Genomic DNA, 57,671 nt, shown 5'->3' with positions numbered 1-57,671 from the left:
TAGATGAAATAGATGAAAACACATCATTTGTTGATGATTTAAATGCTGATTCAATTGATATTGTTGAGTTAATCATGAGCATTGAGGATGAATTTGATATAGAAATTAATGATGAAGATTTAAAGGACTTAGAAACAATAGCTGATGTATTTAATTATTTGGAAGATTTGGAATAGGTGATCATTTGACCAGAAAAACAGATAGGCTTCTTGAAAAGATTAATTATAAGTTTAACAATCAAACCTTATTTGAAACAGCCCTTACTCACTCATCTTTTGTAAATGAGCAAGAATATGAATTGAGTAGTAACGAAAGACTTGAATTTTTGGGCGATGCTGTTTTAGGAATGATAATAGCTGAGTATTTTTTTCAAAAATATAAAAATCTGAGGGAAGGTTATCTATCAAAATATAGATCAAAAATTGTAAGCGAAAATAGCTTATTTTATATTGGAAAAGATTTGCAACTTGGAGAATATATAAGGCTTGGGCAGGGAGAAGAGAGAAGTGGTGGAAGAGAAAAGACATCAATCTTATCTGACTGCGTAGAAGCTTTGATTGGTGCTATATACCTTGATTCTAATTATGAAAATACTAGGTCTATAGTTTTAGAATTATTCTCTGCAATGCTTGATAAAGTTGAAAAAGAGGGAAATATTTCTAATTATAAATCTGCCCTTCAAGAATATTGCCAAAAGAGAAGAAGCTTTAATATAGATTATGTATTAACAGATCAAATAGGACCTGATAATGATAAGAGTTTTTTTATTGACTTGAGAGTTAATGGAAAAACTTTTAGTAAGGGAATTGGCAAAAGCAAAAAGAAAGCAGAACAAAATGCTGCTTATTTAGCACTTAAAAAGTTTGGTGAGATTGTTGAGTAAAATAAATATTATACCTATTTTTGTACCACACCTAGGTTGTCCAAATGACTGTGTTTTTTGCAATCAAAAGAAAATAGCCCAAGCTAGCACTGATGTGGATAAATCCTTTGTAAAAGATAGGATTGAAGAATACTTATCTTATTTTAAGGATAAGACAAATACTGAAATAGCTTTTTATGGTGGATCTTTTACAGCCATAGACCGCGATATTCAAAATTCTCTCTTGCAAGTAGCAAAAGAATATAAAGAAGCTGGTAAAGTAAAATCTATAAGATTATCGACTAGACCAGACTGCATAGATGAGAAGATTTTAGAAAACTTAAAAGACCATCTTGTAGATACTATAGAACTTGGAGTTCAAAGTTTAGACGAAAAGGTTTTGGAATTATCAAAAAGAGGGCACAATGCCTCCTGTGTTTACCAAGCTTCACAAATGATAAAAGATTTTGGATTTAACTTAGGACTACAACAAATGTTGGGGCTTCCAGGAGATAGCAAAGAGTCTTGCTATTATACAGCTTGTGAATTTAAAAAGATTGGTCCCAAATTTGTCAGAATATATCCAAGTTTAGTAATTAAACAAACTAGTATGGAAAAAGATTATAAGGCTGGTAAATATAAGCCGATAAGCTTTGATGAAACTATAGAAATATCAAAAGAATTAGTTAAATTTTATGAGCTTAATGGAATTGAAGTTATAAGGCTTGGTCTACAGCCAACAGAAAATATTCAGCTTGGAAAAGATGTTGTTGCTGGTCCTTTTCATCCATCTATAAGACAGTTCGTTGATGGCGAGATTTTTTATGATATAATTTATAATTTTTTAAAGGATAAAAATATTACTAAAGAAGAAGTTACTATATTTGCATCTAATAAAAATATATCGAATATATCAGGACAAAAGTCTGCCATTAAAAAAAGACTAATAAATAATTTAAAGTTAAAAAATCTTAGATTAACATATAAAGATTTGGACGAAAATCATTTAATTTTATCATATAAAGATAAGATAGAAGAGATAGATATAAGAAAATTGATAAAGACGGAGATAGTATGCGATTAAAAAGTTTATACATACAAGGATTTAAATCTTTTGCAAATAAAACTAAAATTGAATTTAACGATGAGATTACTTGTATTGTAGGCCCTAATGGCAGTGGCAAGAGTAATATCGCAGATGCCATAACTTGGGTTTTGGGAGAATCTTCTGCAAAAAATTTAAGAGGAGATAAGATGGAAGATGTTATATTTTCCGGATCTGCCAATAAAAAATCCCTATCTCTTGCTGAGGTAACCATTTTATTTGATAATTCAGATAGGACTTTAAACCTAGACTATGACGAGGTTTCTGTAACTAGGAGAATGTATAGGTCTAGCGAGACAGAGTTTCTTATAAACAATACAAAATGCAGACTAAAAGACATTAAAGAATTATTTATGGACACGGGAATTGGAAAAGATGGATATTCTTTAATAGGGCAAGGAAAAATTGGATCTATTTTAAACACAAAAGCCGAGCAAAGAAGGTTTGTATTTGATGAAGCTGCTGGGATTTCTAAATATAAGATGAAAAAACAGCAAAGTGAAAACAAATTAAAAAATACAGAAGATAATATTATAAGATTAAATGATATTATCAGCCAAATGAAAGACAGGGAAGAAGTTCTTAGAGTAGAAGCTGAAAAAGCAAAAGAATTTAAAACTTTGAGTCAGGAATTAAAACTATACGAATTGGCTGATAGTAAAAAGAAAGTATTGGCAAATAGACAAAAACTAAAGAAGCTTGAAGAAGAAAGTTCAAAGATAGAAGAAGAAATAAAAAAGATTGATGAATCTTTAAAAGTCCTTAGAGAAAATAAAATAAATCTAGAAAGCCAAGAAGAGAAAATAGAGAGCTTCATCGATGAAAAGCAAAATATATATTATAGATTAGATAATGAAATTGAAAAAAATAAAAATCAATTGGATTTCATTTCAAATAGGTCTAAAGATATTGAAGAAATAAATAGATCATCTAATTTAAGCGTAGAAAAGCTTGCTAATTCTAATCAAATCCTAGAAAAAGAAATCGAAGAACTAAAGTTTTCTGTAGCTGAAAAAAATCAAAGAAAAAATGATTTATTAAAAGAAGTAGAAGAAGTAAAAGACTTGCTAGATGAAAAACTTGAAGAAGAAAAAATTCAAGAAGAGTTAAGACAAAAAGAAAGTGAAAAAAGATTAGAAAACCACAGGCAAAAATCATTTTTTGAATCAAGACTTAGCTTATCGGAATCGCTTATTCAAGACAGAAAAGCAAGACTTGAAACAATTGATAAAAACTTAAATATTTTATTAAAAAACAATGATGAAATATTAGAGAGTAAGGATAATCAAGCTAGAAAAATAGAAGATTTAAATAAAGAAAAAATATCTATAGAAGAGAATATAAAAACAATAAATAAATCGCTTGAGGAAAATAAGACTTCTTTATCACAAGAAGTCAATAAATATGAAAGCATTAGAAATGAAATTTCTAATAAAGCCGCAAGACTAAATGCCCTAAAAAACATAAGTGAAAACTATGAAGGTTATAGCAAGAGTGTAAAATTATTTATGAATGCAACAAAAAACGAGGGACTTTTCAAAGGAAGTCTACTAGGACCAGTTGCTGATAATATAAAGCTTGAAAAAAAATATGAAAAGGCAATTTCAATAGCTCTTGGCTATGCTCAACAAAATATAATTATAAAAAATGAAAACGATGCGGCTCAGATGGTAAGCTACTTAAATAAAAAAAGATTTGGTAGGGTTACATTTTTGCCCATAGATTCGCTTAGATTTAGAAAATCAAATATCGATTTATCTACATATAACATTAAGGGACTACTTGGTTTTGCAAATCAATTTGTAAAATATGATAAGGAAATAGAAAGAGTAATTGATTTTTTATTAGCTAGGATTATAATCTGCCAAGATTTCAACTCAGCAAAAGCAATTTCTTCTGCTTTAAATAAGTCTTATAGAGTTGTTAGCTTGGATGGAGATAGCTTTAATATTGGTGGATCAATTACAGCGGGTGAAACATCAAGAAATAGCAATAACTTGCTATCGAGAAAAGTTGAAATTGATCAATTAAAATTAGATATAAAAGATCTAGATTTAAATCAAGGAAAAATTAAAAATAATATAAATTTATTAGAAAGTGAAAGTGAAAAATTAAAAACTTCACTAGATTCTGAGTATGAAAGTCAAAAAGATATCCTATCTAGGATTCAAAAAGCAGAGTCAATACTTATTAATTTAAAAGATACAAAAACTTCTAATGACAAATATATAGAAGACTATCAAGATCAAAAAGAAAGATTAGTTTTTGAAATAGAAAACAATAAAAAAGAAAATGAAGACTATAGGTTTAAACTAGAAGAAATTGATAAATTAATATCCGCTGATCAGGGTCAAACAAATCAAGACATGATGACAGAGCTAAAAAAAGATATAGAAGCTAAAAAAGATAAAAAAGTATCTTTAGATATGAAACTAGTTGAAATATCTTCAGAAGTTAAGTCTTTGGAAAGAGAGATATCAAACAAAGAAGACCTTATTAGAAATAATAAAAGTGATATCTTGGCTCAAGATGAAAAAATAAAAACTAATGAAATTGCTATAACAGAAAATCAAGCTAAGCTAGAAAATATCAAGGAAAGCATTCTTAAATTAGAGTCAGATATGAAACTTAGCGATAAAGAGTTAAAAGAGTCCAAGACAAAGCTTTCTGAGATCAAAGATAAATTAACAAAAGTTAGTCAAGAAATAGAAGATAAGAGAGATATCTTGATAAAATCTGAAAAAGATCTCATAAAAATACAGTCTAAATTTGATAAATTTGAAGAAAATATCAACTTAAATTTAGAATTCATAAAAAACAAATATGACATAAATCTAGATGATAATGATGTAGATATAGAATCCTTAAAAAATATAAGAGAAAATATTAATTCTTTAAATGAAAAAATTAAAGAGCTTGGCCAAGTAAACATTTTAGCAATAGACGAATATAGAGAATTAAAAGAAGAATATGATTTTAATTTAAAACAAAAAGATGACTTATTATTATCTAGAAAAGAAATAATAAATGTTATATTAGAACTAGAAGATGAAATGCAAAAGTCTTTTAAAGATACCTTTAATAAAGTAGCTAAATATTTTAATGAGATTTTTGTAGAATTATTTAATGGCGGCCAGGCAAAATTAAGCATTGTTGGTGATGATTTACTTGAAAGTGGTATAGAAATAAATGTTCAACCACCAGGGAAAAAACTCCAATCATTATCTCTTTTATCTGGGGGAGAAAGGTCGTTAACAGCAGTTGCACTTTTATTTGCTTTTTTAAAAGTAAGACCGGCACCTTTTTGCATACTAGATGAAATAGATGCTGCACTAGATGATAGCAATATTTTAAGATATGCAGATTATATAAAGAGCATAGAAGATATACAATTTATTATAATAACTCATAGAAAATTATCCATGGAAATAGCAAATGCTCTGTATGGCGTAACCATGGAAGAAAAGGGAGTTAGTAAACTTATATCTGTTAAATTAAAAAAATAGGAGAGAAGATATGTTTAAGTGGATTAAAAATGTATTTAAAAATGAAGATGAAGAAATTTTAGAAGAAAATAAGGAAAAAGACCAGGAAAAATTATCAGAGGCAGAGGACAAAGAAGAAAATTTAACCAAAGAAGATTTAGAAGTCTCTAAAGAAGAAATAGATACAAAAGAAAAGCAAGAAAAAATCGAAGAAGAAACTGATAAAGAAATCAATCAAACAGACCAAATAGAAGAAAAATCTGATGAAGCTAAAGATGAAGCTTTTCAAGAAATAAAGGCAGAAGATAAAGAAGAAGATTTATCAGAAGAAAGTGATAAGGAAACAGAAGAAGTAGAATCAGTAGAAAATATTGAAAAAATAGAAGAAAAACAAATCGAAGAAACAAAAGATGAAATTGAAATAAAAGAAGAAAAGATTGAGCAAGTAGAAGAAATAAAAGTAGACGAAGATAATCAAGAAGAAAAACCGGTTTCATTTTTTAAAAGATTAAAAAGTGGACTTACAAAGACTAGAAATGAAATGGGAGTAAAGATCAATACAATTCTTGGTCAATATGTAAAAATTGATGATGAATTATTAGAAGATCTTGAAGATACTTTGATTTCTGCTGATGTTGGAATGGATACAACAATGAAACTCATAGATAATCTAAGAGAAACTATAATTCAAAATAAAATCAACGATCCAAACCAAGTTTTACCACTTTTAAAAGAAGAAGTAAAAAAACTAATGGATCCAGATCTTGATACAAGTCTTTCACAAGAATCTCCTCTTATAATATTAGTAATCGGAGTTAATGGAGTTGGAAAAACAACAACAATTGGTAAACTTTCATCAAGATTAAAAGCAAATGGCAAAAAAGTCTTAATAGCTGCAGCAGATACATTTAGAGCAGCGGCAATAGACCAATTAAAAACTTGGGGCACAAGATCAGGAGTAGATGTAATAGCTCACTCTGAAGGAGCAGACCCTGCAGCAGTTATATTTGATGCAATAGCAGCAGCAAAATCTAGAAATACAGATGTTTTAATTTGCGATACAGCAGGTAGACTTCATAATAAGGCTAACCTTATGAAAGAACTTGAAAAAATAAATAAAGTAATTAGCAGAGAATATCCAGAAGCTGCAAGAGAAACAATATTAGTTCTAGATGCAACAACAGGACAAAATGCTATTAGCCAAGCTAAAACATTTAAAGAAACTTGTGATCCAACAGGAATTGCCCTAACAAAACTTGATGGAACTGCAAAAGGTGGAGTTGTAATAGCACTTCAAAGTGAACTTAAACTACCTATAAAACTAGTAGGAGTAGGGGAACAAATTGAAGACCTACAAGACTTCAACATGAATAATTTTATAAATGCGATTTTTGATTAGTGGGAGGAAATGTAAGTGATGCAAACAACAAGAGCTGCTTGGATAGAGGTAAATTTAGATAAACTTGTATCAAATATAAATAAAATTAAAGCTAACATCTCTGATAAATCTTTTATAATATCAGTAGTTAAATATAATGCATATTCTTTGGGAGCTAGTGAAGTTGTAAGAACTTTGCTTGACCAAGGAATAGACTTTTTTGCAGTAGCTACAATGACAGAAGCATTAGCTTTAAGAAAAGATTTTCCAAATATTAAAATATTAATTCTCGGTCATTGCGAACTTGAAAATTATAAAGAAGCAATCGAAAAAGGTATAAGACTCACTATATTTAATCTCGAAGAAGCTAGATATTTAAATAATCTTGCAAAGAGTTTAAAGAAAAAAGCAAATATTCATATAGCTCTTGATACTGGCATGGGTAGGATTGGATTTTTCTGCAATGAGGATTCTGTTTTAGAAATAGAAAAGATAAATAATTTAGAAAATGTGAATATTGAAGGAATTTTTTCTCACTTTGCAGTAGCCGATACAGATCCTGAATACACTAAAATGCAATTTAATAATTTTATGAAAGTTATTAAAGCCTTAGAAGAAAAAAATATCAATATTAAAATAAAACATATTAGTAATTCTCAGGCCATACTTCACTACAAAGAGTACAATTTAGATGCAGTAAGACCTGGAATAATCCAATATGGATCAGATGAAGGGTATCCAAGTGAATTTGAAGATTTTAAACTTGATTTTGTAGCGGAGCTAAAGGCTAAGATTTCACATATAAAAACAATAAATCCAGGTGATAAGATAAGTTATGGTCTTATATTTACAGCAAAAGAGAAAATGAAAATCGCCACACTTCCGATTGGGTATGCAGATGGAATTTTAAGACAACTAAGTGGTAAGCTAGATATTTTAGTAAATGGGAAAAGATGTAAACAAATTGGAAACATATGTATGGATCAAATGATGATAGATGTGACGGGTGTTGATTGTAAAATAGATGATGAAGTTGTAATCTTTGGTAAACAAGGTGAGGAATATATAGATATAGCAGAAATCGCAGAAATTGCAGATGAAATTGTTACATCCTATATATGTCATCTTTCTTACAGATTACCTAGAATTTATATTAAGAATAATAAAAAATACAAGATAATTGATCCAGTTTTAAACATAGAAAAAGAATTTTGATAAATGTAGCAATTTGCTACATTTATTTTTTTAAAATCATTGACAAGCTTAAATAATAAAGTTACAATATATAAGGTCAATGAAAAAGATTGACAGAAAGAGTCTTGGTGATATAGTGATTAGTGATGTTTTTGAAATAAATATGTTAATGGACTTTTATAAGAATTTATTGTCTGTGAAGCAGCAAAAAGTATTGAGTATGTACTATGATTATGATTATTCATTAACAGAAATTGCTGATCAATTAGATATAAGCAAGCAGGCTGTTTCAAATAACATAAAAAGAGCTGAATTAAGGCTTAGGTTTTTTGAGAAGAATTTAAAACTTGTAAAAAACTTTATGGAAAAAAAAGAAAAAGACGAAAAGTTAAAAAAACTTTTTACAGAATTAAGAAAAGAAGGAAATGACAAAAGCAAAGAAATTATAGATGAAATTTCTTCTATAATATTTGACGCTTAAGGAGGTGTAGTATGGTATTTGAATCCCTTTCAGACAAATTGCAAAATACTCTATCAAAATTAACAGGTAAAGGTAAATTATCTGAAAAAGATATTGATGCTGCAATGAGAGAGGTTAGACTTGCACTTCTAGAAGCCGATGTTAACTTTAAAGTTGTCAAAAACTTTGTAAAAAAAGTTAAAGAAAGATCGCTTGGTCAAGAAGTTATGGAGTCCTTAACTCCCGGACAACAAGTAATAAAGATTGTTAATGATGAACTTAAAAAATTAATGGGAGAAACTGAGGCTAAGATTGACTTTTCTAAGAAACCAACTGTTATTCTAATGAGTGGGTTGCAGGGTGCTGGTAAAACAACCACATCAGCAAAACTTGCAAATCTTATGAAAAAACAATCTAAAAGACCATTATTAGTAGCTTGTGACGTTTACAGACCTGCTGCAATAAAACAATTACAAGTTGTTGGAGAACAGGTTGGAGTGCCAGTTTTTTCTATGGGAGATAAGATAAGTCCTGTAGATATAGCAAAAGCAGCTGTGGAACATGCTAAAAAAAATGGCAATGATGTTGTAATACTAGATACAGCTGGTAGGCTTCATATAGATGAAGATCTAATGAATGAACTGCAAGAAATTGTAAATGAAACTGAACCAAGTGAAATACTATTAGTATTAGATGCTATGACAGGACAAGACGCAGTTAATGTCGCAGAAGCTTTTGATTCTAGATTAAAATTAACAGGTGTTATACTAACAAAACTTGATGGTGATGCAAGAGGTGGTGCTGCTTTATCAATTAGAGCAGTAACAGATGTTCCAATTAAGTTTATAGCTACTGGAGAAAAGCTAGATCAATTAGAAACTTTCCATCCGGATAGAATGTCTAATAGAATTTTAGGCATGGGCGATGTATTAAGTTTAATTGAAAAAGCTCAAGCAAATTTTGATGAGAAGAAAGCATCAGAATTAGAACAAAAACTTAGAACTCAATCATTTACATTTGATGACTTTTTAGATCAGATGGAACAAATGAAAAATATGGGTCCTTTAGAAGATATTCTTGCAATGATTCCTGGAATGAATAATAAAGCTTTAAAAAATGTAAAGATTGATGAAAAAGAATTCGTTAAAGTTGAAGCTATTATTAAATCCATGACAAAGGAAGAAAGAGTTAAGCCAGATATAATAGATGTATCTAGAAGAAAAAGGATAGCCGAGGGAAGTGGTTGCTCACCGGCAGATGTAAATAAATTGCTAAAACAGTTTAAAGATTTAAGAAAAATGATGAAGCAATTTGGTAAGATGGGAAATAAAATGAAGAGAGGCTCAAGATTTAAGATGCCTTTTCCCTTTTAATTAGTTAAAATTTATTTTATATAAATTTATTTTATATGTGGAGGTGAATTTAATTGGCAGTAAAAATTAGATTAAGAAGAATGGGAGCTAAAAAAAGCCCTTTTTATAGAATAGTTGTTGCTGATTCTCGTAGTCCAAGAAATGGTAGGTTTATTGAAGAAATAGGTTATTATGATCCATTAACTGAACCTAAAAAAGTTGTTGTTGATGCTGAAAAAGTAAATTCATGGATTAAGAATGGTGCAAAACCAACAGACACAGTTGATAGACTTTTCAAAGAAAATAGTGTCTATGAAGCTAAAGAAGAAGTTAAAGAAGAAAAAGAAGTTAACTGATTTCTATGGAGGATAATTATGGTTGAATTAGTTGAATATATAGCCAAAAATTTAGTTGATGAACCTCAAAAGGTAGAAATCACCTCTGTTAGAGAAGATAATTTTTTAAGGATAATTCTTAGAGTTGACCAAAATGATATGGGAAAGATCATAGGTAAGCAAGGCAGAATTGCTAAATCTATCAGGTCAATTTTAAAGGCAATTTCTTTAAAGGAAGATATAAAGGTAAATTTAGAAATTGAAGAAGCTTGATGAATTTACAATAATTGGCAAGATAATAAATACCAAGGGTATAAAAGGTGAATTAAAAATTTATCCTATTACAAAAAGCATAGATAGATTTTATGATCTAGAATATGTTTACCTTGGTGAATCTTTAGATAAGTTAAAGATAAAAAAAGTCCATGACTATAATGATTTAGTCTATATAACTTTTGAAGGATATGAGGACATAAATAAGGTTTTAAAATTTAAAGACCAACATATTTATGTAGATGATGAGGACAAGCTTGAATTAGAAGAGGGCGAGTACTTCGTTGATGATATTATCGGTTTAGAAGTTGTAGATTTAAGTGGCAAAAAGCTTGGAAAAATTATTGATGTTATTGAAAATCCTGCTAATGACTTGTATGTTTTAGAAGGTTTAAATAAAAATTTATCTTATATCCCTGCAGTTTCAGAATTTATAAAAGATATAGATTTTGAAAAGAAGATACTTACTATTGATCCTATAGAGGGACTGATAAATTGAAATTTAGTATACTCACAATTTTTCCAGAATTTTTTGATGGCTTGAAAGATTATAGCATTATAGCAAGAGCAATAAAGAATAATTTAATAGAAGTAGAAACAGTAAATATCAGAGATTTTTCTAATGACAAACATAAGAAAGTTGATGATTATCCTTACGGTGGTGGACCTGGCATGCTTATGCAGGTTGAACCTATTTATAGGAGTATTGAGTCTGTAAGAACTGATAAATCTAGAGTTATATATCTTTCTCCACATGGGAAAAGACTTAATCAAGCTAAATTAGTAGAACTATCTAAAGAAGATCATCTGGTCTTATTAAATGGTCACTATGAAGGAATAGATTATAGAATAGTTGAAAATTATGTAGATGAAGAAATTTCCATTGGAGATTTTGTTTTAACTGGAGCAGAGATTGCATCTATGTTGATAGTAGATGGAGTTTCTAGACTAATTCCTGGTGTTTTATCTAGTGAAGAGTCTTATATGGAGGAGTCTTTTTATAATGGATTTCTTGAATATCCACAATATACAAGACCTAGGACTTTTAATGATCTTAGCGTTCCTGATATATTACTTAGTGGCGACCATGAAAAAATTAGAGAATACAGAAAATTCATGTCTTTAAAATTAACTTATTTGAAAAGACCAGATTTAATAGACAGGGAAAAATTAAGTGACTATGAAAAAGAATTACTATCCAAAATAGAAGAGGGGAGGTAAAACGATGGACATAATAAGAGCAATAGAAGAAGAACAAATTAATAAAGATTTACCTGAAATTTCAGTGGGTGATACAGTACAAGTATATTATAGAATAATTGAAGGATCTAGAGAAAGAGTTCAATTATTTGAAGGAACTGTAATTAAAATTCAAGGAGAAAGCTCAAGAAAAACTTTCACAGTAAGAAGACTTTCTTACGGTGTTGGAGTTGAAAGAACATTCTTACTAAACTCTCCAAGAATAGCAGAATTAAAAGTTACAAGAAAAGGTAAAGTTAGAAGATCTAAACTTTATTATATTAGACAAAGACAAGGTAAATCAGCTAAGGTTAAAGAAAGAACTAATTATTAATTACTTTGCTTTTAAATGGTGTAGTTATGGCTATGCCATTTTTTTATTTGTTTTAATAGTTTTACTAATAAAGCTTTTCAATTTTGATATTTAATATTATAATGAGAGTATCATATTTTATAATATGGAGTTGATTATATGAAAAAAATATTTATCGGCTTACTAGTTGTACTTGTTTTTATAGGAGGATTTGGATTTTTCCTAATGAACAAAAGAGGATCTAGTAAGACTTCTGAAAAATATAATGATTTTTCTTTTATTTCAGAAGATAAAGATATAGACAAGGAAGATTTTACCAGAAATGATGGAATGTTTTATCTATCATTAGATTATATTAAAGAATACTTAGATGAAGATGCTCATTATGATAAAGCAGAAAAAACTATTGTATTAGTAAACGATAAAGGAACAAAAAGAATTCCTTTAGATTCTAAACAAATGGATTTGAATGGGCAAACTATTGAATTAAGACAAGTTGCTTATGAAAAAGGAGATAAGATATATCTACCAATAGAAGCTTTTATTTATGATTATCCTGTAGAATTAAGATACATAAAAGATAAAAATTTATTGGTTCTAGATAGAAAAGATTTTATATATTCGAAGGGCATTTCAACTGGTGATGGACTTAATATGAGAGAAAAAGCAAATACATCTTCACCACTGGTTGCTATATTAAATGACAAAGATGAAGTTTATGTTTATGGAGAAAAGGGAGACTTCTATAGGGTTCGTCAAATTGATGGATATATGGGATATATAAGAAAAGACCTTTTGGATGTAGACTATCCAGAAGATAAATTTAAGATTGAAAAAACTCAAGATGTTGACAAAAAAGAGGCTACTTCAAAGCCTCTTAATTTAACTTGGGACTATAAATATGCTAGACAAAGTGATGAATCTGTAGAACAAATTGTAAATGTTCCTGGTCTTGATGTAATATGTCCAACTTGGTTCTCAATAGGAAATGTAAATGCAGATGTAATCGATAGAGGAAATATGAATTATGTAAATAAATATAATGAGCTTGGAATTGATGTCTGGGCATATTTAGATAATTCATTTGATCCTGATATTACCCATGAAGTTTTAAAAAGTTCAGCTAAAAGAGAAAAAGTTATTAATTCATGCAGAGCTTTAATTAAACAATATGGTTTGAAAGGAATAAATATAGATTTTGAACATACAAAAATAGATGATAGGGACAATATAACCCAATTTGTTAGAGAAATAAATGGAGTTTTAAAACAAGACGGTATAGTAGTAAGTGTAGCAGTTACACCTCAAATATCTTCAAATGTAAAGAAAGAACCCTATGATAGATATGAACTTTCAAAAGTAGCAGATTATATTATGGTAATGGCATATGACCAACACTGGGCATCATCAGACAAAGCTGGATCTGTAGCAGAATATAGTTGGGTAGAGGGAAATATAAATAATTTATTTTCATCCATACCAAAAGAAAAGTTTATATTATGCATACCATTTTATTCTAGACTCTGGGCTGAATCATCAGGTGATTTAAAGTCCCAATCTTTGTCAATGGAACAAGTAAACAATTTAATAGCCAAATACTCGCTAAATCCAAAATGGGATGAAGAGATAAAGCAAAGTATTGCAGAATATTCTAATGATGGTAAAGACTATAAGTTATGGATTGAAAATTCAAAAAGTATAGAATACAAAACAAAACTTGTTAACAAATATAATCTAGCTGGAATTGCAAGCTGGAGAAAAGGATTTGAAACACCAGAAATTTGGACAAGTATAAATAATAATTTATATCAAAAATAAGATATATATTTGACAAAAAAATCTATATTTAATAAAATGTATTTATAAAGAAGGTGTTTAAAATACTAGCAGAAACACATAGAATAATAGCAGAAGAAACTTATAAACATATCTTAGAAGATTATAATATAGAATTGAATTTAGATAAGCTAAAATGGGGGAGTGTTGCACCAGATGTTCTTCCATACTATAGATTGAAAAGACACTACCTTGATGAAAGTGTTTCTTGGATATCTAAGGAAATTTCAAACCTGATTTATCTTAGTAGATATCATAAATTTGGTGAAGAAGTTGATTCCTTTTTCATGAAATTTTTTAGCAGACAATTAGGTGTAATTTTTCATTACCTTTCAGATTATAATTGCTATCCTCACGCAAACAGGATAACTTATACAAAATCTATGAGAGAACATATGAAATATGAATCTGAAATGAATATATATGCAAAAAAACATAAATTTGAGTTTAAGAAACTAGAATTAGCAAATATTGACTTGTATGGTTCAGATTTAACAAAACTTAATACAAAAATTGAAGAATACATTAAGGATTACGTTAAAGAATATCTATCAAGCGAAAATAGTTTCTCTAATGATATGGATTTTGCATTTAGCTTATGCCTAAACATATCAGCGTTTGTATTCGCTACAATTCTTAATTATAGTGAAGATATGGAATATCAATTTATTTAAGATTTTAATTTTAAAAGAGAAATCTATCATCATAATATAGATGATAGATTTTTTATTTATAGGAGGAATAATGAGAAACAATTCAGAAGTTAAATCTTTGGATTTGAAAGAAACACAAATAGCAATAAAATCTTTGAAAGACTATTTTCAAAGAGACTTAGCTAATACCTTAAACCTAGCTAGAATATCTGCTCCAATCATGGTAAGACCAGAAACAGGGCTAAATGATAACCTAAGCGGTGTTGAAAAGGCTGTTAATTTTGATATTAGAAATTATAAAATAAATGTTGAAATTGTTCAGTCATTAGCAAAATGGAAAAGAAATGCTTTACATGAATATAATTTTAAATGCTATGAAGGCCTATATGCTGATATGAACGCCTTAAGACCAGATGAAACACTAGATGCTACTCATTCGGTTTATGTAGACCAATGGGATTGGGAAAAAATCATATCAAAAGAGGATAGAAATATTGATTTTTTAAAAGTAATTGTAAGTGAAATTTATGAAGTTTTTAAAAGATCTGAAGAGTATATAAATCAAGTTTATCCATATGTATTAAGTAAAAAACTTCCTGACCAAATATATTTTATAACAGCAGAAGATCTTCTAAAACTATATCCTGATGCTAGCCCGAAGGAAAGAGAAAGACTAATAACAAGAGAAAAAAGAGCTGTATTCATAATAGGAATTGGTAGAGATTTATCAAATGGTGAGCCACACGATTTAAGATCTCCAGACTATGATGATTGGGATTTAAATGGAGATATTTTATTCTGGGATGATGTATTAGGAGATGCCTTAGAACTATCTAGTATGGGAATAAGGGTTGATTCAGATTCTCTAAAAGAGCAATTAAAACTTTCAGATAAAGAAGAAAGATTAGAAATGGATTATCATAAAAATATTGTTTCAAACAAGCTTCCATACACAATTGGAGGAGGAATAGGACAATCAAGACTATGTATGTTCTTCCTAGAAAAGAGCCATATAGGTGAGGTACAAGCTTCTGTGTGGGATGACTCAACAATTAAAAAAGCAAAGAAAGATAATATAACTTTATTGTAAAATAAATATTATAATTAGGTTACAAAAATTTTAATTCTTACACTTTTGGAAATATATATAGTATAATATATTTATTCTAATGGAGGATTTTATGGAAGCTATATCAAGAAATAATAAAGATAATAAGAATAGTGACAGATTTTCTTTTTCTGATATAAAAAAATTTTTGATAGAGAAATTCCTATATGATAATGATACAGAATCATTAAATATATTACTTAACATATATGAATTTGAAGGGAAAATAGATAATATCAATCCTGCCTATCTGTCTTTAAAACATTTGAAAAAAGACATTATTAAATTTTTAGAGAAAAAAGAAGGTAAAGAATTAATTTCTTATAATTTATCAAATTTAATATATCCAGATATTAATAGATTTGAATTATATCTTTATTTGGAAGGTTATAGGGCTGGTGCTAAATCAATAAAAGCAGCCAATATACTTGAGAAAGTTTCTTTTAAATACATAGGAATAGAAGAATTATACGTAAGACAAGAGCTTTTTAACTATGATATAAAAAATAATGAAGTATTAAAGTTAAAGCAAAATATTATTAATAATCTCAGAAGAGATAATAATGTAAGATCTTTTATATACGATTCAGTTTTTAAATTTAATATTAAATTTTTAAAAAGAAAAATATTTAAATTAAATGATTATCTTGATAAACAATTAATTTTAAATTTTGATATAAAAGATGAGAATAGTGATAAAAAGTTTATGGAAATGAACTCACATCTTTCTAGAAAAGATCTAGCAGGATTAAATAAAAAAATTGTAAAATTTCTTTATAGAGATGGGATGAGAGTTTTTGAAAATGCTTTTTGGAATGGCTTAAATGATAATGTAATGAAGAGGTATAAATAAAACTAAGATCTAGGTCTTAGTTTTTTATTATTATGATAATTTTAGGAATTGACCCAGGACTTGCAACAATTGGATACGGAGTAATTGAAGTAATAGGAAATAAGTTTAAGACCTTAGAATATGGAATTATTTCAACACCAGCTAAAATGGACTTTGCTAATCGACTTTTAAAGATTCATAGAGACTTAGATATGATTATTAGAAAATATAGACCAGATGATATTGCATTTGAAGAATTATTTTTTAATAAGAATGTAAAAACAGCTATTAATGTAGCTCACGCAAGAGGAGTTTTAATCTTAACATCTAAAATGTATAATGAAGAACTTTATGAATATACACCCTTGCAGATAAAACAAGCTGTTGTTGGATACGGAAGAGCTGATAAAAACCAGGTACAGCAGATGGTTAAATTTATTTTAAATTTAGAAAAAATACCAAAGCCAGACGATGCTGCTGATGCCTTGGCTGTTGCTTTAATTCACGCATTTTGTTTAAAGAATAAAGATTTGTATAGGATGAAATAATGATAGATTTTATTGAAGGCAGGCTTGCCTATAAAAGCAATAAGGACATTGTTTTGCTTTGTAATGGAATAGGATACAGTATAACAATGTCAGAATATGAAATTAGAAGTATTAGTTCAGATGAATATATGAAAATTTTTACAAGGCTTATTGTAAGAGAGGATTCACTGACTTTATATGGATTTTTAGATAGAGATTCTAGAATGCTTTTTGATCTTTTAACCACTGTTTCAACAATTGGACCAAAGGTTGCAATGGGCATATTATCGAATATGGAAATAGCAAATATAGTAAAATATATAAAAACATCTAATATTGAGCAGCTGACAAAAGCTCCTGGAATTGGCAAAAAAACTGCTCAAAGAATTATATTAGAATTAAAAGATAAATTAGATGGTTTTGATTTTCTACTTGCAAAAACTGAAGATGATTTTGAAGAATATGAGGAAGATCTAGACAAGGAGCCAGCTATTGAAGCACTTACTAATTTAGGGTACAATAAATATGAAGCTAGCAAGGCTCTAGAGAAAGTAGATATGAGTCTTGATATATCAGATATCATAAAACAGGCTTTAAAAAATTTAGGAAGGTAGATACTTTTGGATGAAAATAGAATAGTTGAGCCGAGTTTTACAGCGATGGATTCTGGTACAGAAAATAATCTAAGGCCTAGATGGCTAGAGCAATATATAGGGCAACATGGAGCTGTTGAAAAATTAAAGATATTTTTAGAGGCGGCAAAGAGAAGAAATGAACCTCTTGATCATGTTCTTTTGAGTGGACCTCCAGGACTTGGTAAGACTACTTTAAGTCATATAATAGCCAATGAGATGGGGGTAAATATAAAAGTAACTAGTGGTCCTGCAATAGAAAGAGCAGGAGATCTTGCTAGTATTTTATCCAATTTAAATGAAAACGATGTTTTATTTATAGATGAAATCCATAGGATTAATAAATCTATTGAAGAAATTCTTTACCCAGCAATGGAAGACTATGCACTCGATATAATTGTAGGTAAGGGGCCATCTGCAAGATCAATTAGATTGGATTTGCAAAAGTTTACTCTTATAGGAGCGACTACAAGGACAGGACAGTTAACATCTCCTTTAAGAGATAGATTTGGTGTTTTATTAAATCTTGAATTATACGATGTTGAATCCCTTAAGGAGATTATAAAAAGATCTTCTACAATTTTGGGAATTGAAATAGAAGAAGATGGTGCAGAAGAAATAGCAAAAAGATCTAGAGGAACCCCTAGAATAGCTAATAGAATTTTAAAAAGAGTAAGGGACTATGCTGAGGTTAAAGACCAAGGAGTAATCAATAAAGATGTTGCAACAAAAGGATTGAAATTGCTTGGCATAGATGATTATGGTCTTGATAATCTTGATAGAAAAATTATCTTAACCATGATTGAAAATTTTTCTGGAAGACCGGTTGGAGTGGATGCTATAGCAGCTTCAGTTGGAGAAGATAAGGTAACAATTGAAGATGTTTATGAGCCTTATCTAATGCAAATAGGCTTTATAAATCGAACACCTAGAGGCAGAGTTGCAAGCAAAAAAGCCTATGATCACTTTGGTATAGAATATAAAAATGAGGAGAATGCTTTATGAAAAAGACATTTCTTTTACTAGTTTTAAGTATTTTATTAATACCTAGTAAAATTTTTGCAAGTAGTGATGATTTTTTAAAAGTAAAAGTTGGAGCATCATTAAATGATGGACAAAAAATAAAAATAACATCAAAGTCCAATATTTCTGTTGTTGATAGAGGTTTTAATAAAATAATAGAGCTTGGAAGCAAGGAAGTTGAACTTCTATATAAGGATGGCAAAGCTTCACTTATAAATAAAGATAAGACATATTCATCCAATTTTTCAACTGATGGATATCTTATGTTAGCAAGTGATAATAATCTTAAATTAAAAAATGAATACAGAGGTTACATATGCTTTATTAAAAATGGAAAATCAATAAACGTAATAAACTATGTTAACATTGAAGACTACTTAAAAGGAGTAGTACCAAAAGAAATTTACTCAAGTGCAAAAACGGAGGCACTAAAAGCCCAAGCAATAGTTTCAAGATCTTTTGCTCTATCAAATATTAATAAAAACATAAAAAAGGGATACAATCTTGATGATACAACATCTTGCCAAGTTTATGGTGGAGTTACAGCTGAAAAACCATCTACTAATAAGGCTGTTGATGATACTAAAGGGCAAGTTATTACTTATAAAGGCAAAATAGCCAATACAATATTTGGAGCATCATCAGGTGGGGTAACAGCTGATGCTTCGGAAGTTTGGGGTGGAAACAAGTTAGAATATATGACTTCTTTTTCTGATCCATATTCAGACCATCCATGGACTTTAGAATTAAAAAAAGAAAATATTAATTCAATATTAAAAGCAAAAGGAATAAAAATTGGCGATTTTATTGGATTTAATATAAAGGAATATGATAGCTCTGGTAGGATTAAAAACCTTGAATTAATCGGGACAAATGGAAGCAAAGAAATAAGTGGAAATACGCTAAGATCTTATTTTGGAAATACAAAATGTAAATCAACTTTATTTACAATTAGTCAAGAAAATGACAAATTTGTACTTAAAGGAAATGGTTATGGACATGGGGTTGGAATGAGTCAATATGGAGCTATGAATATGGCCAAAGAAGGTAAAAGTTGCGAAGATATAATTACTTTTTACTTTCCTAACACTAAGCTAGAATCTAGATAATTAGAAGGGGTTTTATGAAGACAGAAGATTTTTATTACGATTTACCAGAAGAATTAATAGCACAACACCCATTAAAGAACAGGTCAGATTCTAGGCTGATGTTGTTAAATAAAGATAATGGAGAAATTGAGCATAAACATTTTTATGATATTATTAACTATTTAAATCCTGGCGATGTTTTAGTATTAAATAATACTAAAGTAATGCCAGCTCGTCTTTTTGGACATAGAGAAAATAAAGATGAGAAAATAGAAGTCTTATTGTTAAAACAAAAAGAAGATGATATTTGGGAATGTTTAACAAAACCTGGCAAAAAAACTAAAATAGGAAGTAAAATTATATTTTCTGATAAATTAAAAGCTGAAGTTGTAGATATAAGTGAGGATGGAAGCAGGTATATTAAATTTTTCTATAATGGAATATTTAATGAAATCTTAGATGAATTAGGAGAAATGCCACTTCCTCCATATATAAAAGAAAAACTAGAAGATAAAAGTAGATATCAAACTATTTATTCTAAAGTCGAAGGATCAGCAGCTGCACCAACTGCAGGGCTTCATTTTACTGAAAAACTTCTAGAAGAAATAAAGAATAAGGGAATAGATATAGTTTATTTAACTCTTCATATCGGGCTTGGAACATTTAGACCGGTTAAGGCTGATAGAATAGAAGACCATCAGATGCACTCTGAATACTATATTTTAAACGAGGATGCTGCAAAAAGAATTAATAAAGCGAGAGAAAATGGAAATAGGGTAATAGCTGTGGGAACAACTTCAGTCAGAACTTTAGAATCTATTGCAGCTGATGATGGAAGACTAAGTGAAAAATCAGGATGGACAGATATATTTATATATCCAGGTTATAAATTTAAAGCAGTAGATGCTTTGATTACAAATTTTCATTTACCTGAATCCACTCTTGTTATGTTAGTAAGTGCTTTTGCAAGCAAAGAAAAAATTTTAAATGCATATAATGAAGCTATAAAAGAAAAATATAGATTTTTTAGTTTCGGGGATGCAATGTTTATATATTAGGTGATTTATGTTTAAATACGAATTAATAAAAAAATCCAATGAATGTAATGCAAGACTTGGAAAAATTTATACAGACCATGGAGAAATTGAAACACCAATATTTATGCCAGTAGGTACAAGGGCCACTGTAAAAACTATGACACCAGATGAATTAAAAGATATAGGATCCCAAATTATCCTTGGAAATACTTATCATCTTTATTTAAGGCCTGGAATGGATATCATAAAAAAGGCAGGCGGTCTTCATAAGTTTATGAATTGGGACCTACCGATACTTACTGATAGTGGAGGATTTCAAGTTTTCAGTTTAGCCAATAATAGAAAAATATATGAAGATGGTGTAGAGTTTAGGTCTCATATAGATGGATCTAAACAATTTATATCGCCAGAAATATCAATTGATATACAAAACACTCTTGGCTCAGATATAATGATGAGCTTTGATGAGTGTGCACCTTATCCAGCTGATTATGATTATATTAAAAATTCCATGGAAAGAACTACAAGGTGGGCAAAAAGATGCAAAGACCACCATAAAAATACAGATAAACAAGCTTTATTTGGAATAGTCCAAGGTGGTATGTACAAAGATTTAAGAGAAAGATCTGCAAGAGATCTTGTTGATTTAGATTTCCCGGGTTATTCAATAGGTGGATTAAGTGTTGGAGAACCCTTGGAACTTATGAATGAAATGCTTGATCATACTATACAGTTTCTACCTGAAGATAAACCAAGATATAATATGGGAATTGGTTCACCTAATTATATTTTTGAATCTGTTGAAAGAGGAATAGATATGATGGACTGTGTTCTACCAACAAGAATAGCTAGAAATGGAACAGTATTTACATCAGATGGCAGACTTGTTATAAAAAATGCAAGATATAAAGAAGATTTTAGTCCATTAGATCATAATTGTGATTGTTACACTTGTAAAAATTACACAAGAGCCTACATCAGACACTTATTTAATGTAGATGAAATACTTGGACTTAGACTTGCAACAATTCATAATTTATACTTTTTGATAGAACTTATGGAAAAAATTAGAGAATCTATAAAAAATGATAATTTCAAGTCATTAAAAGATGACTTTTATAAAAAATATGGTTATAATTAATCTATAGATGGATAGATAGGAGGGATTTTTTGGATACTAACCAATTAATTGGAAGTATAGCACCTTTCATATTAATGATAGCAGCTTTCTATTTTCTATTTATTCGACCTCAAAAAAAGAGAGAAAATGAAATTAAGGATATGAGAAGTAACCTTAAAGTTGGTGATGAAATCATCACTATAGGTGGAATAAAAGGTAAAATAGTTTTAATAAAAGAAGACTATATAGCCATAGAAAGTTCTGGAAATAATACTAGAATCGAACTAATGAAGTGGGGAGTTAATGGTGTCATTAACGATAAAGAAGATCTAAAATAAAATTCTGGGGGTACATATGAAATTAATAAAAACACTAACAAGAAAAAATATTAAAGACACTTTTGCTAAAGGTGGATGTGGTGAATGCCAAACATCTTGCCAATCAGCTTGTAAAACTAGCTGTACAGTAGGAAATCAAAAGTGTGAAAATACTAATAAATAATTGGGTTGTATATACAACCCAATTATTTATTTTAGAAAGATGGGATTAAAATGGGTATTCATAAATTTTATTTAAATGATAAATATATTATTTTAGATATAGCAAGCGGATCTGTCCATGTGGTAGATAAGATAATTTATGATTTAGTGGATGATTTTGAAAATATGACAAAATCTGAAATAATTGAAAAATATAAAAAAGAATATGAAGAAGAATTAATAGCTGAAGCTTTGGATGAGATTAAAATATTAAAAGAGGAAGGTTTACTTTTTTCAGAAGATCAAACTTTTTTAAAAGAGCATTATAATGAAGCTAATATAATTAAAGCGGCCTGTCTACACGTTGCTCATGATTGTAATTTAAGCTGTAATTATTGTTTTGCTTCTCAAGGAAATTTCAAAGGACAAAGAGAACTTATGAATGAAGAAGTTGGCAAAAGAGCTTTAGATTTTCTAATAGAAAACTCAGGAAACAGAAGAAATATCGAACTTGATTTCTTTGGTGGAGAGCCTCTCATGAACTTTGATCTTGTTAAAAAGCTGGTTGCATATGGAAGAAAAATAGAAAAAGAACACAATAAACACTTTAGATTTACAATAACAACAAACGGAGTCTTATTAAGTGATGACAAGATAGATTTTATTAACGAAAACATGGATAATGTTGTTTTATCACTCGATGGAAGAAAAGATATAAATGATTGCATGAGACCAACAGTAAATGGCAAAGGTTCATATGATATCATCGTTCCAAAATTTAAAAAATTAGTAGAAAAAAGGGGCGATAAAGACTACTATATCAGAGGTACATTTACTAATAGTAATTTAGATTTTTCAGAAGATTTAAAAACTTTTTATGAAGAAGGTTTTGAAAAGACATCAATCGAACCAGTAGTTACAGATGAAAAAGAACCCTATGCAATAAGAGAAGAACACCTTGAAAAGATTTTACAAGAATATGAAAAATTAAGTAAAGATTATATGAAAATTAGAAAAGTAGATAAAGACTTTTTATTTTTCCATTTTATGATTGACTTAAATCAAGGTCCTTGTGCTGTTAAAAGAAGTGTTGGGTGTGGTGCAGGCTCAGAATATGTAGCTATAACTCCTGAAGGAGATGTTTATCCTTGTCACCAATTTGTTGGCGAAGAAGAATTTAAGCTAGGGGATATTTTCAACGGAATTAAAAATACAGAATTAAGAGATGAATTTAAATCCACAAATATATATACAAAAAAATCTTGTCCAACATGCTGGGCTAGATATTATTGTAGTGGGGGCTGCCATGCAAATGCATTTTATTCAAATGGAAATATAAAAGAACCATTTGAAATAGGTTGCAAAATGGAAAAGAAAAGAATTGAATGTGCTATTTCTATAGTAGCTAATGAGATGTAAGAGTGTCGATAAAATCGACGCTCTTCTTTTTTTGCAAGCATCTAGAAGTATTTATTAATAATATGATTTATGATATACTTTATTAATATAATAGGTGTGATATGCAGATGGAGAAATGGTTTTTAAAAGCAAATAATGATATTTATGTAGATCCGAAAAAATTAAATACAAGTGAAATAATTTTAAAAATATTATCAAATCGGAAAATTCAAATTGAAGAAGATGTTGTAAAATTTTTAGATCCAAAGCTAGAAAATTTACATAGTCCCTTATTACTTCCAAATCTTATAAAAGCATCAAATACTATAATTAATACAATAAAAAATAAGAAAAAAATTAGAATTATAGGAGATTATGATGTTGATGGTGTCATGAGTTCTTATATTCTAGTGGAAGGACTTTCTGAACTTGGAGCAAATGTTGATTATGATATACCTTCTAGACATAAAGATGGATATGGAATTAATAAGAGACTAATAGATAAGGCTTCTTTAGATGAAATTGATTTAATAATAACTTGCGATAATGGTATAGCTGCAAAAGAACAAATTGATTATGCAAATTCAAAGAAAATTGGAGTTATAGTAACAGACCATCACGAATCGCCTATATTGGATGGAAAAGAGATATTGCCTGATGCACTTGCAATTATTAATCCCAAAATAGCTTCTTCGAAATATCCTTTTAGAGATATATGTGGAGCTTTTGTTGCTTTTAAACTAATAGAATATCTTTTTAAAATCTCTGGCAAAGATGAGAATGAATTTTTTGATAAGTATCTACAATACGCTGCTATAGCTACTATTTGTGATATTATGCCACTTATAGATGAAAATAGAATACTTGTCTATTATGGATTAGAAAAGCTTAATCAGACCGCTAATTTGGGTTTAAGAGCCTTGATTGAACAGTCTAGCCTAAAGGATAAAAAAATTGATGTATATCATATTGGTTTTATAATTGGGCCGACGATAAATTCTAGTGGAAGAATTGAGGATGCAAAAATTGCATTGGAGTTATTGTTAGAAAAAGATTATTCAAAGGCCTTGGGGATAGCTTCCTACTTAAGAGATTTGAATCAAAAGAGACAAAAATATACAGATGATGGATTTAAATCAATTGATGCAATAATAGATAAATATAAAATAGATAAAAAATTCCCAGTTATTATAGTAAGAGATGAAAACTTAGATGAGTCTGTGGTCGGTATAATTGCTGGAAGAATCAAAGAAAAATACAATCATCCTAGCATAGTCTTTACAAAAATTGGTGATATGCTCAAGGGATCTGGAAGAAGTATTGATGAATACAATATGTTTGAGAAAATTTCAGAGCAAAAAAATATGCTAGAAAGCTTTGGCGGACATGCTATGGCCTGTGGAATGAGTATGAAAAATGATGTATTTGAAGATTTTGTTATAAAAGTAAATAATAATTCTGATTTAAAAAAATCTGATTTGGTAAGAAAAGTTTATATTGATGTGAATACAAATTTAGCCAATATAGATAATTATCTTTTACACGATTTAGAAAAACTTGCTCCATTTGGCAAGGAAAATCCAAGACCTTTATTTGTAAGCAAAAATTTGAAGATTGTTGATTTTAAAGTTTTTGGTAAAAATAATAATGTTATTAAAATGGTATTAAGTGATGGTAAAGACCAGGCTGATGCGATTTTATTTGAAAATATAGATAGTTTTAGAGCTAATATTTCTGCTGCTGTTGGAAATGATAGGGCAAATAGCTTATTTATTAATAATAGCTCAAATTTTAGCTTAGATTTTGTGTATGAACCGAAGTTTAATAGCTTTAATGGTCGTACAAATATACAGCTTAATATTACTAATTATAGGGTAAGTGGTGCTAAAAATGATTGAAGAATTAATAGAAAAAATAAAAAAATATAATCCTGAATTAGATGAAGAAATGCTAAGAAGAGCTTATAAACTTGCATATGACCATCATAAAGGACAAAAAAGAAATTCTGGAGAAGATTATATAATACATCCTTTAAATGTGGCAATGATATTAGCAGATATGCACATGGATACTCCAACAATTATAGCAGGACTATTACACGATACTATAGAAGATACAGATGTAACATATGATGATATAAAGAATATGTTCAGGGAAGAAATAGCCAATTTAGTTGACGGGGTTACTAAGCTTAAAAAACTAAACTATAAAACAAAGCAAGAAAAACAAGCAGAAAATATAAGAAAAATGGTTCTTGCTATGGCTAAAGATATAAGGGTTATAATTGTAAAACTAGCAGATAGATTGCACAATATGAGAACTCTTGAATATATGACTGATGCGAAGAAAAAAGAAAAAGCTCTAGAAACATTGGAAATATATGCTCCAATAGCTGATAGATTAGGTATGAGCAAGATTAAATGGGAACTTGAAGATTCTTCACTTAGGTATTTAGATCCAGAAAATTATTATCAATTGATGGATATGATAAATAAAAGAAGGAATGAGAGAGAAGATTTAATAAACTCAACAATAAAAACTTTAAAAGAAAATCTTGATAAGATTGGAATAAAATCAGATATTCATGGAAGACCTAAAAACTTTTATTCCATATACAAAAAGATGAAAATAAAGGGCAAGGCCTTTGATGAAATTTATGACTTATCAGCAATAAGAGTTTTAGTAGATGATATAAAAGATTGCTACGGAGTGCTTGGTGTTGTTCATACTCTTTGGAAACCAATTCCAGGAAGATTTAAAGATTATATTGCCATGCCAAAACCTAACAATTATCAATCTTTGCACACAACTGTAATTGATGATAATGGAGAAACTTTTGAGGTTCAAATTAGGACTTATAAGATGCACCAAGTTGCTGAATATGGTATTGCTGCTCACTGGAAATATAAATCAGGTCAAACTAAGACCACATCTTTTGATGAAAATTTAACTTGGCTAAGACAACTTCTAGAATGGCAAAAAGAATTTAATGACCCAAATGATTTTATAGAAACCCTAAAAATTGACTTTTTCTCAGATGAAGTATTTGTATTTACACCAAACGGCGATGTTATAAACTTGCCAGAAGGATCTACTCCAATTGATTTTGCCTATAGAATTCACTCTGCAATAGGTAATACTTGTATGGGTGCAAAGATTAGTGGAAGAATGGTTCCTCTAGACTATGTTTTAAAAAGCGGCGATATTGTTGAAATTATAACAAGTGAGAATGCTAGCCCATCTAGAGATTGGTTGAAGATTGTTAAAAGCAACCAAGCTAAAAAGAAAATACAACAATATTTTAAAATCAAAGATAGAGATAGAAATATCGAGATTGGAAAATCTAGCATAGATAACGAAGCCAAAAAACTTGGTTACAAAGTTTCAGATATTGTAAAAGAAGAATGGTTAGAAGAAGTAAAAGAAAAACTCAATTTCCCTAGTCTAGACGACTTATATGCAGCGGTAGGATTTGGAAGTATAACAGTTAACCAAGTTATAGCAAAGCTAGTTGATATCTATAAAAGTACTCACAAGGGTGATACACCTGTAGTTGAGGAAAATGTTCAAAAAACAAACAAGGTATCCCAAGATGGAATTATTGTTAAAGACCTAAACAATGTCAAAGTTAGATTTGCAAAATGTTGTAACCCAGTTCCAGGCGATGATGTTGTTGGATATATAACAATGGGTAGAGGAATTTCAGTTCACAGAAGCGACTGTACAAATATAAGAGATTTAAGCTCCAATAAAATGGTTGAAGTTTATTGGGATAGCGATAAATCTGCAAGCTACAATGCAGAAATTGAAGTTAGGGCTTTTGATAAGGGAAATATTATTTCAGATGTAGCAAGCAAAATTAATGACCATAAATTAAAACTACATTCACTAAATGCTAGAGTAAACAAGGAACATGACTTGTATTTAGACCTTGTTGTTGAAATAAAAAATAAAGAAGAATTAAATCAAATCATTGATAAGATCAAAAAAATAGATAATGTAATTGATGCATACAGGATAAAAGGTTAGGAGGAAGTTTAAGATGAGAGCGGTTGTTCAAAGAGTAACAAATGCATCCGTAACAGTAGATGGAGAAAAAATTTCTGAAATATCTGATGGACTTCTAGTTCTGCTTGGAATATCAAAGGACGATGAAGAGAAAGATTTAGATTATATATATAGAAAAGTAGTAAATTTAAGAGTTTTTGATGATGAAAATGGAGTAATGAACAAAAGTCTTATTGATAAAGAAAATGATTTACTTTTGGTTTCACAATTTACACTATATGGAGATGCAAGAAAAGGTAATAGACCTAGCTATGTAAGAGCTGCTTGCTTTGATGATGGAGTAGAGTTTTATGAAAAGTTTATCGAAAAGGCTAAGCAAGATAATATAAATATTTGCACTGGAAAGTATGGTGCTGATATGCAAGTTGAACTTGTAAACAATGGGCCTGTAACTATTTTATTGGATAGCGAAAAGGAGTTTTGATTTGAATTATAAAATTATTAGATTAGTGCTTGGAGTATATCAAACTAATTGCTATATTGTGTTTGATGAAGATAACAATGCAGTAATTATTGATCCAGGCGATGAAGCGAATAAAATAATAGAAACAATTGATAAAAAAGGATTTAAACCAGAAAAAATTATTATAACCCATGCTCATCCAGATCATTTTGGGGCAGCAAAAGAAGTTGCAAAGAAATATGGTGTTAAGATTTATACTGGAGAAATAGAGGATAAAATCTTAGAAAAAAGATCAAGTGAAATTGGAAATAAATTAAATGCTGATATCTTACTAAGACAAGGCGATGAAGTTGAATTTTCAGGCAATGCTTTTAAGATTATAGAAACACCTGGTCATACACCTGGTGGAATTTGTCTATTGTTAAATAATGTTTTATTTAGTGGAGACACTCTTTTCAGAAGCTCAATTGGAAGGACAGATTTTGAAGGTGGAGATTATGATCAAATAATAGATTCACTTTTAAAACTAATGAAATTACCAGAAGATACATTGGTACTTCCAGGACATGGACCAGAAACTACAATAGGATTTGAAAAAGAAAACAATCCATTTATCAATAACCTAGTATGATAAAAATAATTTGTGAAAATGAATTAGTTTACCACAAAATATATGAATTTATGACAATGAGTTTTCCTTCATGTAATGGGGAAAACTCTCTCTACTTAAAGATTTTTATTGATAGAGGAAGAGCTATTTTCAAATATAAAGATATAGATATAGAATTTGATTTAAATATTGAAAAAGATGATTTAATAAACTCTATAAAAATATCAATTTATAAAAACATCCATCCCTATATAGAAAGTAGCGATTGGGGAATCCTAACAGGGATGAGACCTACAAGACTTGCAAGAAAAATATTAAGTAAAAATAATTATTCATATGACAAATGTAGAGGTATTTTTAAAGATTATTATTTATTATCTGAGAAAAAGCTTGATCTTTTGATGGAAGTTGTAGAGATAGAAAATAAAATTTTAGATTCTTTTATAAAAGATTCTTATAGTATTTATATTCATATTCCATTTTGTAAAAGTATATGTTCATATTGTTCTTTTAGGACAATGATCGCTAGAGAAGATAGGATAGAGGCTTATTTAGAAAAACTCTTTTCTGATATAGAAACAGAAGCTAAATATTTAAATAAAAGACCAAATTCGATATATATTGGCGGAGGAACACCAACTGCTATAGGAAATAATAACTTAGAGAAACTTTTAAAACTTGTCTCCAAGAGCTTTAAAAGTCCAATTGAATACACAGTAGAAGCTGGAAGAACTGATACCATAGATGAAGAAACTCTAAAAATTTTGAAAAATTATGGAGTAAACAGGATAAGTTTAAATCCGCAGACAGCCAGTATTAAGAGTTCTGATTTAATTAATAGACCTATTGATTTAAAGGATATAGAATATAAATTTAATTTAGCTAAATCTATTGGTATAGAAAATATAAACATGGATCTTATTATGGGACTGCCTAATGAAAGCAAAGAAGATATTAAGAATAGCATCGATATATTCAGTCAAATGAGACCGGAAAATATAACTATTCATAATCTTTCCTTGAAGAAGGGATCAAAATTACTGGAGTCTTCTTATAGTTTTGAAAACGATTTAGACGGACTTGTTGACTATTCACTTTCAAGTCTTAGAAGTAAAAACTATAGACCATATTATTTATACAGGCAGAAAAGAATTTTGAATAATGCTGAAAATATAGGCTATTGTTTAGAGGGTTACGAATCCATATATAATATTTCCATAATAGAGGAGGTAGAGGATATAATTTCCTTTGGCATGGGTTCATCTAGTAAATTCATTTTAAAAGATGGCAAGATAAAACAGATAATAAATTTTAAAAATTTGCGCGACTATTTACATAGAGGCGATGAAGTACTAAAGAAGAAGATTGACTATTATAAATTCAAAGAGGAGTAATATGTTATTAAAAGATTTATTAAAAGATGTAAAAATAATTGACACTAAGGGTCTAATTGATCAAGAAAAAGACATAAAAGATATTTGTTATAATAGCCAAAATGCAAAAAAAGACGATATATTTGTAGCTATAAAAGGATATATAACAGACGGACATAAATATGTAAAAGATGCAAAAGAAAAGGGTTGTGTTTATGCTATAGTTGAAGATTTTGTTGATGTAGAAATTGGACAAATAAAAGTAGAAAATCCAAGAAAAACTCTAGCTGATATATCTGCGAACTATTTTGATAAACCTTATAAAAAATTAAATTTAACAGGAATCACTGCAACAAATGGGAAAACGACCACTTCATTTATGGTTGAAAAACTTTTTAAAGATGCTGGATTTAATACAGGAATTATAGGTACAGTTTATACTAAGTATGTTGGTGTAAATATTCCATCAATTTTAACAACTCCAGAATCATATGAATTGCAAAAATTTTTTGCTGATATGGTGGATAAAAAAATTGAAAGAGTCGTTATGGAAGTTTCTTCATCTGCACAAGAATTATATAGGGTAAAAAATGTTGAATATGACATAGTAACATTTAATAACTTTAGTAGGGAACATATAGACCAACACGGAAGTTTTGAAAGGTATTATGAAGTAAAGCAAAGATTAATTACTCAAGCAAACGAAGATGCAGTTGCTGTTTTAAATATGGATTTTGATAAAATTGCAGTTTTAAAAGATAAAACTAAGGCACAAGTTCTTACTTATTCTTTAGAAAATGATAATTATGATTTTTCAATTTCTAATTTAGACTTAAGTACTGGTATGGGTAAATTTACTTTTAATATTTTAAGAGACATAAAGACTAAGAATGCAGATATTAAAAAATCTTCATTTGATATAGAACTATCTGTTGCAGGTTACTCATCAGTTATGAATTCAGTGGTTGCTATAATAGTTGGACTTTTAAATAATATAAGCATAGATAAAATACAATCATCACTAAATTCATTTTCTGGTGTGGAAAGACGTTTTGAAATGATTTATGACAAGCAATTTAAAATTGTTGATGATCACTATGCGAATGTTAGAAATATAGATGTAAGTTTAGAAACTTTATCAAAGATGCAATATAAGAATTTTAGGATGTTATATGCTATAAGGGGAAATAGAGGAGTGCATTTAAATGAAGAATGTGCAGAAAAAACCGCTAAATGGTTGAAAAAATTATCTGTTAAAACATTTTATGCAACTTTAAGCAAGGATACAGTTGGTCCCAAAGATGAAGTTTCAAAAGAAGAATTAGAAATTTTTAAAAAAGTTATGAAAGATAATTCAATTGATGTTGAAATATTTGATACTTTAGAAGAATCAGTTGGGAAAATCTTAGATAAAATGCAAGATGATGATATCTTATTATTTGCAGGTTGCCAAGGCATGGATAAGGGAGCAGAATTTGCATATAATTATATGAATAAAAATAAAATTTTAAAAGACCAAGGAGAGTTTTTAGACAAGCTTGAACACAGAACCTGCTAACTTGACACTGAAAAATAGCAAGTTTATAATTAGTTTAATAATATTAAATAAAAACTTAATTGGTAAGGGTTTATCGCTAGAAAGCTCGTCCTTATAGGACGAGTTTTTTTAAGGAGGATTTTAATAAATGCTAGATAAAATAAATGGCTTAAAAAGAAGCTGTTATTGTGGAGAAGTAACAGAAGACTGTATTGATAAAGAATTAACACTTATGGGATGGGTTGCTAAAGAAAGAAACCTGGGCTCTTTAATATTTTTGGACCTTAGAGACAGAGAAGGTATAGTTCAAATTGTATTCGATAGTACAGAAGATAGTGAATTATTTGAAAAAGCAAGCAAATTAAGATCAGAATATGTAATTGCAGTTGTTGGAACTGTTAGAAAAAGATCTTCAATAAATGAAAATATTCCAACTGGAAGAGTTGAAGTATTAGCTAAAGAATTAAGAATATTAAATAAATCTGAAGTCCCACCTATATATATCAAAGATGATGATGACGTTTCAGAAAATATGAGATTAAAATATAGATTTTTAGATCTAAGAAAACTATCTATGCAAAAGATTTTAAAAGCAAGATCTAAATTCTATAAAATAACAAGAGATTTCTTTTCAGAAGAAGGTTTTATAGAAGTTGAAACACCAATGCTTTCTAAACCAACTCCAGAAGGTGCAAGAGACTATCTAGTTCCTTCTAGGGTAAATGCAGGTAAGTTTTATGCACTTCCTCAATCTCCTCAATTAATGAAGCAATTACTTATGATTTCAGGCTTAGATAAGTATATACAAATTACAAAATGCTTCAGAGATGAAGATTTAAGAGCTAATAGACAACCAGAATTTACTCAAATAGATATGGAACTTTCTTTTGTTGATGTGGAAGATATTATAGAAATCAATGAAAGATTTATTAAAAAAGCTTTTAAAGAAATGATAGACCTTGATTTAGATCTTCCATTTAAAAGAATGAAATATAAAGATGCTATGGATAAGTATGGATCAGATAAGCCAGACTTAAGATTTGGTCTAGAATTAGTAGATCTTTCTGAAGAATTAAAATCTTGTGGATTTAAAGTTTTTGAATCTGCTTGTAGTGAAGGAAAAAGCGTAAGAGCTATAAATGTAAAAGATGGTGCAGCTTTTTATTCAAGAAAGAAAATCTCAAAATTAGAAGACTTTGTTAAAGATTTTGGGGCAAAGGGACTTGCTTGGATAAAATTAGAAAATGGAGAAGTAAGCTCTCCAATAGCTAAATTTTTAGATGAAAAAGTAATAGAAAATATAATTAAAAAATTAGAAGCAAAAGATGGAGACCTTCTATTATTTGTAGCTGATAAAAATAGTGTTGTATATGATTCTCTAGGGAATTTAAGAAATAAAGTTGCAAAAGATATGGACCTAATTGAAGATGATACCTACGCTATAACTTGGATTACAGAATTCCCTCTATTTGAATATGATGAAGAAGAGGAAAGATTTGTAGCAGTTCACCATCCATTCACATCTCCTATGGATGAAGACTTAGATCTATTTGATACAGACCTAGGTAAGATGAGAGCAAAAGCATATGACCTAGTTATAAATGGATATGAAGTTGGTGGAGGATCTATAAGAATAAATGATCCTAATATTCAAAGTAAAATGTTTGAAGTTATGGGCTTTAGCGATGAAGATATAGAAGAAAAATTTGGATTCTTAATAGAAGCCTTTAAATATGGAGCACCACCACACGGCGGACTTGCTTATGGTCTAGATAGACTACTTATGATATTTACTAACACAACAAATATCAGAGACGTAATAGCATTTCCTAAGACACAATCAGCAACTGATTTATTAACAGGAGCTCCAGCAGAACTAGAAGATAAAGATATTGAAGAGGTTCACATTAAAACAATAAAATAGGATGAGATATGGAAACTATAGGACTTGTTACAAAAAAAGATGGTAATTATATAGAAGTAGCAGTAGTTAGGGAAGAATCTTGCGGTAGCAATTGCGATGCTTGCTCTGCAAGATGTGCCCAAACTAATACTATAAGGCAGAGATATTTTAATAGTATAGATGCAAATGTAGGAGATAGGATTTTAATCGAAGGAAAGAATTCTTATTTTCTAAAATACATGACTCTTGTATATGGTCTCCCTTTGTTAATATTTTTGATTTCTTTGCTAGCTTTAAGCAAGATAGTATCTATTTCTGGTGACAAGAAGGATCTTATTATATTTATAATTTCTTTTGTCCTTATGTTTATGTCATACTTTATTATTAAAGCTTTGGATAAAAAAATTATTGGTAGTGAAGATAATAATATAATTTTAAAGAGGTTATAAAATGAAAGAAAACTCTAAAGCTCTATATATAATAAGCCTCTTATCAATTTTTATACTAGTGATTTCATTAATTTTTGCAGGATATATTTATTTTAGCAAACGATCTAATGAAAATATTGAAGAAGAGTTAGAAAAATATAGACTTAGTTTAGAAAAAGTTGATAAAGAAGAACAAGAAAAAACTAAAAAATATCAAGAATTAACAGAAACAAACAAGGAATTTGAAATAGATTTTAAAGCTAAATATGGCTTTAGTCCAAGTGATAATTATAAAGAAATGTTAGAAAAAGAAATTTCTGAATACAAAAATAATCAAACAGCAATATTAGAAGATGTAAAAGAAAATATAAAAGCTTATTCTAAATATTATGAAGGATCTTATTATGGATCAGAAAAAGCAGATGAAATAATATCGAAATTTTCAGACCTTGCCAATAGCGATAACTATGATAAGTATTCTGATGATTTATACAAAGATTTGGATATAGCTGATTTCATTGACTTTGCTAAATCAGATGGAACTATAAAATACCTTAATTCAAAAAACTCTTGGTCAAAGTATAATAATGTTTTATTATTTTCAACCTTACTTTATAGTCAAGACTTAAATGCTATAGCGAACGACAAGTATGAAGGTAGCGTTAATTTAAATAAGATAAGTGCTGACATTAATTCTTTAGTTAATAGCTATAAAGCATTAGAAGAAGCAGGAATAAATACTAGAGATTTAAATTCTCAAAACTTGCTAAACTTAAAGAGCAAAAATGACGAATTAAGTAAAAAGTATTTTGAAAATAAGGGAATTCTTGAAAAATTAGAAGAAATAGGTAAAAATGATGAGAAATTTAAATAATAAAAAACTAATAACAATAAGTTTTATATCAATTATACTAGCACTTATAATTTTTTATTTTTCATTTGCTAGTATTTCAACAATTAATTCAAATGTATCATCAGCAAGAAAAGAACTTAAAAAGATAAAGAAAGAAATAGAAATTAAAAAGTCCAATATAGAATCTTTGGATGAAAAACTTGAAACATTAGAATATCAAAAAACTGAGGCAGAAAAGTTAGAAAAAGAATTAGAAACTGCTAATTACAAGATTGACTTTTCAAATGCTATGGATAGCTTAGATCAAAATAAGATATCTTTCATAAATGCTGATTTAAATTCAATGATTCAAGCTAAAGAGTCTGAAAAATCAGGCACAGATATTTTAATTTCATCACTTTTATTTTTAGATACTTATTATACAAATATATCAGAAAAAATTGTTGAAAATAATAATAGGATCGAAAAGCTAAGGGGATATTTATCTTATAAAGATATTTCAGAAAATTCTTTATTAAAATATAAGTTTTATGAAAATATGGATTCTAATCTCTTGTTAAATAAATTAGACCAAGAAAACATTGATTTTGCTAGCAATCTTGTATTTTTAAAAGAAGGATTTTTAAATACTTATTTGGTAAGCTTAAAAAATCCTGAATCAGAAATTGTAAAAGCTGATCTTTTCAATTTAAATAAAGAAGATCACTTATTTAATGGAAAAGCCTTATCGGCAAATCAAAAAGCTTATACAAGATTAATAGATTCATATGTATTTTTAATAGATTCTTATGCAGAAAACTATGACGTCTTGGACCAAATTAACTTCAAGAAGAGTAGTGATACAGAAAAAGATACTTTAAATGCAATATTAATGGGTAAAGACAAGATAGTAAGAATAGAAAAAGAAGATGCTGATGCAAATTATGAATACTTTTATTATGGATCTTATGGAAATCCTTTGTATAGTATAGATACTGATAATTTAAATACAGTTTATTATGATAAAAATAATACGGATCAAGATTACAAGCAAGTTTTGAATTTACTTTCAAACTTTTAATGCACCCGTAGCCTAAGGGATAAAGCAATGGCTTCCGAAGCCAGAGAGTGAGGGTTCAAATCCCTCCGGGTGCTCCAGTTTTAAGACTGGAATATAAAAATAAAATAATTATAAATAAAAAAATGTTATAGGTTAGATTTCCTATAACATTTTTAATTTTAACTTATACATTAAATTTAAAGTTTATAACATCTCCGTCTTGAACAACATAATCTTTTCCTTCTGAACGGATAAGGCCTTTATCTCTTGCATTTGCAACAGATCCAGCAGCAACTAAATCTTCATAAGAAATTACATCTGCTTTTATAAATCCTCTTTCAATATCTGTATGAATTTTTCCAGCAGCTTGAGGAGCCTTTGTTCCTTTTGTGATAGTCCAAGCTCTTGTTTCTTGTTCACCAGTTGTAAGATAAGAAATCAAACCTAGTAATTTATAACTAGATTTTATTAGTTTATCCAAACCTGAAGAATCAAGTCCTAATTCTTCTAAGAAAATATCTCTTTCATCTTCATCCAAACTTTGTAGTTGAGATTCTATTTCTGCACTTACAATAATGATTTGGTCTGAATTTTCTTTTGCATATTCAGCAACTTTTTTTACATATTGGTTATTTTCAGGGTCATTAGCAAGATCTTCTTCTGAAATATTCGCAACATAAATTACTGGTTTATAACTTAATAAAGAATAGTTTTTTAAGTATTTTTCTTCTTCCTCGTTAAAATCAATAGTTCTTATAGATTTATTGCTTTCAAGACAAACGTGTACTTTTTCTAATAAATCAAATTCAGGCTTTAAAGCTTTGTCGCCCTTCATTTGTTTTCTAACTTTTTCTAATCTTTTTTCAATTTGCTCTAAATCAGAAAATATTAATTCCAAGTTTATATTCTCGATATCTCTTAATGGGTCGATAGAACCATCAACATGGATAATATTATCATCATCGAAACATCTAACAACATGGACAATAGCATCAACTTCACGAATATTAGCTAAAAATTGATTGCCCAGCCCTTCTCCTTTACTAGCTCCTTTTACAAGACCTGCTATATCAAAAAATTCTATTGAAGCATTTATAATCCTTTGACTATGACTAATATCACTTAAAACATTTAGTCTTTCATCTGGAACTTTAACCATACCAACATTTGGATCTATGGTAGCAAAAGGATAATTGGCAGCTTCAGCTTTTGCAGAAGTTAGAGCGTTAAAAAGAGTAGATTTTCCAACATTAGGAAGTCCTACAATACCTAGTTTCATTAAATCGCCTCATTTCCTTAATACTAAATAATTATAACATAAGTTTCTAGCTAATATTAAAGCATCTTATCAATATCAAGATATTTATCAAATTCTTCTTCGCTTAAATATCCAAGTTTTAAAGCAGCTTCTTTTAAAGAAATATCTTCCTTTATAGATAACTGGCTAATTTTTGCAGCTTTTTCATATCCAATAATTGGATTTAAAATAGTCACTAACATTGGAGACTTGTGTAGATTTTCATCCATAACTTTTTTATTAGCTTTTAAGCCTACAAGACATTTTTCATTAAAAGAATTTATACCATCGCTAAGTACCCTAATAGATTTTAAATAATTATTTATGATGAGTGGCATAAAAGTATTTAATTCAAAATTTCCAAGAGATGAGGCCATGCTTATTGAATAATCATTTGCCATAACATCAACACAAACCATAGATAGAGCCTCAGCTTGGGTTGGGTTTACCTTACCAGGCATTATAGATGAGCCAGGTTCATTACTAGGAATAGTAATTTCTGATAGGCCACATCTTGGTCCACTAGTAAGGAGTCTTATATCATTTACAATTTTTAATAAGTCAGCTGCTAGAGTTTTTAGACTAGAGTGAGAATTTACTAAATAATCTTTTTGACTAATAGAGTGAAATTTATTTCTAGCTGGTTTGAAATCATAGCCTAATTCTTTAGATAATATTTTACAAACTTCTTCTGAAAAGTTATCCTTTGCATTTATTCCTGTTCCTACAGCAGTTGCTCCAATTGGAAGTTCTAATAAATCTTTTGAAGAAATAATAATTTTTTCTCTACAATATTCTAGTGCAGACCTATAGCCAGATAATTCTTGGGAAAACCTAATAGGTGTTGCATCTTGTAAATGAGTTCTAGCAATTTTTACTATATCTTTAGATTCTTTTTCTAAATTTTTAAATGTATCTATTATTTTTTCTAGGGCAGGGATGAGGTTTTCTACAGTTGATTTATAAATTGACATATGCATGGCAGTAGGGAATACATCATTTGAAGATTGAGACATATTTACATCATCATTTGCCTTAATTAAAACTTCTTTAGCAAGTTCATTAGCCCTATTTGTAATAACTTCATTTACATTCATGTTGGTTTGAGTTCCAGAACCAGTTTGATAAACTTTTAGGGGGAAATTATCATCAAATTTAGATGATAAAATTTCATCAGCAGCAAGACTAATATATTTTAATTTTTCATCACTTAGGTCCAAATTAAGATTATTAACAATTGCACAAGCTTTTTTTAAGGTCACAATCGAATAAATTTGTTCCATTGGCATTTTTTCATTTCCAATTTTAAAATTTTCTAAAGACCTTTGAGTTTGTGCAGCCCAATATTTTTCATTATCTACACGGACTTCTCCTAGAGAGTCTTTTTCTATTCTATATTTCATCAAATCATCCTTTTTATATATTTACTTTATTATAGCTAAAATTAAAGTTTTGTTACAATACTTTAACTTTTTTGTAAACTAAATAATAGTAAATAGCCATGAATTGTGATAGTATTAAACTATATTTAAAATAATATAAAGAAGAGGTGGGTAAGATGGATGCCATAGTTATTGAAAACTTAACTAAGAGATTAGGTAAAAGAAGAATATTATCCAATCTTAATCTTGAAGTTCTAGAAAATGAAAGCATGGCTGTTTTAGGACTTAAAGACTCGGGCAAAACAACTTTAGCAAAAACATTGTTTAATTATATAAAGCCATCAAAAGGAAAGACTTACATATATGATTTAGATTGTAAGAAGGATTCAAAAGCAATAAAAGAATCTGTTTCATTTGTTCCTCAAGAAATCATATTTGATGAAAATTCCAGAGCTGCAAATATTTTTAAAAGTACTTTAAATTTTCATAATTTAAAAAATACAGATGAAGTCGATAAATTATGTGCATACTTTAATTTTAATTCTAGGTTAAAAGTAGCAGATATGAATGAGAGCGAAAAAAGAATATTAAGTATCATTAATGCTTTAATAATTAGACCAAGACTTTTAGTAATAGATGAGGGACTTAAAGAATTAGATTCCAATCAAAAAGATAGTTTATTTTCTTATTTAAATGAACAAAGAGAATTGGATGGATTAACAGTTTTATTATTTACAGATTCTTTAATAGATGCTCAAAGATACTGTGATAGAGCAGCTTACCTATATAAGGGAGAAATTAAAGATATTGAATATCTAAAAGATAAGACATCGAATGATAAAATTGTTAAAATATTTAGTCCATTTGATGACATAGGTGCTTTTCTTGATATAGATGCAAAATTAATTAAAAATGAGCCATATGAAAAAATATTTTATTATGATAAGAATATGATGATTTTATCAAGAGTTATAGCTAATTGTGATATAGCTAATTACTCTATAGAAGATTCTTCATTATCAGATAAGATTAGGGCTTATTTTGAAGAAGGAAGTCAAGACCTTACTAACACATATAGAAGTCAAGAAGCAAACTCACTAAATGATGAAGATCAAAATACAGAAAATCAAAATGTAGAAGATAGTAATCTAAATTCTGAGACAAGTGAATTTAATCCAGTTGAAGAAAATATAGAGAATAATGACAATAATCTAGAAGAAACTCGCACAATTTCCGTTCAAGAAATAAGCGATGAAGATCATGATTTTGAAGAAAGTCAATCTACTCAAAATTTACAACCACTTACAGATCAAGAAATAAATAACAATGAAATAAACGGAATTGATATGACTAACATAAATGATACAACTTCATCAGATAGTGAAATCAATGAAACAATTGTAATTGAAAACTTTGATGAAGAAGACAATAAGGAGGACATATAATATGGTTTTTTCAAGAGAGTTTAAACAAAACTTTGGAAAATGTCTAGCTTGGTTTTTAGTTGTAGTTATACTAACTGGACTATTGCTAGCCCTATATCCAATGATGCTTGATGCAAATATGAAATCTTTATTTGATAGCTTTGTAGGACAATTAAGCCCAAGTTTACAAAAAATATTTGGTTTTGATAGAGAAGTTGATTATACAAAAATAAATGAATATATTGCATTTATTTACCAATACATGGTATTTTTCATTGCGATTTTTGCAATGCAAATAGGTGCAAGTTCTTTATCAAAAGACTTAAATGATGGATCTATACAATATATTTATTCAAATCCAATCAGCAGGGTAGAAATAGTTACTCAAAAATTCTTAGCAAATATTCTACTATATTTTGTATTTTTGCTATTATTGTTTGTGGCAACATTCTTTATAGTAAAACTTCCAGCTTTTGGAGATGAAATCACATCAGCAGCCTTGCTAATAGACTTAGCTAAAATTTTCTTAAGTCTGTTCTTAACAGGATCAGTATTGCTAAGCATTGGTATGTTTTTCTCTGCATTAAGTAAATCAACAAATTATAGTGAAGGTACTAGTGTTTTATTTGTTATATTTTTAGTAATTTTTGTAATGTTTGGAAAAATATATGGAGGAAACTTCCTAAATATAGCTAATTTTGTAGCGTTTGAAGCCTTTCACCCAATTGATTTTCTTCAAACAAATATTTATATGGTAAGAGTTTTAGTAAATATTATAATCTTTATTATTATGCTAGTTTTAACTTATACAATATATAATAATAAAGACTTAGAATATTAAAAAAATTTATAAAAAAACTTGATGAGTTAGCATGGCTATGCTATACTTATTGATGGTAAAATTTATTATTACACACATTTTTGGATATACCAGGAGTTGCTAAAAGTCCCTGGTATGGATGAAGAAAATGGAGGAAAAAAACGGAGGTGTTAAATTTGTCAGTTATATCAATGAAGTCTCTATTAGAGGCAGGTGTACACTTTGGTCACCAAACAAGAAGATGGAACCCAAAAATGGCTCCTTATATATTTACTCAAAGAAATGGTATCTATATAATAGATCTTCAAAAAACTGTCAAAAAAATTAATGAAGCATATGAATTTGTAAGAGAAGTATCAGAACAAGGTGGAAAAATCCTATTTGTAGGTACTAAAAAACAAGCTCAAGATGCTATTGAAAAAGAAGCAAAAAGATGTGAAATGCCATATATTAACCAAAGATGGCTAGGTGGTCTTCTAACTAACTATAAAACAATCAATAAGAGAATTAGAAGATTACAAGAAATCGGAGAAATGGAAACTAACGGTATCTTCGATGTACTTCCTAAAAAAGAAGTTATTCAACTAAAAAATGAAGAAGAAAAACTTCAAAAATTCTTAGGTGGAATCAAAGATATGGGTGGCATGCCAGATGCAATCTTTATTGTTGATCCTAAAAAAGAAAAAATAGCTGTAAAAGAAGCTCATATTTTAGGAATACCAGTAGTTGGTATTATTGATACTAACTGTGACCCAGATGAAATTGACTATCCAATACCTGGAAACGATGATGCTATTAGAGCAGTTAAACTTATAACTGAAACAATTGCAAATGCAGTATTGGAAGGTAAACAAGGTAATCAAGTTGAAGATTATTCAGTAGAAGATGCTTCAGACCAAGAAAATTCTGAATCTGAACAAACAGAAGAAGATCTTCAAGAAGATCAACCAGCTATAGATAAAGAAGAAGAGTAAGATTATTTAGAGAGTTCTAAAGCTATGGCTTTAAGACTCTCTTTTTTATTAAAAGGAGGAATAAAATGCAAATAACAGCAGCGCAAATCAAAGAATTAAGAGAAAAAACATCTGCAGGTATGATGGACTGTAAAAAAGCTTTAGTTGAAGCTAACGGAGATATAGATAAAGCTTCCGATATATTAAGAGAAAAGGGATTAGCTTCAATTGCTAAAAAATCTTCAAGAATTGCTTCTGAAGGAATCGTTGATTCTTACATCCACGGTGGAAGAATTGGTGTTTTAATCGAAGTTAATAGTGAAACTGACTTCGTTGCTAAAAATGAAGACTTCAAAGTATTCGTAAAAGACATGGCTATGCAAGTTGCAGCAGCAGCTCCAAAATACCTAAGCCGTGAAGAAGTTCCAGCTGATGAAGTTGAACATGAAAAATCTGTTTTAAAAGAACAAGCTCTAAATGAAGGTAAACCAGAAAAAATAGTTGAAAAAATGGTTGAAGGTCGTATGGAAAAATTTTATGAAGAAATTTGTCTTTTAGACCAAAAATTCATAAAAGATCCAGATATAAAAGTTCAAGACCTACTAAACAATATTGCAGCTAAAATTGGCGAAAATATTAAGATTAGAAGATTCATTAGATATGAAGTTGGAGAAGGTCTAGAAAAAAGAGAAGAAGACTTCGCAAAAGAAGTTCAAGAACAAATGGGCCAAAAATAAGATGAGTAGTGTGATTCCTAATTTTAAAAGAATTGTGCTTAAACTTAGCGGAGAAGCAATGGCTGGAGATAAGTCACAAGGCATTGACATGGAAGCTATTAGAACTATTGCTAAACAAGTAAAACATATAAATGAACTTGGAGTTGAAACTAGCGTAGTTGTAGGTGGTGGCAATTTCTGGCGTGGAAGAGACTCTTCTAATATGGATAGAGCAACATCTGATTATATGGGTATGCTTGGAACAGTTATGAATGCACTAGCTATACAAGATGCACTTGAACAAATGGGTGTTGATACAAGAGTACAAACAGCCATTGAAATGAGAGAAGTTGCTGAACCTTATATCAGAAGAAGAGCAATAAGACACCTTGAAAAAAATAGGGTAGTTATATTTTCAGCAGGAATAGGAAATCCTTATTTTTCAACTGATACGACTGCAGCCCTAAGAGCTGCTGAAATATCAGCAGATGTAATATTAGTTGCTAAAAAAGGCGTTGATGCAATATATGATTCTGACCCTAATATAAATAAGGATGCTAAAAAGTTTGATAAATTATCTTATTTAGAAATAATTAATAAAAATTTAAAAATTATGGATACCACAGCTATATCATTATGTATGGAAAATCAAATTCCATTAAGAGTATTTGGAATAGATGATGCATCGTCAATGATAGATGTAGTGTTAGGTAAAGATATAGGTACAAAAGTTGAATAAGGAGAGTATTTATGATTTCTGATATTAAAAAAGATATAGAAAATAGAATGTCAAAAACTGTTTCTGTATATAAAGAAGATTTATTAACAATTAGGGCTGGAAGAGCTAATCCTTCCTTACTTGATAAGATAACCATTGATTATTATGGTCAAGCAACTCCTCTAAATCAAGCAGCTTCTATTTCAGCACCAGAAGCAAAACTTTTAGTTATTCAACCATGGGATGCGAATTTAATTCCAGAAATAGAAAAAGCTATATTAAAATCAGACCTTGGACTTAATCCATCAAACGATGGAAAACTTATAAGACTTGCAATTCCTCAATTAACTGAAGAAAGACGTCAAGAGCTTACTAAAGTTGTTAAGAAAAATGGGGAAAGTGCAAAAGTTGCGGTTAGAAACATCAGAAGAGAAGCTATGGATGATGTTAAAAAACTTGAAAAAAATAAAGAAATAACTGAAGACGAACAAAAGGTTTATGAAGAAGATATCCAAAATCTTACTGACAAACATATCAAGTTAATTGATCAAGCAACTGAAAACAAAGAAAAAGAATTAATGGAAATTTAAAAAAAGAGGCTGATATGCCTCTTTTTATTTTTTAGGTGAATATGAGTTTATTAGAAAATATAGATAAAAATAATATACCAAAACATATTGCTATTATCATGGATGGCAATGGGAGATGGGCAAAAAAAAGAAATATGCCAAGAACTTTTGGACACAAAGAAGGCACTAAAAGAGTAATAGAAATTGTAGAAACTTCTTATAAATTGGGTATAAAATCACTATCTTTATATGCTTTTTCAACTGAAAATTGGAAAAGACCAGAAGAAGAAATATCTAAGTTAATGGAACTTTTGGTTTATTATATTAGGTCTCAGCTAAAAATAATAATGAAAAACAATATAAAGATTAATGTTTTAGGGGATATTTCAGCCCTACCTCAATTTGTCCAAGACGAAATTAATACTGCATTGTCAAAAACAAAAGACAATGATAAAATGATACTAAATATTGGGCTTAACTATGGTGGTAGAAGCGAAATAGTTAATGCGACCAAACTTATTCATAAGGATATTGAAAGTGGAAAATTAAAAATCGAAGAATTAGATGAGGAAAAATTTAAAGATTATTTATACACTAGATATCAGGATGAATTAGATTTATTAATAAGACCAAGTGGTGAATTAAGAGTTAGTAATTTCTTACTTTACCAATTAGCTTACAGTGAATTTTGGTTTTCAGATGTGTTGTGGCCAGACTTTGATGAAGAAGTCTTATATGAGGCTATAATTGATTTCCAAAAGAGGAACAGAAGATTTGGGGGAGTAAATGCCTGATTTATATAAGAGGATAATTACCGGAGTTGTAGGTATTATTATTTTAGCATTAGTAATATATTTTAGATCATATTTATTAACTACATTTTTGTGCCTTCTTGGCATACTTGCTAGTATTGAAATAAGTATGGCATTAAGAAAGATTGATATAAATGCAAATATAATAGTATTGATAATTGGATGTATAATACTTGCATTATCGAATTATTTAAATTTAGAAAAGCACTTTGCTATAACTTTTATTTTAATATTAACTCTAATGCTTTTATTGTTTGATGATAAATTTGATTTAAATTCACTTGCTTATACGAATTTAATTTTTATTTATGCTCCATATTTATTTTCTTTAATGAGCGATTTGAGCACTCCTTTTATAATATTGATATTTTTAATAGCATTTTCAACAGATACATTTGCTTATATATTTGGTAGTCTATTTGGTAAACATAAACTAATAGAAAAAGTAAGCCCAAAAAAATCTATTGAAGGAGCTATTGGTGGGATTGTTGGATGCCTAGTTTTAACTTTGGCATACTTACATTTCCATAATATAAACATTGATTTGTCTTTAATTCTTTTAATAATTTTTGCATCAACTTGTGCTCAACTTGGAGACTTGTTTGCTTCTAAAATAAAAAGAATTGTTGGCATAAAAGACTATAGCAATTTATTACCAGGACATGGTGGTATTATGGACAGGTTTGACAGTGTAATAATGGTAATTCCTGTTGTAATCTTAATATCATCACTATATTTATAAATTAATATTAATTATTGGACTTCATGAGAAGTCCTTTTTTATTGTTTGTTAATTTTAGTTTTTATTTCAAGCATGATATAATAAGAAAGAAAAAATGAAATTTAAATTTAATTAAGGAGATATATATGTACACATTATTAGGCTCGATTTTTGTTTTTATGCTAGTTATTATGCTGCATGAATTAGGCCACTACACAGTTGCAAAATTAGCTGGTATAAGAGTAAATGAATTTTCAATAGGTATGGGGCCAAAAATTTTTCAAAAATCTGGAAAGGAAACAAAATATTCAATCAGGCTTCTTCCTCTAGGTGGTTATGTTGCACTTGAAGGAGAAAGTGGAGATTCGGATGACCCTAGAAGTTTTTCAAATGTTTCAGTTTATAAGAGAATGGCAGTTGTTGTTGCGGGAGTTTTTATGAATTTAATTCTTGCAATTTTAACTTTTATAATAATAGCCTCAATTATAGGAGTTCCATCAGATTCGAATTCTATTGGACATATAAAAAATCCTAGTCCTGCTTATGAAGCTGGACTTGTAAAAGGAGATAAGATTGTTGAAATTAACAATGTAGAGGTAAACTCTTGGACTGAAATAGTAGAAAATATTTCTGATAAAAAACCAGGTCAAGAATTAGATATAAAAATAGATAGAGATGGAAAAATTATAGATAAAAAAATTATTCCTCAAGAAATAGAAGGTAAAACAGCTATTGGTATAGGTTTTTCCAAAGATCCTGGATCAGTGATTAAGTATGGATTTACTAAAACGCATGAAGTAATAGCTGATGTATTTAATGTTCTTGGAGGATTATTTACTGGTAAATACGGAGTCTCAATGCTATCAGGACCTGTTGGTGTAATTTCTGTTATAGGGCAGGCAACCTCTGCTGGGATAATAAATTTATTATTTATACTGGCCTTAATAAGTGCAAACCTTGCGGTTGTAAACATATTGCCAATACCAGCACTTGATGGTGGGAAATTATTATTATTAATAATAGAAGCTATAACAGGCTACAAGGTCAGTGAAAAAGTAGAATCAATTTTAAGTATGATTGGATTAATATTACTTTTCTCACTAATGGCTTATGTAACAATTTTTGGAGACTTGGCTAGATTAGGAGCATGATTTCTCAATGATTAAAAGAAGAAAAACAAGACTAATTAAAGTTGGTAATGTAGATATAGGAGCAGACTCAGCTATAAGCGTTCAGTCTATGACAAATACAAATACCAAGGATGTAGAATCCACAATTAAACAAATTCATAGATTGGAAGAAGCAGGGTGCGACATAATAAGATTTGCAGTAAATGACTTAGAAGATGCACAAGCGATAGAAAAAATAAAAGCCAATATAAATATACCTTGCGTTGCAGATATACAATTTAATTATAAACTTGCACTTCTTTCTGCTAAATATGGGGCAGATTGTATAAGAATAAATCCTGGGAATATAGGAGAAAAGTGGAAGGTAGAAGAAGTTGTTTCTGCCTGCAAGGATAAGAATATTCCTATAAGGATTGGAGTTAATGCTGGATCTATAAACCAAAAAATTTTGGATAAATTTAATGGAGTTAATAGCGATTCTATAGTTCAAAGTGCTTTAGAAGATATAAATATTTTAGAATCATTAAATTTTAACCAAATAAAAGTATCTTTAAAGGCAAGTAACGTAAATCTTTCAATAGAATCATATAGAAAATTTTCTGAAATATCTGATTATCCACTTCACCTTGGCATTACTGAATCAGGAATGGGTCTTGCTGGAATAGTAAAATCTTCAGTTGGCATGGGAACCCTATTAGCTGAAGGAATAGGAGATACTATAAGAGTTTCTCTAACAGATGATCCTGTAGAAGAAGTTCTGGTTGGCAAGCAAATTCTAAAATCTTTAGGACTAAGACAAGAAGGTGTAGAAATAATTGCCTGTCCAACTTGTGCGAGGACAAAAATCGATCTTATAGAACTTGTAAAAGAAGCAGAAAATAGACTTTCAAAAGTAGATAAAAATATATCGGTTGCTTTGATGGGCTGTGTAGTAAACGGTCTTGGAGAAGGACGAGAAGCAGATATAGGGATTACCGGTGGAAATGGACAAGGTGTAATCTTTAAAAAGGGAGAAATAATAAAAAAAGTCCCTGAAAATCAATTATTAGATGAGTTAATGAAGGAAATAGAAAATTTGTAGGTGATTTTTTGTTAGATACTATAGAACTAAATAAGAAATTACAAATAAATACTAGCAAAAATATAGAAAAATATTTGAAATTTGAAAGCATATCATTAAATGATGATAAAATGCAGCTATATTTTAATTGCTTGATAGAAAAAGATATAGAAAAGACTGAACTTAAAGAATATGAAAATTCACTTTCAGAGAATCTAAAAGATTTTGTACTATCTTTTTCCTATAAAAAAATTGAAGAAAAAATTGATATAGATAAACTTACAAGGGATTATATTTTAAAGTATAATCCCTCTTCAAAGGTCTGCATAGATGATATAAATATAAATATTGTTGATAAAAAAGTAGAAATCTTTATTCCAAATAAAGGCTTATATTACAGTATGCAAAACAATCAATTGTATAAGCAAATTGAAAAAGATTTAAGCAAATATGATTCATATTCTGTAGCTATTTCTTTAGATAAAAATATTAAAGATTGCAGCGATAACGATATTGAAGATTATATAGAAAATATAAATAAAGAAGAAATAGATTTTGCAAAAAATACAGATATTGTAAATAAAAAATCTAAAGAGAAAAAAGAAAGTAAAAAAGTTAAAAACTTTAAATATGGCAAAAAAGATATTTTAGATATAACTAATATCAAAGATATCTTTATTAATTCAAGAGTTACTATAAAAGCAGACTTGTTTGATATATCTTCTACGGAATTAAAAAATGGTAAATTTATAATATCTTTAAGCCTAACAGACCATACTTCATCAATAGCTGCAAAGGCCTTTTTAAGCAAGGAAAAAAATGAAGAGTTTTTAAACAATATCTCTATTGGAAATAATTACATAATAACCGGAGATGTTAGCTTTGATAATTTTGCAAAAGACGAAGTTATTTGGATAAAGTATTTAGAAACATCATCTAATCCAATAAGACAAGACAATAGCAAAGAAAAAAGAGTGGAATTAAAGCTTCATAGTAAAATGTCTTCGATGAATGGTTTAACAAGTTTTGACGAACTTGCTAAAAGAGCAAAGTATTGGGGAATGGAATCTCTTGCAATAACAGATACTGCTGATGTTCAAGGATTTCCAGAAGCTATGGAAACATCAGAAAAATATGGAATAAAAGTATTATATGGACTTGATGGAAACTTTGTAGATGATCAAGAAAAGATTATAAAAAATTATAATCTGGAAAAAAGTCTACATGACCAGGATTACGTTGTATTTGATATTGAAACAACTGGTTTTTCTCCAAGAACAGATAAGATAACAGAAATTGGTGCTGTGAAAATAGTAGATGGACATATTGTAGATAGTTATTCTCAACTTATAAATCCAGAGAAGGCTATTCCTCAAAAAGTACAAGAATTAACAGGACTTACAAATGCAATACTTAGTGATAAGCCAACAGTCGAAGAAATAATTGGAGACTTTAGAGATTTTACTAAAGGCTGTGTATTGGTTGCTCATAATGCAAAATTTGATATTTCCTTCATAAGAAGAGAATTTAAAAAAGCAAAATTTGATTTTGATTATCCAGTTCTTGACACACTTCAACTTGCAAGATCCTGTGTTAGAGGAATTAAAAGATTTAATTTATCTGCTCTTTCTAAAAAGCTAGGAGTTTCTTTGGTTGGAGCACATAGGGCAGTGAATGATGCTCAAGCAACTGCAGAAGTCTTTATTAAGATGTTAAAAATTGCAAATCAAGAATACAATATTAATAAAGTAAATGAAATCAATAATTTATTAAAGAATATAGACGCTGCCAACTTGTTTGAATCATCAGTAAGTATATTGGTTAAAAATCAAATTGGTCTGAAGAACTTATACAAATTAGTAAGTGAATCACATCTTAATTATGTAAATAGGGTTGCAAAGATTCCAAGAACTTTACTTGACAAGTATAGAGATGGTCTGTTGATAGGAAGTGGAAATTCATCATCTCCACTTTTTACTGCAATCTATAATGGGGAAAGTGAAGAGAATTTAAGAGAAATTGCATCTTATTATGATTATTTAGAAATTCAACCACTAGATAATAATATGACTTACATAAGTCAGGAACTTGTTAAAAATCTAGATGATTTAAAATCTATTAATATTAAAATATATCAATTAGGTAAGGATTTAAATATTCCTGTTGTGGCAACTGGAGATGTATTTTATTTAGATGAAGATGATGATATAGCTAGAAGAATAGTTTTAAGTGGGCAAAAAGTTAAGACTTATAGAGATTGGAATACTCCAAAATCTCTCTACTTTAAAAATACAGAAGAATTTTTAATTGATTTATCATATTTAGGAGAAGAGGCAGCTTATGAAGTTGTTGTAGAAAACACAAATATGATAGCTGATTCAATAGATGGGATAAAGCCAATACCTGATGGCAAATTTCCACCAGTTATAGAAGGTGCAGAGGAAGATTTAAAAAACATGTGCTATAAAAAAGCGCATGAAATTTATGGAGATGATCTTCCAGAAATTGTGTCTCAAAGACTTGAAAAAGAACTTAATTCAATAATTAAAAATGGTTATTCAGTTCTATATATAATTGCTGAAAAATTAGTAAAAAAATCAAATGACGATGGATATTATGTTGGATCGAGAGGGTCTGTTGGATCATCTTTTGTGGCGACTATGAGTTCTATAACAGAAGTAAATCCACTTCCAGCTCACTATATTTGTCCAAACTGTAAAACATCAATATTTCCAGATGATGTTGGATCAATTTCAGGAATTGACTTGGAAGATAAAGATTGTCCAAATTGTGGAAGTCCAATGAGAAAAGACGGACACAATATACCTTTTGAAGTATTCTTAGGATTTTACGGAGACAAGGAACCAGATATAGATTTAAACTTTGCTGGGGAATATCAACCAAGAGCTCATAAATTTACAGAAGACTTGTTTGGAGAAGGTTATGTATTTAGGGCAGGAACAATTGGAACGATAGCAGAAAAAATTGCTTATGGATATGTAAAAACTTACTTTGAAAATGAAGATATAAGAAAATTAGAGATTGATAGATTAGTAAAGAAGATAGTCGGAGTAAAGAGAACATCTGGACAACATCCAGGTGGTATAATGATTTGTCCAAAAAGTAAAGAAATTTATGACTTTACACCAATTCAGTATCCGGCAGATGATAAAAAAACAGGAACAATAACAACTCACTTTGACTACAACTTTATACATGGAAAAATTTTAAAACTTGATATACTTGGTCACGATGGTCCTACATTTATAAAAATGTTGGAAGATTTAACAAAACTAGATCCTTTAGAAGTCGATTTGAGTGATAAAGAAACACTATCTTTATTCTCATCAAGTAAAATTTTAAATTTAAACAGTGATATATATGAAGCGAGTACAGGAACCATAGGCATACCAGAATTTGGAACAGATTTCGTTATGCAAATGTTAATTGAAACTAAGCCAAGCACTTTTTCAGAGCTTGTAATGATATCTGGTTTGTCACATGGTACAGATGTATGGTCAAACAATGCACAACTTCTTGTAAAAAACAATGAAGCTAAATTAAATGAGGTGATTTGTACAAGAGAAGATATAATGCTTTATTTAATAAGAGCAGGTGCTGAAAATAAGATGGCGTTTGATACCATGGAAAGAGTCAGAAAGGGAAGGGGCTTGACTGATGAGCAAAGAGAGATTATGGAAAATCTAGACCTTCCTAGCTGGTATATAGCATCTTGTGAAAAAATAAAGTATATGTTTCCTAAAGCACATGCTGTAGCCTATGTTACTTTATCCTTTAGAATAGCATACTTTAAAATTCACTATCCACTAGCTTATTATGCGACTTACTTTACAATAAAATTACAAGATTTTGATGCAGAATTAATATTGCAAGGACCAGATGCAATAAAATTAAAAATTGAAGATATAAAAAATTCAAAAGATAAGTTATCTGCAAATGATAAATCTCAAATAACAGTTTTGGAAGTTGCACTTGAAATGTATGCAAGAAACTTAGAGTTTAAAAATGTAGACTTATATAAATCATCTTCAAATAAATTTCAAGTAGAAGATGATAAAATATTATTACCTTTTAGAGCCTATTCTGGAATAGGAGAACAAGTTGCAAACAATATAGCTGAAGCTTCAAAAAATACAAAATATTTATCTATAGAAGACTTTACTAAAAAAACTGGTGCGACTAGATCAAATATAGAAATTCTTAAGAAAAATAATATATTAAAAGGACTTCCAGAATCTAATCAATTAAGTCTTTTTGATTTATAAAATTATAGAAATAATATCTTTGTAAGAAAAATAAATTTATAAAAAATAATTGACAAAGAACAAGTTATAGTCTATAATATCACTTGTGTTTAAGAAGAAGTCCGATTCTCACCTTATTCCAAGGGTTATAAGGTTATTTTATAATAGTTATTAATCTATTTTTGCGGACTTTTTGTCCGCATTTTTAATTATATGGAGGTGCTTAGAGATTAAAGAACTTCAAATCAATGAAGAAATAAGAGATAAAGAAGTTAGACTAATCGATAGTGAAGGAAATCAAGTAGGCGTAGTTTCTAGAAATAAGGCTCTTGATATGGCGTTTGATGCAAGGCTAGATTTAGTAAAAATTGCTCCAAATTCAAAGCCACCAGTTTGTCGTATTATGGATTATGGCAAATATAGATATGACATGATGAAGAGGGAGAGAGAGGCTAAGAAAAAGCAACAAATAATTAACATTAAGGAAATTAGACTTACTCCGAACATAGAAGAGCATGATTTAAATACAAAAGCAAATCAGGCTAAGAAGTTTCTTGATAATGGTGACAGAGTGAAGGTATCTGTACGCTTTAGAGGTAGAGAAATGGGACACACTGACATGGGAAGACAAGTGCTTGATAGATTTACTGAATTAATTTCTGAGCATGGTGTTGTAGATAAAAAACCGAAAATGGAAGGTAGAAACATGATCATGTTTTTATCTGCCAATACGGAAAAATAGGAGGGTTATATATGCCAAAAATGAAAACTCATAGAGGATCTGCAAAAAGATTTAAAAGAACTGCATCTGGTAAATTAAAAAGATTCTCTGCATATAAAGGTCATTTAACAGGTAAAAAATCACCAGATAGAATTAGAAAATTAAGAAAATCTGGAATAGTAAGCAAAGCGGATATGAAAAGAATCAATCACATGATTCCTTAAGAGGAGGGAAAAATAAATGGCTAGAGTAAAAAGAGCTGTAAATGCTAAGAAAAAGCATAAAAAAGTTTTAAAACAAGCCAAAGGATACTTTGGTGCAAAATCAAAATTATATAGACCAGCTAATCAAGCTGTTATGAAATCTCTTGATTACGCTTTTGCTGGTAGAAAACAAAGAAAAAGAGATTTTAGAAAATTATGGATTACAAGAATTAATGCTGCTGCAAGACTTAATGGTATCAGCTATTCTAAATTAATAAGTGGCTTAAAAAAAGCCGATGTAAATATAAACAGAAAAATGTTATCTGAGCTAGCAATCAATGATCCAGAAGCATTTACAAAATTAGTTGATTTAGCTAAAGCTAACTAAAATTTAATAATACTAAATAATTTTACTTATGTAGTATAATATAAGTGTAGACTATAATATATTTGATAAAAAGATAAGAGTTTAATATTATAGGAGTGATATTATGATTACTATGGAAAAAATTGACTATGTAATGGATACTACAAATTCTTCATACGAAGTTGTTAGAAAAGCTTTATTGGATACTGATGGAGATGTTGATTTAGCTATTGAAAAAATTCGCAACTCAGTTTCTACTTTTGACGAAGATTACAAAAGCAAGAATAGTAAAAAAGGACCAATAAGTTTTGATGACATAAAAGAAGCCATTGAAAATCTTTGGGAAGAAGGAAAAGCAAGTAGATTATTAGTTAAAAAGAATGATGAAACTATATTATCTTTATCACTAGCTGTTTCGGCTTTTGGTGCAATAATAGCTCCACTTGCTGCAATCCTAGGAGTTGGTGCAGGATATGTAAATGATTATGATTTTTATCTTGTAACAAAAGATGGAGAAAATATAGATTTAAAGAATTACATTAAAGAAAATCTGAAAAAATAAATATTAATTTATTTTATGCTAGGAGTTGATATAAATGAAAAAAGGTATACATCCTGAATACAAGGAAGCAACAGTAACTTGTGCATGTGGTAATACTTTTAAAACTGGTTCAGTTAAAGAAGATTTAAAAGTTGAAATATGTTCAGAATGCCACCCATTCTTTACTGGGAAACAAAAATTTAGTGATCACGGTGGACGTATTGAAAAATTCAACAAAAAGTATCATAGACAAGATAATAAATAATATATTAATGGTTAGCATATGCTAACCATTTTAATTTAAGGAGACTTATGGATAGTGGAATAAAAAAAGAAGCTTTCAAGACAAACATTGGTGGGCAAGCTCTAATGGAAGGGGTAATGATGCGAGGACCATCAAAAATTGCTATCGCCGTTAGAAAACCAAACAAAGAAATAGAGTTGAAAGTAGAAGAAATAAATGACCTATCGGATAGATTTAAAATTTTAAAACTTCCTATAATTAGAGGCGCTTATAAATTAATAGATGCTATGAAAGTAGGAATTGACTCTTTAACATATTCTGCTTCTTTTTGGGAAGAAGATGAAGTTCAAAAGAGCAGTAATAAGGATAGTTTTTTTAAAAAAATATTTAAAGATAAATATGATGATGTAGTTATGGCAGTTACCATACTAGTATCATTCGCTATTGCCGCTGGTCTTTTTATGATTTTACCAAGTCTTGTTGCTGGGTTACTAAAAGATAAATTAGATTCTAAAGTTTTATTAAATCTTGTCGAGGGTTTAATAAGATTATTAGTTTTTGGAATATATATTTATTATATTTCGAAACTAGAGGATATAAGAAGAGTTTTTGAATACCATGGATCAGAACATAAGTCTATATCCTGCTATGAAGCAAGAGAAGAGCTTACAGTTGAAAATGTAAGAAAATATCCTATAGTTCATCCAAGATGTGGAACAAGTTTTTTATTTATGGTTATGATTATATCAATTATTGTTTTATCCTTTTTCGGATGGCCATCAATTGGTATGAGAATTTTAACAAGGATTATAGCTTTACCAATTATTGCTGGTATTGCATATGAAGTAAATAGAGTAATTGGTAAAAGTGACAAAAAAATATGTAAGTTGCTTGCCAAGCCTGGCATGGCTATACAAAAATTTGCAACTGTTAGAGAACCAGATGATTCTATGATAGAAGTTGCAATAACAAGTTTGAAAGCAGTAATTCCAGAAGATGGAGTAAGTGATGTATGGAAATAAAAAAGCTCTTAGAGAAGGCTATTTACTATCTAAATGATTCTGAATATACAAATCCTTATTATGAAGCTAGATTGATTTTATCAGGGCTATTGGATAAAGACTTATCTTATATAATAAGCCATGAAGATGAGAATCTTTCTGAAAATATCAGCAATAAGTATTTAGATATCTTAAAAAAAAGATCTGATGGATGGCCTTTAGCGTATATACTAGGTGAAACTGAATTTTATGGAAATAAATTCTATGTAGATGAGGGAGTTTTAATTCCAAGAAGAGATACAGAGATAAGTGTTGAGACAATTTCTAAAATAATTTCAAAAAATAAAATTAAAAATATTTTAGAAATAGGATCTGGAACTGGTATTGTTAGCATTAGTCTAGCTAAAGAAAATGAAGATATAGAATTTGACTGCATAGATATATCAGACAAGGCTATTTCTAATACCAAGAAAAATATAAAATTTCATAATTTATCAAATGTCAGAGTATTTAAAAGCGATATATATTCGAATGTTTGTAAAAAATATGATCTGATATATTCTAATCCACCTTATATAAAAAGAGAAGAAATATCTAAACTGCAAAAAGAAATATCTTATGAACCTATAACTGCGCTTGATGGTGGAGTCGATGGCTTGATTTTTTATAGAAGAATTATTAAAGATTTAGATGAATATCTATCTAAGAATGGATTTTTAGTATTAGAAATTGGATATGATCAAAAAGAAGATATTTATCAATTGTTAAGCAATTATAATCACAGCTGCATAAAAGATTTATCATCTTTAGATAGAGTTATAATAGCTAGTAAAGGAGAAATTGATGTATAGTAATTTAGAAGTATTTGAAAAAAGATACAAAGAACTAGAGGCAAAATTAATAGATATAGAGGTAATAAATAATTCTAAGTTATATCAAAAGACAGCTATTGAGCATGCTGAAATTGAGCCGATAGTATTAAAATATAGAGAAATAAAAGAAACTGAAAAAAGAATAGCTGAAAATAAAGAGCTTTTAGAGGATAAAATAGATGATGACTTTAAAGACCTTGTAAAAGATGAATTAAAGTCAGATGAAGAAAAATTATTAAAATTACAAGAAGAAATAAAAATATTATTAATTCCTAAAGACCCTAATGACAATAAAAACGTAATTGTTGAAATTAGAGCTGGAGCTGGTGGAGATGAAGCCGCTCTATTTGCAGGAGTTTTATTTAGGCAATATGTAAGGTATGCTGAAAGACATAATTGGAAAGTAGATATAATGAATACAAACGAGATTGGAATAGGTGGCTACAAAGAAGTTATATTCATGATAATTGGAAAGGGAGCCTATTCAAGACTTAAGTATGAATCAGGAGTTCATAGAGTTCAAAGAGTTCCTGAAACAGAAAGCTCAGGACGTATTCACACATCAACTGTTACTGTAGCTGTGCTTCCAGAAGCTGAAGATGTTGAAATTGAAATAGATCAATCAGACATAAGATTTGATGTATTTAGGTCTTCAGGTAATGGTGGCCAATCTGTAAATACAACAGACTCAGCAGTAAGACTTACACATATACCAACAGGAATAGTTATTTCATGCCAAGATGAAAAATCTCAACTTAAAAATAAAGATAAGGCAATGAAAATCTTAAGAACTAAACTGTATGATTTAAAACTTCAAGAGCAAAATGAGGAATTAAGTAATGAAAAAAGAATGCAAATAGGAACTGGAGATAGGTCTGAAAGAATTAGAACCTATAACTATCCACAAGGTAGGGTAACAGACCATAGAATTAATCTTACAATTCATCAAATAGACTCTGTTGTGGATGGAGAACTTGATGATATAATAGATGCATTAATAACTGATGATCAAGCTAAAAAGCTGGAAAGTATAGTTTGATATCCAGAAATATATTGAAATATTTTTCATAAAATAAATTAAATAGGGTATAATACTAAAGTAGAATGTAAAATTTATAGGAGGTAATATTTATGAATCAAATGACAGGAGAAAATTTAAGATCTGCTTTTGGTGGAGAATCTCAAGCTCATATGAGATATCTAATCTGGGGAGACGTAGCTAAAAAAGAAGGTTTTGAAAATGTAGCAAGACTTTTCTTAGCAACAGCAGACGCAGAAAGAGTACACGCGACTCTACATTTTAATGCTCTTAGAGATGTTAACGGAGATTTCCCAGTAGTTTCAATGGCAGGTTTTGGTATTTCTAACACTTCTGAAAACCTAGTAGCAGCAAGAAATGGTGAAATTTTTGAAAGCACTCAAATGTATCCAGCATATATTGCAGTAGCTGAAATGCAAGAAGAAAAAGAAGCTATTAAAGCTATGAAATTTGCTACAGCTGCTGAAAAAGTTCATGCAGATAGATATGAAGAAGCAAAAAAATATGTAGATGAAGGTAAAGACCTTGAAGCAGAAAAAATATTAATGTGTCCAGTTTGTGGATATATTACATTTGACGATAGCGAAGAAGCTTGCCCAATTTGTGGATGTAAAGCTGATAAATTTATCGAATATTAATAAGAAGGCCTTTGAGCCTTCTTTTATTTTATAGTTTGACTTTAATACTCAAAATTGTTAGTATATTAATGTATTTTAAGAGTTATAAAACCCTTATAATTAGGAGGACAAAATGAAAATAGCAGTTATTATGGGAAGTATTAGTGATAGACAAATTAGTGATGATATAGTTAAAGTTTTTGATAAATTTGGCGTAGAGTATGAAGTTGAAGTCATTTCAGCTCATAGAACACCT

At 29.0% G+C, this 57,671-nt stretch carries 59 protein-coding genes and 1 tRNA gene (2 of these 60 cut by a window edge); 58 read left to right on the top strand and 2 right to left on the bottom strand.

Going from position 1 to position 57,671, the window contains the following annotated elements:
- From acpP to HGPB_RS04460, 37 genes are all read left to right on the top strand, one after another.
- Nucleotides 1-176, top strand: the 3' portion of a protein-coding gene (gene acpP, locus HGPB_RS04640) for an acyl carrier protein (RefSeq protein WP_019132534.1). Its footprint begins 49 nt before the window's first position; 176 of the gene's 225 nt are visible here — the last part of the coding sequence; its start codon lies beyond the left edge, outside the window; it ends in the stop codon at nt 174-176.
- A gap of 8 nt (nt 177-184) precedes the next feature.
- Entirely contained in the window at nt 185-883 is a 699-nt protein-coding gene (rnc, locus tag HGPB_RS04635; protein WP_019132533.1) for a ribonuclease III, read from the top strand.
- Nucleotides 876-1,946, top strand: a complete 1,071-nt coding sequence (locus tag HGPB_RS04630; RefSeq protein WP_019132532.1) for an elongator complex protein 3 — start codon at nt 876-878, stop codon at nt 1,944-1,946. The genes rnc and HGPB_RS04630 overlap by 8 nt, the downstream gene beginning before the upstream one ends.
- Entirely contained in the window at nt 1,937-5,473 is a 3,537-nt protein-coding gene (smc, locus tag HGPB_RS04625; RefSeq protein WP_019132531.1) for a chromosome segregation protein SMC, read from the top strand. The genes HGPB_RS04630 and smc overlap by 10 nt, the downstream gene beginning before the upstream one ends.
- Before the next feature lie 10 nt (nt 5,474-5,483).
- Nucleotides 5,484-6,851, top strand: a complete 1,368-nt coding sequence (ftsY, locus tag HGPB_RS04620) for a signal recognition particle-docking protein FtsY (protein ID WP_019132530.1) — start codon at nt 5,484-5,486, stop codon at nt 6,849-6,851.
- Between the two features lie 18 nt (nt 6,852-6,869).
- Nucleotides 6,870-8,045 carry an alanine racemase gene (gene alr, locus HGPB_RS04615; RefSeq protein ID WP_019132529.1) on the top strand — a complete coding sequence of 392 codons (1,176 nt, stop codon included), beginning with the start codon at nt 6,870-6,872 and terminating at the stop codon, nt 8,043-8,045.
- Nucleotides 8,046-8,124: 79 nt separating this feature from the next.
- On the top strand, nt 8,125-8,505 hold the full coding sequence (ylxM, locus tag HGPB_RS04610) for a YlxM family DNA-binding protein (protein ID WP_019132528.1): 381 nt from the start codon (nt 8,125-8,127) through the stop codon (nt 8,503-8,505).
- Between the two features lie 11 nt (nt 8,506-8,516).
- Complete coding sequence (gene ffh / locus HGPB_RS04605) at nt 8,517-9,857, top strand: signal recognition particle protein (protein WP_019132527.1); 1,341 nt, start codon at nt 8,517-8,519, stop codon at nt 9,855-9,857.
- A gap of 53 nt (nt 9,858-9,910) precedes the next feature.
- Nucleotides 9,911-10,192 (top strand): 30S ribosomal protein S16, encoded by a 282-nt coding sequence (gene rpsP / locus HGPB_RS04600; RefSeq protein WP_019132526.1) that lies wholly within the window; start codon nt 9,911-9,913, stop codon nt 10,190-10,192.
- A gap of 18 nt (nt 10,193-10,210) precedes the next feature.
- Entirely contained in the window at nt 10,211-10,444 is a 234-nt protein-coding gene (locus HGPB_RS04595; protein ID WP_019132525.1) for a KH domain-containing protein, read from the top strand.
- On the top strand, nt 10,431-10,943 hold the full coding sequence (rimM, locus tag HGPB_RS04590) for a ribosome maturation factor RimM (RefSeq protein WP_019132524.1): 513 nt from the start codon (nt 10,431-10,433) through the stop codon (nt 10,941-10,943). The genes HGPB_RS04595 and rimM overlap by 14 nt, the downstream gene beginning before the upstream one ends.
- Nucleotides 10,940-11,665 (top strand): tRNA (guanosine(37)-N1)-methyltransferase TrmD, encoded by a 726-nt coding sequence (trmD, locus tag HGPB_RS04585; protein ID WP_019132523.1) that lies wholly within the window; start codon nt 10,940-10,942, stop codon nt 11,663-11,665. The genes rimM and trmD overlap by 4 nt, the downstream gene beginning before the upstream one ends.
- Before the next feature lie 4 nt (nt 11,666-11,669).
- A complete protein-coding gene (gene rplS / locus HGPB_RS04580) occupies nt 11,670-12,017 on the top strand; it encodes a 50S ribosomal protein L19 (RefSeq protein WP_019132522.1) in 348 nt (115 codons plus the stop codon).
- 138 nt (nt 12,018-12,155) lie between these two features.
- Nucleotides 12,156-13,814 (top strand): glycosyl hydrolase family 18 protein, encoded by a 1,659-nt coding sequence (locus HGPB_RS04575; protein ID WP_019132521.1) that lies wholly within the window; start codon nt 12,156-12,158, stop codon nt 13,812-13,814.
- A gap of 53 nt (nt 13,815-13,867) precedes the next feature.
- Nucleotides 13,868-14,506: a zinc dependent phospholipase C family protein gene (locus tag HGPB_RS04570; protein ID WP_019132520.1), complete on the top strand. Its 639-nt coding sequence runs from the start codon at nt 13,868-13,870 to the stop codon at nt 14,504-14,506.
- A gap of 70 nt (nt 14,507-14,576) precedes the next feature.
- Nucleotides 14,577-15,575 (top strand): aspartate--ammonia ligase, encoded by a 999-nt coding sequence (asnA, locus tag HGPB_RS04565; protein ID WP_019132519.1) that lies wholly within the window; start codon nt 14,577-14,579, stop codon nt 15,573-15,575.
- A 91-nt stretch (nt 15,576-15,666) separates the two neighbouring features.
- Nucleotides 15,667-16,446 (top strand): hypothetical protein, encoded by a 780-nt coding sequence (locus tag HGPB_RS04560; RefSeq protein WP_019132518.1) that lies wholly within the window; start codon nt 15,667-15,669, stop codon nt 16,444-16,446.
- A gap of 32 nt (nt 16,447-16,478) precedes the next feature.
- A complete protein-coding gene (gene ruvC / locus HGPB_RS04555) occupies nt 16,479-16,973 on the top strand; it encodes a crossover junction endodeoxyribonuclease RuvC (protein ID WP_019132517.1) in 495 nt (164 codons plus the stop codon).
- Nucleotides 16,973-17,566, top strand: coding sequence for a Holliday junction branch migration protein RuvA (gene ruvA, locus HGPB_RS04550; protein WP_019132516.1), 594 nt, complete (start codon nt 16,973-16,975; stop codon nt 17,564-17,566). The genes ruvC and ruvA overlap by 1 nt, the downstream gene beginning before the upstream one ends.
- A gap of 6 nt (nt 17,567-17,572) precedes the next feature.
- On the top strand, nt 17,573-18,589 hold the full coding sequence (ruvB, locus tag HGPB_RS04545) for a Holliday junction branch migration DNA helicase RuvB (RefSeq protein WP_019132515.1): 1,017 nt from the start codon (nt 17,573-17,575) through the stop codon (nt 18,587-18,589).
- Nucleotides 18,586-19,716 carry a SpoIID/LytB domain-containing protein gene (locus HGPB_RS04540; protein WP_019132514.1) on the top strand — a complete coding sequence of 377 codons (1,131 nt, stop codon included), beginning with the start codon at nt 18,586-18,588 and terminating at the stop codon, nt 19,714-19,716. Before ruvB ends, HGPB_RS04540 begins: the two co-directional genes overlap by 4 nt.
- 14 nt (nt 19,717-19,730) lie before the next feature.
- Entirely contained in the window at nt 19,731-20,753 is a 1,023-nt protein-coding gene (gene queA, locus HGPB_RS04535; RefSeq protein ID WP_019132513.1) for a tRNA preQ1(34) S-adenosylmethionine ribosyltransferase-isomerase QueA, read from the top strand.
- Nucleotides 20,754-20,760: 7 nt separating this feature from the next.
- The gene (tgt, locus tag HGPB_RS04530; RefSeq protein WP_019132512.1) at nt 20,761-21,873 is read left to right on the top strand and encodes a tRNA guanosine(34) transglycosylase Tgt; all 1,113 of its coding nucleotides are present in this window, start codon (nt 20,761-20,763) and stop codon (nt 21,871-21,873) included.
- A 29-nt stretch (nt 21,874-21,902) separates the two neighbouring features.
- Complete coding sequence (yajC, locus tag HGPB_RS04525; RefSeq protein WP_019132511.1) at nt 21,903-22,190, top strand: preprotein translocase subunit YajC; 288 nt, start codon at nt 21,903-21,905, stop codon at nt 22,188-22,190.
- A 16-nt stretch (nt 22,191-22,206) separates the two neighbouring features.
- The gene (scfA, locus tag HGPB_RS04520) at nt 22,207-22,353 is read left to right on the top strand and encodes a six-cysteine ranthipeptide SCIFF (RefSeq protein ID WP_019132510.1); all 147 of its coding nucleotides are present in this window, start codon (nt 22,207-22,209) and stop codon (nt 22,351-22,353) included.
- Nucleotides 22,354-22,403: 50 nt separating this feature from the next.
- Nucleotides 22,404-23,750 (top strand): thioether cross-link-forming SCIFF peptide maturase, encoded by a 1,347-nt coding sequence (gene scfB, locus HGPB_RS04515; RefSeq protein ID WP_019132509.1) that lies wholly within the window; start codon nt 22,404-22,406, stop codon nt 23,748-23,750.
- 107 nt (nt 23,751-23,857) lie between these two features.
- A complete protein-coding gene (gene recJ, locus HGPB_RS04510) occupies nt 23,858-25,627 on the top strand; it encodes a single-stranded-DNA-specific exonuclease RecJ (protein WP_019132508.1) in 1,770 nt (589 codons plus the stop codon).
- Nucleotides 25,620-27,758: a RelA/SpoT family protein gene (locus HGPB_RS04505; protein WP_019132507.1), complete on the top strand. Its 2,139-nt coding sequence runs from the start codon at nt 25,620-25,622 to the stop codon at nt 27,756-27,758. The genes recJ and HGPB_RS04505 overlap by 8 nt, the downstream gene beginning before the upstream one ends.
- 13 nt (nt 27,759-27,771) lie before the next feature.
- Nucleotides 27,772-28,221, top strand: a complete 450-nt coding sequence (gene dtd / locus HGPB_RS04500; RefSeq protein ID WP_019132506.1) for a D-aminoacyl-tRNA deacylase — start codon at nt 27,772-27,774, stop codon at nt 28,219-28,221.
- A gap of 1 nt (nt 28,222) precedes the next feature.
- A complete protein-coding gene (locus HGPB_RS04495; protein ID WP_019132505.1) occupies nt 28,223-28,831 on the top strand; it encodes an MBL fold metallo-hydrolase in 609 nt (202 codons plus the stop codon).
- A complete protein-coding gene (gene hemZ / locus HGPB_RS04490) occupies nt 28,828-30,204 on the top strand; it encodes a coproporphyrinogen dehydrogenase HemZ (protein ID WP_019132504.1) in 1,377 nt (458 codons plus the stop codon). The genes HGPB_RS04495 and hemZ overlap by 4 nt, the downstream gene beginning before the upstream one ends.
- A gap of 1 nt (nt 30,205) precedes the next feature.
- On the top strand, nt 30,206-31,741 hold the full coding sequence (locus HGPB_RS04485) for a Mur ligase family protein (RefSeq protein WP_019132503.1): 1,536 nt from the start codon (nt 30,206-30,208) through the stop codon (nt 31,739-31,741).
- 127 nt (nt 31,742-31,868) lie between these two features.
- Entirely contained in the window at nt 31,869-33,644 is a 1,776-nt protein-coding gene (aspS, locus tag HGPB_RS04480) for an aspartate--tRNA ligase (protein ID WP_019132502.1), read from the top strand.
- Between the two features lie 8 nt (nt 33,645-33,652).
- The gene (locus HGPB_RS08460) at nt 33,653-34,072 is read left to right on the top strand and encodes a SoxR reducing system RseC family protein (protein WP_019132501.1); all 420 of its coding nucleotides are present in this window, start codon (nt 33,653-33,655) and stop codon (nt 34,070-34,072) included.
- A 1-nt stretch (nt 34,073) separates the two neighbouring features.
- A complete protein-coding gene (locus HGPB_RS04470) occupies nt 34,074-34,925 on the top strand; it encodes a hypothetical protein (protein WP_019132500.1) in 852 nt (283 codons plus the stop codon).
- Nucleotides 34,909-35,964 (top strand): hypothetical protein, encoded by a 1,056-nt coding sequence (locus HGPB_RS04465; RefSeq protein WP_019132499.1) that lies wholly within the window; start codon nt 34,909-34,911, stop codon nt 35,962-35,964. Before HGPB_RS04470 ends, HGPB_RS04465 begins: the two co-directional genes overlap by 17 nt.
- 1 nt (nt 35,965) lies before the next feature.
- A tRNA-Arg gene (locus tag HGPB_RS04460) sits at nt 35,966-36,041 on the top strand.
- Nucleotides 36,042-36,127: 86 nt separating this feature from the next.
- On the opposite strand, the gene ychF is transcribed toward HGPB_RS04460, so the two are convergent.
- Together ychF and HGPB_RS04450 are read right to left on the bottom strand one after the other, a co-directional pair.
- Nucleotides 36,128-37,222, bottom strand: coding sequence for a redox-regulated ATPase YchF (gene ychF / locus HGPB_RS04455; RefSeq protein WP_019132498.1), 1,095 nt, complete (start codon nt 37,220-37,222; stop codon nt 36,128-36,130).
- A 56-nt stretch (nt 37,223-37,278) separates the two neighbouring features.
- Nucleotides 37,279-38,643, bottom strand: coding sequence for a class II fumarate hydratase (locus HGPB_RS04450; protein ID WP_019132497.1), 1,365 nt, complete (start codon nt 38,641-38,643; stop codon nt 37,279-37,281).
- A 155-nt stretch (nt 38,644-38,798) separates the two neighbouring features.
- On the opposite strand from HGPB_RS04450, the gene HGPB_RS04445 reads away from it, so the two are divergent.
- The 21 genes from HGPB_RS04445 to purE form a co-directional block, all read left to right on the top strand.
- Entirely contained in the window at nt 38,799-40,067 is a 1,269-nt protein-coding gene (locus tag HGPB_RS04445) for an ATP-binding cassette domain-containing protein (protein ID WP_019132496.1), read from the top strand.
- Nucleotide 40,068: 1 nt separating this feature from the next.
- Nucleotides 40,069-40,887, top strand: coding sequence for an ABC transporter permease subunit (locus HGPB_RS04440; protein ID WP_019132495.1), 819 nt, complete (start codon nt 40,069-40,071; stop codon nt 40,885-40,887).
- 155 nt (nt 40,888-41,042) lie between these two features.
- Nucleotides 41,043-41,840, top strand: a complete 798-nt coding sequence (rpsB, locus tag HGPB_RS04435; protein WP_019132494.1) for a 30S ribosomal protein S2 — start codon at nt 41,043-41,045, stop codon at nt 41,838-41,840.
- 65 nt (nt 41,841-41,905) lie between these two features.
- Nucleotides 41,906-42,556 (top strand): translation elongation factor Ts, encoded by a 651-nt coding sequence (gene tsf, locus HGPB_RS04430; RefSeq protein WP_019132493.1) that lies wholly within the window; start codon nt 41,906-41,908, stop codon nt 42,554-42,556.
- Between the two features lie 13 nt (nt 42,557-42,569).
- Nucleotides 42,570-43,274, top strand: a complete 705-nt coding sequence (pyrH, locus tag HGPB_RS04425; RefSeq protein ID WP_036738381.1) for a UMP kinase — start codon at nt 42,570-42,572, stop codon at nt 43,272-43,274.
- A gap of 11 nt (nt 43,275-43,285) precedes the next feature.
- Nucleotides 43,286-43,843 carry a ribosome recycling factor gene (gene frr, locus HGPB_RS04420; protein WP_019132491.1) on the top strand — a complete coding sequence of 186 codons (558 nt, stop codon included), beginning with the start codon at nt 43,286-43,288 and terminating at the stop codon, nt 43,841-43,843.
- A 41-nt stretch (nt 43,844-43,884) separates the two neighbouring features.
- Nucleotides 43,885-44,616, top strand: coding sequence for an undecaprenyl pyrophosphate synthase (locus HGPB_RS04415; protein ID WP_019132490.1), 732 nt, complete (start codon nt 43,885-43,887; stop codon nt 44,614-44,616).
- Nucleotides 44,609-45,376, top strand: a complete 768-nt coding sequence (locus HGPB_RS04410) for a phosphatidate cytidylyltransferase (RefSeq protein ID WP_019132489.1) — start codon at nt 44,609-44,611, stop codon at nt 45,374-45,376. The genes HGPB_RS04415 and HGPB_RS04410 overlap by 8 nt, the downstream gene beginning before the upstream one ends.
- Before the next feature lie 125 nt (nt 45,377-45,501).
- Complete coding sequence (rseP, locus tag HGPB_RS04405) at nt 45,502-46,506, top strand: RIP metalloprotease RseP (RefSeq protein WP_019132488.1); 1,005 nt, start codon at nt 45,502-45,504, stop codon at nt 46,504-46,506.
- A 7-nt stretch (nt 46,507-46,513) separates the two neighbouring features.
- Nucleotides 46,514-47,566, top strand: coding sequence for a flavodoxin-dependent (E)-4-hydroxy-3-methylbut-2-enyl-diphosphate synthase (gene ispG, locus HGPB_RS04400; protein WP_019132487.1), 1,053 nt, complete (start codon nt 46,514-46,516; stop codon nt 47,564-47,566).
- Nucleotides 47,567-47,574: 8 nt separating this feature from the next.
- Nucleotides 47,575-51,831 (top strand): PolC-type DNA polymerase III, encoded by a 4,257-nt coding sequence (locus tag HGPB_RS04395; protein ID WP_019132486.1) that lies wholly within the window; start codon nt 47,575-47,577, stop codon nt 51,829-51,831.
- Nucleotides 51,832-52,003: 172 nt separating this feature from the next.
- Nucleotides 52,004-52,552, top strand: a complete 549-nt coding sequence (gene infC, locus HGPB_RS04390; protein WP_019132485.1) for a translation initiation factor IF-3 — start codon at nt 52,004-52,006, stop codon at nt 52,550-52,552.
- 11 nt (nt 52,553-52,563) lie between these two features.
- Entirely contained in the window at nt 52,564-52,755 is a 192-nt protein-coding gene (gene rpmI, locus HGPB_RS04385) for a 50S ribosomal protein L35 (protein WP_019132484.1), read from the top strand.
- A 16-nt stretch (nt 52,756-52,771) separates the two neighbouring features.
- The gene (rplT, locus tag HGPB_RS04380; protein WP_019132483.1) at nt 52,772-53,122 is read left to right on the top strand and encodes a 50S ribosomal protein L20; all 351 of its coding nucleotides are present in this window, start codon (nt 52,772-52,774) and stop codon (nt 53,120-53,122) included.
- Nucleotides 53,123-53,225: 103 nt separating this feature from the next.
- Entirely contained in the window at nt 53,226-53,663 is a 438-nt protein-coding gene (locus HGPB_RS04375) for a DUF4342 domain-containing protein (protein WP_019132482.1), read from the top strand.
- Nucleotides 53,664-53,697: 34 nt separating this feature from the next.
- Complete coding sequence (gene rpmE, locus HGPB_RS04370) at nt 53,698-53,907, top strand: 50S ribosomal protein L31 (protein WP_019132481.1); 210 nt, start codon at nt 53,698-53,700, stop codon at nt 53,905-53,907.
- A 47-nt stretch (nt 53,908-53,954) separates the two neighbouring features.
- Nucleotides 53,955-54,908 carry a DUF1385 domain-containing protein gene (locus HGPB_RS04365; RefSeq protein ID WP_019132480.1) on the top strand — a complete coding sequence of 318 codons (954 nt, stop codon included), beginning with the start codon at nt 53,955-53,957 and terminating at the stop codon, nt 54,906-54,908.
- Nucleotides 54,899-55,738 carry a peptide chain release factor N(5)-glutamine methyltransferase gene (gene prmC / locus HGPB_RS04360; protein WP_019132479.1) on the top strand — a complete coding sequence of 280 codons (840 nt, stop codon included), beginning with the start codon at nt 54,899-54,901 and terminating at the stop codon, nt 55,736-55,738. The genes HGPB_RS04365 and prmC overlap by 10 nt, the downstream gene beginning before the upstream one ends.
- The gene (gene prfA, locus HGPB_RS04355; RefSeq protein WP_019132478.1) at nt 55,731-56,798 is read left to right on the top strand and encodes a peptide chain release factor 1; all 1,068 of its coding nucleotides are present in this window, start codon (nt 55,731-55,733) and stop codon (nt 56,796-56,798) included. The genes prmC and prfA overlap by 8 nt, the downstream gene beginning before the upstream one ends.
- Nucleotides 56,799-56,890: 92 nt before the next feature.
- Nucleotides 56,891-57,436, top strand: a complete 546-nt coding sequence (locus tag HGPB_RS04350) for a rubrerythrin family protein (RefSeq protein ID WP_019132477.1) — start codon at nt 56,891-56,893, stop codon at nt 57,434-57,436.
- Nucleotides 57,437-57,548: 112 nt separating this feature from the next.
- Nucleotides 57,549-57,671, top strand: the 5' portion of a protein-coding gene (gene purE / locus HGPB_RS04345; protein WP_019132476.1) for a 5-(carboxyamino)imidazole ribonucleotide mutase. Its footprint extends 351 nt past the window's final position; 123 of the gene's 474 nt are visible here — the first part of the coding sequence; the start codon lies at nt 57,549-57,551; its stop codon lies off the right edge, out of view.

This window comes from Peptoniphilus obesi ph1 (assembly GCF_000311865.1).
In the GTDB taxonomy this organism is placed as follows: Bacteria; Bacillota; Clostridia; order Tissierellales; family Peptoniphilaceae; genus Peptoniphilus_E; species Peptoniphilus_E obesi.
The sequence above is the reverse complement of the archived record's forward strand: the minus strand, read 5'-3'. Positions and strand labels throughout refer to the sequence as shown.

Excerpts from the sequence above, each read along its gene's own strand:
- HGPB_RS04560 (WP_019132518.1), top strand. The coding sequence starts at position 15,667 with ATGGAAGCTATATCAAGAAATAATAAAGATAATAAGAATAGTGACAGA.
- HGPB_RS04595 (WP_019132525.1), top strand. The coding sequence starts at position 10,211 with ATGGTTGAATTAGTTGAATATATAGCCAAAAATTTAGTTGATGAACCT.
- prfA (WP_019132478.1), top strand. The coding sequence starts at position 55,731 with ATGTATAGTAATTTAGAAGTATTTGAAAAAAGATACAAAGAACTAGAG.
- ispG (WP_019132487.1), top strand. The coding sequence starts at position 46,514 with ATGATTAAAAGAAGAAAAACAAGACTAATTAAAGTTGGTAATGTAGAT.
- smc (WP_019132531.1), top strand. The coding sequence starts at position 1,937 with ATGCGATTAAAAAGTTTATACATACAAGGATTTAAATCTTTTGCAAAT.
- asnA (WP_019132519.1), top strand. The coding sequence starts at position 14,577 with ATGAGAAACAATTCAGAAGTTAAATCTTTGGATTTGAAAGAAACACAA.
- HGPB_RS04485 (WP_019132503.1), top strand. The coding sequence starts at position 30,206 with ATGTTATTAAAAGATTTATTAAAAGATGTAAAAATAATTGACACTAAG.
- queA (WP_019132513.1), top strand. The coding sequence starts at position 19,731 with ATGAAGACAGAAGATTTTTATTACGATTTACCAGAAGAATTAATAGCA.
- rpmE (WP_019132481.1), top strand. The coding sequence starts at position 53,698 with ATGAAAAAAGGTATACATCCTGAATACAAGGAAGCAACAGTAACTTGT.
- HGPB_RS04465 (WP_019132499.1), top strand. The coding sequence starts at position 34,909 with ATGAGAAATTTAAATAATAAAAAACTAATAACAATAAGTTTTATATCA.
- HGPB_RS04575 (WP_019132521.1), top strand. The coding sequence starts at position 12,156 with ATGAAAAAAATATTTATCGGCTTACTAGTTGTACTTGTTTTTATAGGA.
- hemZ (WP_019132504.1), top strand. The coding sequence starts at position 28,828 with ATGATAAAAATAATTTGTGAAAATGAATTAGTTTACCACAAAATATAT.
- HGPB_RS04450 (WP_019132497.1), bottom strand. The coding sequence starts at position 38,643 with ATGAAATATAGAATAGAAAAAGACTCTCTAGGAGAAGTCCGTGTAGAT.
- HGPB_RS04445 (WP_019132496.1), top strand. The coding sequence starts at position 38,799 with ATGGATGCCATAGTTATTGAAAACTTAACTAAGAGATTAGGTAAAAGA.
- rseP (WP_019132488.1), top strand. The coding sequence starts at position 45,502 with ATGTACACATTATTAGGCTCGATTTTTGTTTTTATGCTAGTTATTATG.
- HGPB_RS04540 (WP_019132514.1), top strand. The coding sequence starts at position 18,586 with ATGAAAAAGACATTTCTTTTACTAGTTTTAAGTATTTTATTAATACCT.
- dtd (WP_019132506.1), top strand. The coding sequence starts at position 27,772 with ATGAGAGCGGTTGTTCAAAGAGTAACAAATGCATCCGTAACAGTAGAT.
- HGPB_RS04365 (WP_019132480.1), top strand. The coding sequence starts at position 53,955 with ATGGATAGTGGAATAAAAAAAGAAGCTTTCAAGACAAACATTGGTGGG.
- rplS (WP_019132522.1), top strand. The coding sequence starts at position 11,670 with ATGGACATAATAAGAGCAATAGAAGAAGAACAAATTAATAAAGATTTA.
- alr (WP_019132529.1), top strand. The coding sequence starts at position 6,870 with ATGCAAACAACAAGAGCTGCTTGGATAGAGGTAAATTTAGATAAACTT.
- rplT (WP_019132483.1), top strand. The coding sequence starts at position 52,772 with ATGGCTAGAGTAAAAAGAGCTGTAAATGCTAAGAAAAAGCATAAAAAA.
- scfB (WP_019132509.1), top strand. The coding sequence starts at position 22,404 with ATGGGTATTCATAAATTTTATTTAAATGATAAATATATTATTTTAGAT.
- ruvA (WP_019132516.1), top strand. The coding sequence starts at position 16,973 with ATGATAGATTTTATTGAAGGCAGGCTTGCCTATAAAAGCAATAAGGAC.
- prmC (WP_019132479.1), top strand. The coding sequence starts at position 54,899 with ATGGAAATAAAAAAGCTCTTAGAGAAGGCTATTTACTATCTAAATGAT.
- tgt (WP_019132512.1), top strand. The coding sequence starts at position 20,761 with ATGTTTAAATACGAATTAATAAAAAAATCCAATGAATGTAATGCAAGA.
- rpmI (WP_019132484.1), top strand. The coding sequence starts at position 52,564 with ATGCCAAAAATGAAAACTCATAGAGGATCTGCAAAAAGATTTAAAAGA.
- HGPB_RS04375 (WP_019132482.1), top strand. The coding sequence starts at position 53,226 with ATGATTACTATGGAAAAAATTGACTATGTAATGGATACTACAAATTCT.
- aspS (WP_019132502.1), top strand. The coding sequence starts at position 31,869 with ATGCTAGATAAAATAAATGGCTTAAAAAGAAGCTGTTATTGTGGAGAA.
- HGPB_RS04415 (WP_019132490.1), top strand. The coding sequence starts at position 43,885 with ATGAGTTTATTAGAAAATATAGATAAAAATAATATACCAAAACATATT.
- ftsY (WP_019132530.1), top strand. The coding sequence starts at position 5,484 with ATGTTTAAGTGGATTAAAAATGTATTTAAAAATGAAGATGAAGAAATT.
- HGPB_RS08460 (WP_019132501.1), top strand. The coding sequence starts at position 33,653 with ATGGAAACTATAGGACTTGTTACAAAAAAAGATGGTAATTATATAGAA.
- ruvC (WP_019132517.1), top strand. The coding sequence starts at position 16,479 with ATGATAATTTTAGGAATTGACCCAGGACTTGCAACAATTGGATACGGA.
- ffh (WP_019132527.1), top strand. The coding sequence starts at position 8,517 with ATGGTATTTGAATCCCTTTCAGACAAATTGCAAAATACTCTATCAAAA.
- ylxM (WP_019132528.1), top strand. The coding sequence starts at position 8,125 with ATGAAAAAGATTGACAGAAAGAGTCTTGGTGATATAGTGATTAGTGAT.
- HGPB_RS04410 (WP_019132489.1), top strand. The coding sequence starts at position 44,609 with ATGCCTGATTTATATAAGAGGATAATTACCGGAGTTGTAGGTATTATT.
- ychF (WP_019132498.1), bottom strand. The coding sequence starts at position 37,222 with ATGAAACTAGGTATTGTAGGACTTCCTAATGTTGGAAAATCTACTCTT.
- tsf (WP_019132493.1), top strand. The coding sequence starts at position 41,906 with ATGCAAATAACAGCAGCGCAAATCAAAGAATTAAGAGAAAAAACATCT.
- HGPB_RS04470 (WP_019132500.1), top strand. The coding sequence starts at position 34,074 with ATGAAAGAAAACTCTAAAGCTCTATATATAATAAGCCTCTTATCAATT.
- frr (WP_019132491.1), top strand. The coding sequence starts at position 43,286 with ATGATTTCTGATATTAAAAAAGATATAGAAAATAGAATGTCAAAAACT.
- scfA (WP_019132510.1), top strand. The coding sequence starts at position 22,207 with ATGAAATTAATAAAAACACTAACAAGAAAAAATATTAAAGACACTTTT.
- recJ (WP_019132508.1), top strand. The coding sequence starts at position 23,858 with ATGGAGAAATGGTTTTTAAAAGCAAATAATGATATTTATGTAGATCCG.
- HGPB_RS04350 (WP_019132477.1), top strand. The coding sequence starts at position 56,891 with ATGAATCAAATGACAGGAGAAAATTTAAGATCTGCTTTTGGTGGAGAA.
- HGPB_RS04440 (WP_019132495.1), top strand. The coding sequence starts at position 40,069 with ATGGTTTTTTCAAGAGAGTTTAAACAAAACTTTGGAAAATGTCTAGCT.
- HGPB_RS04505 (WP_019132507.1), top strand. The coding sequence starts at position 25,620 with ATGATTGAAGAATTAATAGAAAAAATAAAAAAATATAATCCTGAATTA.